General features: G+C 64.8%; 43 protein-coding genes and 1 pseudogene (1 of these 44 running past the window's edge). 20 read left to right on the top strand and 24 right to left on the bottom strand.

The window, feature by feature from the left end:
- The 6 genes from GEV06_14610 to GEV06_14585 form a co-directional block, all read left to right on the top strand.
- Positions 1-824, top strand: the 3' portion of a protein-coding gene (locus GEV06_14610) for a TIM barrel protein (protein ID MPZ19127.1). 88 nt of this gene lie to the left of the window's left edge; 824 of the gene's 912 nt are visible here — the last part of the coding sequence; its start codon lies beyond the left edge, outside the window; the stop codon is at positions 822-824.
- A gap of 4 nt (positions 825-828) precedes the next feature.
- Complete coding sequence (locus tag GEV06_14605; GenBank protein MPZ19126.1) at positions 829-2,646, top strand: hypothetical protein; 1,818 nt, start codon at positions 829-831, stop codon at positions 2,644-2,646.
- On the top strand, positions 2,597-3,412 hold the full coding sequence (locus tag GEV06_14600; protein ID MPZ19125.1) for an SDR family oxidoreductase: 816 nt from the start codon (positions 2,597-2,599) through the stop codon (positions 3,410-3,412). Before GEV06_14605 ends, GEV06_14600 begins: the two co-directional genes overlap by 50 nt.
- Before the next feature lie 3 nt (positions 3,413-3,415).
- A complete protein-coding gene (locus GEV06_14595; protein ID MPZ19124.1) occupies positions 3,416-4,444 on the top strand; it encodes a hypothetical protein in 1,029 nt (342 codons plus the stop codon).
- A gap of 114 nt (positions 4,445-4,558) precedes the next feature.
- The gene (locus GEV06_14590) at positions 4,559-5,833 is read left to right on the top strand and encodes a 2-oxo acid dehydrogenase subunit E2 (protein MPZ19123.1); all 1,275 of its coding nucleotides are present in this window, start codon (positions 4,559-4,561) and stop codon (positions 5,831-5,833) included.
- Between the two features lie 23 nt (positions 5,834-5,856).
- The gene (locus GEV06_14585) at positions 5,857-8,316 is read left to right on the top strand and encodes a dehydrogenase (protein ID MPZ19122.1); all 2,460 of its coding nucleotides are present in this window, start codon (positions 5,857-5,859) and stop codon (positions 8,314-8,316) included.
- On the opposite strand, the gene GEV06_14580 is transcribed toward GEV06_14585, so the two are convergent.
- From GEV06_14580 to GEV06_14560, 5 genes are all read right to left on the bottom strand, one after another.
- On the bottom strand, positions 8,291-8,620 hold the full coding sequence (locus tag GEV06_14580) for a hypothetical protein (GenBank protein MPZ19121.1): 330 nt from the start codon (positions 8,618-8,620) through the stop codon (positions 8,291-8,293). The two genes, GEV06_14585 and GEV06_14580, sit on opposite strands and share 26 nt — an antisense overlap.
- 206 nt (positions 8,621-8,826) lie before the next feature.
- On the bottom strand, positions 8,827-11,664 hold the full coding sequence (locus GEV06_14575) for a vitamin B12-dependent ribonucleotide reductase (GenBank protein ID MPZ19120.1): 2,838 nt from the start codon (positions 11,662-11,664) through the stop codon (positions 8,827-8,829).
- Positions 11,665-12,171: 507 nt separating this feature from the next.
- Positions 12,172-12,792 (bottom strand): hypothetical protein, encoded by a 621-nt coding sequence (locus GEV06_14570; GenBank protein MPZ19119.1) that lies wholly within the window; start codon positions 12,790-12,792, stop codon positions 12,172-12,174.
- Positions 12,793-12,885: 93 nt separating this feature from the next.
- The gene (locus GEV06_14565; GenBank protein MPZ19118.1) at positions 12,886-14,754 is read right to left on the bottom strand and encodes a HAMP domain-containing protein; all 1,869 of its coding nucleotides are present in this window, start codon (positions 14,752-14,754) and stop codon (positions 12,886-12,888) included.
- A 197-nt stretch (positions 14,755-14,951) separates the two neighbouring features.
- Positions 14,952-16,352 (bottom strand): response regulator, encoded by a 1,401-nt coding sequence (locus tag GEV06_14560; GenBank protein MPZ19117.1) that lies wholly within the window; start codon positions 16,350-16,352, stop codon positions 14,952-14,954.
- Between the two features lie 100 nt (positions 16,353-16,452).
- Here GEV06_14560 and GEV06_14555 point away from each other — a divergent pair, with 100 nt between their 5' ends.
- Positions 16,453-17,271: a CPBP family intramembrane metalloprotease gene (locus tag GEV06_14555; protein MPZ19116.1), complete on the top strand. Its 819-nt coding sequence runs from the start codon at positions 16,453-16,455 to the stop codon at positions 17,269-17,271.
- Positions 17,184-18,497: a phospholipid carrier-dependent glycosyltransferase gene (locus tag GEV06_14550; protein ID MPZ19115.1), complete on the top strand. Its 1,314-nt coding sequence runs from the start codon at positions 17,184-17,186 to the stop codon at positions 18,495-18,497. The genes GEV06_14555 and GEV06_14550 overlap by 88 nt, the downstream gene beginning before the upstream one ends.
- On the opposite strand, the gene GEV06_14545 is transcribed toward GEV06_14550, so the two are convergent.
- Genes GEV06_14545 through GEV06_14520 form a run of 6 tightly spaced genes read right to left on the bottom strand, consistent with a single transcriptional unit; the run spans position 18,297 to position 30,384 of the window.
- Positions 18,297-20,489: a hypothetical protein gene (locus tag GEV06_14545; protein MPZ19114.1), complete on the bottom strand. Its 2,193-nt coding sequence runs from the start codon at positions 20,487-20,489 to the stop codon at positions 18,297-18,299. The genes GEV06_14550 and GEV06_14545 overlap by 201 nt on opposite strands.
- A 30-nt stretch (positions 20,490-20,519) precedes the next feature.
- The gene (locus tag GEV06_14540; GenBank protein ID MPZ19113.1) at positions 20,520-21,104 is read right to left on the bottom strand and encodes a hypothetical protein; all 585 of its coding nucleotides are present in this window, start codon (positions 21,102-21,104) and stop codon (positions 20,520-20,522) included.
- 23 nt (positions 21,105-21,127) lie between these two features.
- Positions 21,128-24,181, bottom strand: coding sequence for a BamA/TamA family outer membrane protein (locus GEV06_14535; GenBank protein MPZ19112.1), 3,054 nt, complete (start codon positions 24,179-24,181; stop codon positions 21,128-21,130).
- The gene (locus tag GEV06_14530) at positions 24,171-28,301 is read right to left on the bottom strand and encodes a hypothetical protein (GenBank protein MPZ19111.1); all 4,131 of its coding nucleotides are present in this window, start codon (positions 28,299-28,301) and stop codon (positions 24,171-24,173) included. The genes GEV06_14535 and GEV06_14530 overlap by 11 nt, the downstream gene beginning before the upstream one ends.
- A gap of 10 nt (positions 28,302-28,311) precedes the next feature.
- Positions 28,312-28,821 carry an acetyl-CoA carboxylase biotin carboxyl carrier protein subunit gene (locus GEV06_14525; GenBank protein MPZ19110.1) on the bottom strand — a complete coding sequence of 170 codons (510 nt, stop codon included), beginning with the start codon at positions 28,819-28,821 and terminating at the stop codon, positions 28,312-28,314.
- A 42-nt stretch (positions 28,822-28,863) separates the two neighbouring features.
- Positions 28,864-30,384, bottom strand: a complete 1,521-nt coding sequence (locus GEV06_14520; GenBank protein ID MPZ19109.1) for an acetyl-CoA carboxylase biotin carboxylase subunit — start codon at positions 30,382-30,384, stop codon at positions 28,864-28,866.
- A 33-nt stretch (positions 30,385-30,417) separates the two neighbouring features.
- On the opposite strand from GEV06_14520, the gene GEV06_14515 reads away from it, so the two are divergent.
- From GEV06_14515 to GEV06_14500, 4 genes are all read left to right on the top strand, one after another.
- Positions 30,418-32,970 carry an FtsX-like permease family protein gene (locus GEV06_14515; GenBank protein ID MPZ19108.1) on the top strand — a complete coding sequence of 851 codons (2,553 nt, stop codon included), beginning with the start codon at positions 30,418-30,420 and terminating at the stop codon, positions 32,968-32,970.
- Positions 32,971-33,034: 64 nt separating this feature from the next.
- The gene (locus GEV06_14510) at positions 33,035-33,472 is read left to right on the top strand and encodes a DUF2384 domain-containing protein (GenBank protein MPZ19107.1); all 438 of its coding nucleotides are present in this window, start codon (positions 33,035-33,037) and stop codon (positions 33,470-33,472) included.
- A gap of 65 nt (positions 33,473-33,537) precedes the next feature.
- Entirely contained in the window at positions 33,538-34,197 is a 660-nt protein-coding gene (locus GEV06_14505) for an RES domain-containing protein (GenBank protein ID MPZ19106.1), read from the top strand.
- Between the two features lie 171 nt (positions 34,198-34,368).
- On the top strand, positions 34,369-34,839 hold the full coding sequence (locus GEV06_14500; protein ID MPZ19105.1) for a DUF2384 domain-containing protein: 471 nt from the start codon (positions 34,369-34,371) through the stop codon (positions 34,837-34,839).
- A gap of 7 nt (positions 34,840-34,846) precedes the next feature.
- Here the strand turns inward: GEV06_14500 and GEV06_14495 are convergent, their stop codons facing one another.
- The 7 genes from GEV06_14495 to GEV06_14465 form a co-directional block, all read right to left on the bottom strand.
- On the bottom strand, positions 34,847-36,388 hold the full coding sequence (locus tag GEV06_14495; GenBank protein MPZ19104.1) for a methylmalonyl-CoA carboxyltransferase: 1,542 nt from the start codon (positions 36,386-36,388) through the stop codon (positions 34,847-34,849).
- A gap of 4 nt (positions 36,389-36,392) precedes the next feature.
- A complete protein-coding gene (gene fsa, locus GEV06_14490) occupies positions 36,393-37,046 on the bottom strand; it encodes a fructose-6-phosphate aldolase (protein MPZ19103.1) in 654 nt (217 codons plus the stop codon).
- A 16-nt stretch (positions 37,047-37,062) separates the two neighbouring features.
- Complete coding sequence (locus tag GEV06_14485; GenBank protein ID MPZ19102.1) at positions 37,063-37,818, bottom strand: hypothetical protein; 756 nt, start codon at positions 37,816-37,818, stop codon at positions 37,063-37,065.
- A gap of 59 nt (positions 37,819-37,877) precedes the next feature.
- A complete protein-coding gene (locus GEV06_14480) occupies positions 37,878-39,281 on the bottom strand; it encodes a hypothetical protein (GenBank protein MPZ19101.1) in 1,404 nt (467 codons plus the stop codon).
- Positions 39,278-40,657 carry an ATP-dependent protease ATPase subunit HslU gene (gene hslU, locus GEV06_14475; protein MPZ19100.1) on the bottom strand — a complete coding sequence of 460 codons (1,380 nt, stop codon included), beginning with the start codon at positions 40,655-40,657 and terminating at the stop codon, positions 39,278-39,280. The genes GEV06_14480 and hslU overlap by 4 nt, the downstream gene beginning before the upstream one ends.
- A 132-nt stretch (positions 40,658-40,789) precedes the next feature.
- A complete protein-coding gene (gene hslV, locus GEV06_14470) occupies positions 40,790-41,317 on the bottom strand; it encodes an ATP-dependent protease subunit HslV (protein MPZ19099.1) in 528 nt (175 codons plus the stop codon).
- A gap of 247 nt (positions 41,318-41,564) precedes the next feature.
- Complete coding sequence (locus GEV06_14465; GenBank protein ID MPZ19098.1) at positions 41,565-41,765, bottom strand: hypothetical protein; 201 nt, start codon at positions 41,763-41,765, stop codon at positions 41,565-41,567.
- Between GEV06_14465 and GEV06_14460 the strand changes: the two genes are divergently transcribed.
- A complete protein-coding gene (locus tag GEV06_14460; protein ID MPZ19097.1) occupies positions 41,758-42,309 on the top strand; it encodes a PEGA domain-containing protein in 552 nt (183 codons plus the stop codon). The genes GEV06_14465 and GEV06_14460 overlap by 8 nt on opposite strands.
- Positions 42,310-42,521: 212 nt before the next feature.
- Here GEV06_14460 and GEV06_14455 read toward each other — a convergent pair whose 3' ends face one another.
- From GEV06_14455 to GEV06_14435, 5 genes are all read right to left on the bottom strand, one after another.
- Complete coding sequence (locus GEV06_14455) at positions 42,522-43,976, bottom strand: amino acid permease (GenBank protein ID MPZ19096.1); 1,455 nt, start codon at positions 43,974-43,976, stop codon at positions 42,522-42,524.
- Positions 43,973-44,515, bottom strand: a complete 543-nt coding sequence (locus GEV06_14450; protein MPZ19095.1) for a hypothetical protein — start codon at positions 44,513-44,515, stop codon at positions 43,973-43,975. Before GEV06_14450 ends, GEV06_14455 begins: the two co-directional genes overlap by 4 nt.
- Before the next feature lie 151 nt (positions 44,516-44,666).
- The gene (locus GEV06_14445) at positions 44,667-45,833 is read right to left on the bottom strand and encodes a hypothetical protein (GenBank protein ID MPZ19094.1); all 1,167 of its coding nucleotides are present in this window, start codon (positions 45,831-45,833) and stop codon (positions 44,667-44,669) included.
- 46 nt (positions 45,834-45,879) lie between these two features.
- Entirely contained in the window at positions 45,880-46,677 is a 798-nt protein-coding gene (locus GEV06_14440; GenBank protein MPZ19093.1) for a hypothetical protein, read from the bottom strand.
- Between the two features lie 29 nt (positions 46,678-46,706).
- Positions 46,707-47,330: a sigma-70 family RNA polymerase sigma factor gene (locus tag GEV06_14435; protein ID MPZ19092.1), complete on the bottom strand. Its 624-nt coding sequence runs from the start codon at positions 47,328-47,330 to the stop codon at positions 46,707-46,709.
- A gap of 500 nt (positions 47,331-47,830) precedes the next feature.
- On the opposite strand from GEV06_14435, the gene GEV06_14430 reads away from it, so the two are divergent.
- The 3 genes from GEV06_14430 (at position 47,831) to GEV06_14420 (ending at position 53,080) form a co-directional block, all read left to right on the top strand.
- Entirely contained in the window at positions 47,831-49,846 is a 2,016-nt protein-coding gene (locus tag GEV06_14430) for an ATP-binding cassette domain-containing protein (protein MPZ19091.1), read from the top strand.
- Positions 49,847-50,426: 580 nt separating this feature from the next.
- Positions 50,427-51,653 (top strand): PAS domain-containing protein, encoded by a 1,227-nt coding sequence (locus GEV06_14425; protein ID MPZ19090.1) that lies wholly within the window; start codon positions 50,427-50,429, stop codon positions 51,651-51,653.
- A gap of 23 nt (positions 51,654-51,676) precedes the next feature.
- The gene (locus tag GEV06_14420) at positions 51,677-53,080 is read left to right on the top strand and encodes a response regulator (protein MPZ19089.1); all 1,404 of its coding nucleotides are present in this window, start codon (positions 51,677-51,679) and stop codon (positions 53,078-53,080) included.
- Positions 53,081-53,252: 172 nt separating this feature from the next.
- On the opposite strand, the gene GEV06_14415 is transcribed toward GEV06_14420, so the two are convergent.
- Complete coding sequence (locus GEV06_14415; GenBank protein MPZ19088.1) at positions 53,253-53,672, bottom strand: VOC family protein; 420 nt, start codon at positions 53,670-53,672, stop codon at positions 53,253-53,255.
- A gap of 542 nt (positions 53,673-54,214) precedes the next feature.
- Here GEV06_14415 and GEV06_14410 point away from each other — a divergent pair.
- The 4 genes and pseudogenes from GEV06_14410 (at position 54,215) to GEV06_14395 (ending at position 57,590) form a co-directional block, all read left to right on the top strand.
- A complete protein-coding gene (locus GEV06_14410; protein ID MPZ19087.1) occupies positions 54,215-55,570 on the top strand; it encodes a DUF4038 domain-containing protein in 1,356 nt (451 codons plus the stop codon).
- 102 nt (positions 55,571-55,672) lie between these two features.
- Positions 55,673-55,960 (top strand): annotated as a pseudogene (locus GEV06_14405) (hypothetical protein).
- A 52-nt stretch (positions 55,961-56,012) separates the two neighbouring features.
- Positions 56,013-56,369: a hypothetical protein gene (locus GEV06_14400; protein MPZ19086.1), complete on the top strand. Its 357-nt coding sequence runs from the start codon at positions 56,013-56,015 to the stop codon at positions 56,367-56,369.
- Between the two features lie 255 nt (positions 56,370-56,624).
- A complete protein-coding gene (locus GEV06_14395; GenBank protein MPZ19085.1) occupies positions 56,625-57,590 on the top strand; it encodes a TonB-dependent receptor plug domain-containing protein in 966 nt (321 codons plus the stop codon).
- The last annotated feature ends 81 nt before the right edge of the window (positions 57,591-57,671 follow it).

Genomic DNA, 57,671 nt, shown 5'->3' with positions numbered 1-57,671 from the left:
AAGCGGGTAAGCTCCAGATCGGCTGCACGTCGCTCATCTGGGGTGCCGTCCCGCGCACGCCGGAAAATCTCGCTCCAGCCGTCGCGGACATGGACAGCCTCGGTTTTCACAAGTTCGAGACCTTCGCCGCCATCCTCGAGGACTGGGACAAGAAAGACACACTCCAAGCGCTCCTCGACAAGTACCGCATCCCGCTGGTCTCCGCGTACTCATCGGTCCAAGTGATCGATCCTTCCAAGCGAAAGGAGACGCTGGCGGACCTGGTCCAGCGAGGCAAGGTCCTCAAGAAATACGGCGGCCGTTTTGCCGTGCTCTCCGCCAACGGCGTCGAGCGACAGGGCTACAACTTCAAGGAGCACCGCCCAAACATCGTGTCCGCCCTGAACGAGTATGGACTGGCGATGAACGATATCGGGCTGGGAGCCGGCCTGCACCAGCACACGAACACCGCGATCGAGACGCGAGACGAGACATACGCCGTCATGGAGGCGGTCAACACCGATCACTTCAAGTTCGCGCCAGATGTGGGCCAGCTGCAAAAGGGCGGTGCCGATGCGGCCCAAGTCGTGAAGGACTTCCTCCCCATCACCGTCCACATGCATCTGAAGGACTACGTCGGCGGGGAACACTTTGCCGGCTACTGCCCATTGGGCCAGGGCAAGGTCGACCTGAAGGCGATTCTCGAGATGGTCGACGCCGCGAATCCCACTGCCAACATCATGGTGGAGCTGGACGGCTCGAAGAACGCGCCGTACACGCCGCGAGAGACCGCAGAGATCAGCAAGGCGTATCTGCAGAAGCTGGGATTCACGTTCCGCGCCTGAGGATATGAAGATCTACCTGCACTTGGCGTTGGTGGCCCTGCTGACCGCGGCGGGGCCACAAGGCGATCCGCCGGCAGACGAGCCCACTGTCGTTTCGGCGCGCCCGGGCGGTTCGAGGCAAACGCGCACGGCGGTCGACGACCTCCTGGGCTGGAGGGTCGGCATCGCCTCCACGGCCTTTCGCGATCTCACCTTCTTCGAGGCTGCCAGCAACGCGGACCTCCTGGGACTGGCGTTCATCGAGGGATTCAGCTCGCAACAGGTGAGCCCCGAGATCCCCAAGAAGCTGGACTATCACCTCTCCCCCACGGAGGTGGCGGCCATCAAGGAGAGGCTTGGAGAGCTGAACCTTCGAATGGTGGCCTACCACGTCGACGCCATCGGCGACGAAGAGGCAGGCCGCCAGCTCTTCGAGCTCGCGAAGAGCCTGGAGGTCGAGACGATCGTCGCAAGCTCCGACAGCGCATCGCTTTCCACGCTGGATGAGCTCGCGAACGAGCTCGACATCAACGTCGCGCTGGAGATTGGTGACCAGACATCGGACCATTCGGATCCAGAGCAGTTGGTGGCGGCGCTGGAGCGCCGGAGCGAGCGGATTGGCGTCAGCCTCGACGTCGACCGCTGGAGGCAGCAAGGTATCGAGCCGCTGGAGGCGCTATCTCTGATCGAGACGCGGTTGATGGCGCTGGAGCTGCGCGATCGGAGCGCTCGCGGCACGAATGGCCGCGATATGCCGCAGGACAACGGTGCGGCTATTGGGGAGCTCCTCCTTGCGATCAGTCGACGCCATCCGCCCGAGGCTCCCCGATGGCTGCCGGAGTGCGGCAACTGCGCCAGCCCACGCGCGGCGGTCACGCCGCTGTTCATCGGCCTCAACACCGCCGGGGCTGCGGATACGTTCCTGGAGCTGTCGGGAGCCGTCGAGCGCTTCGAGGCGCTGGTTCGCCCTGCGACGGGATATCGCGTGAACGAAATCTCGCGCAAGATGCCAATCACGCCGACCGATCGCGTGCCGCCGGAGGACCGGCGGAAGATCGCGGCGGCCTTGCCGCGCGAGGCGGCCGTGAAGCCGAAGAAGGCACGGAAGCTCCTGGTCATCGACCTCTGTCCCAGCGGCGGCTTCTATCATGAGAACATTGCCCACACGAACCTGGCGCTGGAGCTCATGGCCAAGAGCACGGGCGCGTATGAGCCGGTATTCGACAATGATCTGGACAATCTGAAGTACCCGACGATCACACAGTTCGATGCCGTATTCTTGAATAGCGTCGTGGGTCAGGTGTTCAGCGATCCTGACGTTCTCGATGGCCTCCTGCGGTTCGTCCGCGAAGGCGGGGGTGTCGCCGGGCTCCACGGCACGACGTACGCCTCGATGAACTTGCCGGAGTTCGGGGAGATGATGGGCGCCCAAGATGGTCCCCACCGCGTGGAGCCGGCAACACTGCGGATCGAGAGCCCGAGCCATCCGCTCAATGCAGGATTCGCCGGCAGGGAGACGTTCGAGTACACGGACGAATACTATCGTTTCCTTGCAGACGGGCCGTACTCTCGGGAGAAGCTGCGAGTGCTCTTGAGCCTTGACGTCGGTAGAACGGACATGCGGGGGGAGCGCCCTCTCTATCTCCGTCCTGACAACGATTACGGGCTCAGCTGGATAAAAGGCTACGGTAAGGGACGTGTGTTCAACTGCGCGCTGGGACACACGACGACGATGTTCATGACGCGGCCGCTGGCGGAGCACGTCTTGGCGGGGATCCAGTTCGTCCTGGGGGATCTCGAAGCCGACACGACGCCGAGCGCGAAGCTGGCCGGCAGACGGTAAGGAGGTCACTCTGAAGCTCGAAAGCAAAATTGCGCTTGTGACAGGGGCGGCTCGCGGCATAGGTCGTGGCATCGCCGAGGTCTTCGCCGCGGAAGGCGCCAATGTCGCGGTGAACGACGTCACCAACATGCCGCTGGCCGAGGAAGTGGCGGCAGGGATCCGTGCCGTGGGCCGCCGTGCTGTCACGTGTAGAGCCGACGTGGCGAACCGTTCGGACGTGGAGCCGATGATCGAGCGAGTCTGGAAGGAGCTCGGGCCGATCGACATCCTCGTGAACAACGCCGGGATCGAAACGATCGTCCCGTTCCTGGAGCTCACCGATGAGCAATGGACGCGGCTGGTGGACGTGAACTTGCGCGGCGCCTGGCTCTGCTCGCAGGTCTTCTGCCGACGCGCAATCGCGGAAGGCCGTACGGGCAGCATCGTTCACATCGGCTCGATTCAAGCCGGCAAGGTGCTGCCGGGACGCACGCACTACGCACCCACCAAGCTCGGTCTCGAAGCGCTGACGCGCAACATGTCGGCCGAGGTGACACCGCAGGGGATCCGGGTCAACTGCGTGCATCCCGGCCTCATCGACACGCCGATGACCGAGTGGGTCATGAAGAACCCGGAGCTGCTGCCGGGCGTGCTCGCGCAGATCTCGATCGGCCGCGCCGGCTCCCCGCGCGAGATCGGCACCGTCGCGGCGTTCCTCGCGTCCGACGAGGCGAGCTACCTCACCGGGCAGTCGGTCTACGTCGACGGCGGTTGGCAAGGCAAATGACGCATGACGTATTTGCGCTGGGTGAGTGAGCACACGGCAACGAAGTGGTGGCACGACTCCGCGGAAGCGGCAGAGCTCGACATCGGTCTGCAGCGCGGCGCGGTCGGTGTCACCACGAATCCAGTACTCTCGAGCGTCGCGTTGAAGAAGGACCGGCAGCTCTGGGGTGCCGCCATCGATCAGGTGCTCGGCCAGAAGCTGCCACCGGAGCAGAAGGCTGAGGCGCTGATGCGGATCACCGTCACTGAGGCCGCCGCGAGGCTGATGCCAGAGTTCGAGCGCCGCCAGGGGGAATCCGGCTTCGTCTGCGCGCAGGTGAACCCGTCGCGCGCGGGCAACCGCGAGTGCATGGGCCCCATGGCGAGACGTTTCCACGCCTGGGCGCCGAACATCGCGGTCAAGCTGCCGGCAACCGCTGCAGGTCTCGACGTGCTCGAGGACTGCATCGCGGAGGGCATCACGACCACGGCGACGGTCAGCTTCACCGTGCCACAGGTGATTGCCATCGCGGAGCGACATCGCGCCGGCATGGCACGCGCGACGCAGAACGGGATCACGCCTGGAAAGTGCTTCGCCGTGCTCATGATCGGCCGCTTGGACGACTACTTGCGCGAAGTTGCGCACGATTGCGGGGCCGCCGCGATCAGTGAGCCCGACATCCGCCAGGCCGGTCTGGCAGTCTCCAAGCGCGCGTACGCCATCTACAAGGACCGCGGCTATGAAGCGGTGCTGTTGGTGGCCGCGCTGCGCGGCGACTACCACCTGACGGAATTGGCCGGCGCCGACCTCGTGATGTCCATCCATCCGACGTATCAGGAGGTCTTCGTGTCGAACGACTTGCCGCGAGAGCCGCGAATCGACAACCCCGTACCGGAGGATGTTATCGAGCGGCTCCTGCAGCTGCCTGACTTCGTGCGCGCGTACGAGCCGAATGGCATGGCACCGGCGGCGTTCGTCACATTTGGCATCACCCAACGGACCCTCAGTCAGTTCACCGAGATCGGTTGGAAGCAGTTGGAGAGCTATCGGTAACCGTTCTTGGTTCTTGGTCCTTAGTGCTTGGTGCTTGGTGCGCCTTGGCCTACCCGAAGTATCGAAGCGTACTAAGCGCACCAAGGACCAAGGACCAGGAACCAAGAACCGACCATGGCCACACCAGTTGAATTACCCAAGCTTGGCAACACGGTCGACGAGTGCTTGGTGAGCAAGTGGATTAGACAGAAAGGCGACGTTGTCGCCACGGGGGACATCGTCGTCGAGATCGAGACGGACAAGGCAAACTTCGAGGTCACCGCTCCGGTCGACGGTACGGTGCTGGAGACCTTCTTCGAAGAGGGCTCGCTCGTCCCGGTCTTCACGAACCTCTTCGTCATTGGCGAGGACGGGGAGAGCGCTGTAGAGTTCCGACCACAGTCGGCCGGCTTGGCGCCTTCCGACGGGCCAGACACGCAGACTGGCGCGCCCTCGTCGGAGCCGCCGGCAGCATCGACGCTCTCTGTGTCGACCGCAGCTGTAACTCCAGCAGATCACATGGCCCCGCTCAGCCCCCGCGCGCGGCGTTTTGCCCAGGAGCACGACTTTCATCCATCGAACGTCGCTGGGTCCGGTCCGGGCGGAAGGGTGCTCGAGGAAGACCTGCGCCGCGCGTACTCCGCAACCGCCGTAACGCAGGCCTCCTCCCCGTCGGCCGTAGCGCAGGCCTCGAGGCGTGCCTCGACCGTATCGTCCCCACCGAAGAACCAGGCGCGGCGCGGCGTGCGCGACGCCATCGCCCGCCGCATGCGGGAGTCTCTCGCGTCCACGGCGCAGTACACGATGCACACGTCGGCGGACGCGGGCGGGCTCCTGACGCTGCGCGCCCGTATCAAGGCGTCAACCACCCTGCCGGATATTACGATCGGCGACCTGGTCACCTTCTGCACGATCAGGGCGCTCGTCGACGTGCCAGCCCTCAATCAGGAGCTCGTCGACGGCGAGCTCGTGGAGCACGCAGAGATACATATCGGCTTCGCGTGCGACACACCCAGGGGGCTGCTGGTTCCGGTGGTCCGGAACGCGCATACGTTGCCGATCAGCCGGTTGGCCCTCCAGATGAAGACGCTCACCGCGCAGGCGCTCGAGGGAACCATCAGGCCCGATGATCTGTCTGGCGGGACGTTCACGATTAGCAACCTGGGCAGCCTCGGAATCGAGTGGTTCACCCCGCTCATCAACCCGCCGCAGGTGGCAATTCTCGGCGTGGACGCCATTCAGCTCAAGCCAGTGCGGCGCGAGGGGAGAGTGGCGCTCATCGACGTCATCGGTCTGTCGCTCACCTGTGACCATCAGGTCATCGACGGTGCACCGGGCGCGAGGTTCTTGCAAGTTCTCAGGGACAAGGTCGAGAGTGTGGAAAAGGTAGGCAGGGACCTAGGGATCTAGGGGTCCAGGGATAAAAGGATCGCATGCCAAAGTCGCTCATCATCGAGCCGGAACGGGTCTTCGCCAGAGAGACCATCCAGCTCTCCGATATTCCAGTCAACGCCTACCAGGAGACAGCAGACGAAGATCTTGCGCGCTATGCTGCGGAAGACCTCGTATCCATCTGGCAGGACATGTGCGGGATTCGGGAGTTCGAGACGGCGCTCAACGAGATCAAGACGAAGGGAACCTACAAGGGCGTCTCCTACACCCATGCTGGACCAGCCCACCTCTCGATCGGTCAGGAGGCGGCTGCCGTCGGCATGGCCTTCTCGTTGACGCCCGACGACCACATCTTTGGCTCGCATCGCAGCCATGGAGAGATTCTGGCCAAAGCGTTCTCTGCAATCCGGCAGCTCGGCGACGATGATCTCTTGAGAATCATGGAGAGCTACCGGGAAGGCGCTCTGCTCCGTCCGGTCGAGAGGGGACACAACGGAACGCTCAAGGAGCTGGCGGTTCGCTTCTTCATCTACGGCGCGTACAGCGAGATCTTCGCGCGTGAGACCGGCTTCAACCGCGGGCTGGGCGGCTCCATGCACGCCTTCTTCGCACCGTTCGGCATCTATCCCAACAACGCCATCGTCGGCGGCTCCGGATCCATCGCGCCGGGCGCGGCTCTCTACAAGAGGGTGAATCGAAAACCTGGCGTCGTCGTGGCAAATATCGGCGACTCTTCCTTCGGCTGTGGCCCGGTCTGGGAAGGCATCACCTTCTCCGCGATGGACCAGTATCGCAATCTATGGGAAGCGTCGCTGGGCGGCGGCCTGCCGATCATCTTCAATTGCATCAACAACTTCTACGGAATGGGCGGTCAGCCGTTCGGTGAGACGATGGGCGTGCAATACATCGCGCGCATCGGCGCCGGCGTCAATCCAGACCAGATGCACGCGGAGCGGATCAATGGATACGATCCGCTCTCGGTGATCGACGCGTTCCGGCGCAAGAAGCAGGTGCTTCTCGAAGGCCGGGGCCCAGTGCTGTTGGACACGGTGACCTACCGGATCAGCGGCCACTCACCTTCTGATGCCTCGAGCTACCGCTCCAAGGAGGAGATCGAGCGCTGGCAGGAGGCGGACTCGCTGCGCGCCTTCCAGCACAAGCTGATCGCACACCAGGTCGTCGCACGGGAAACGCTCGACGCCGCCAGAGCATCCATCGAATCGGCTATCGGCGACACGTTCCGCCTGGCGGTCGACCTCGACACCAGCCCGCGCGTGACGGTGGGATCCGAGCTGGTCGGCTCCGTCATGTTCTCGAATGAGCGCGTCGACAAGCTCGATGACCGCGAGCCGGAGCTCCTGCAGGATCCCGCGGCCAATCCACGAGTGCAACAGATTCGAGGCAAGCTGCGCACGCCCACCGACGAGGGCAAGCCGGTCCCCAAGATGAAGGCGTACAACATCCGCGACGCCATCTTCGAGGCCATGCTCCACCGCTTCTCCATCGATCCGACGATGATTGCCTTCGGTGAGGAGAATCGTGATTGGGGCGGTGCGTTCGCCGTCTACCGCGGTCTGACCGAAGCGCTGCCTTACCATCGGCTCTTCAACACACCAATCTCCGAGGCGGCGATCGTCGGCGCGGCCGTTGGCTACGCGTTGTCCGGCGGCCGGGTGGTGGCAGAGCTCATGTACGCGGACTTCATGGGTCGTGCGGGCGACGAGATCTTCAACCAGCTCGCCAAGTGGCAGGCCATGTCCGCTGGCCAACTGAAGATGCCGGTGGTGCTACGCGTCTCCGTCGGGGCGAAGTACGGTGCGCAGCACTCGCAGGACTTCACCTCGCTCGTGCATCATATTCCCGGCCTGAAGGTCGTCTATCCGGTCACGCCCTACGACGCCAAGGGCATGATGAACGCCGCGCTTGCCGGCACCGATCCGGTTGTCTTCTTCGAAAGCCAGAAGCTCTACGACGTCGGTGAGAGGTTCGTCGACAGTGGAGTTCCGGAGGGTTACTACGAGATCGACCTTTCGGAGCCGTCCGTCAAGCGACCCGGTAAGGATTTGACGATTGTCACACTTGGACCAACACTCTATACGGCCGTCCAGACGGCTGACGAGCTCGAGGCGCGGTTCGGGAAATCTGCAGAAATCGTCGACCTACGAGCCGCCAATCCGCTGAACTACGCGCCGCTCATCGCGTCGGTTCGCAAGACCGGCAAGGTGCTCCTGGCGTGCGATGCCGTAGAGCGCGGCAGCGTGATGCAGACGGTTGCGGCCACGCTGACCCAACTCTGCTTCGATGACCTGGATGCTCCCCCCATCGTCATCGGCTCCAGGAACTGGATCACGCCCGCCGCTGAGCTCGAAGCCTTGTTCTTTCCCCAGGTGTCCTGGCTGCTCGATGCCATTCACGAGCGCGCTCTGCTACTGGAAGGGCACCAGCCCCCCACCAACCAGACGCTCAGCGAATTGGTCAGGCGCGCGAGACTCGGCGTGTAGCAGCGACCCGTTCCGGCGCCCGTTGCGCAGAGAACCCCGCATAGGGCTTCAAAGGAATAATCGACACATCGAGCATGCCGGCTTGAAATAGGGGCAGTGTGTTCAGCTTCTCCCGCACGTTTGCTTCACAGTCCGCTTCGATCAGGATGCACGCCCCCTCGACGTCGCAGCGATGCCAGATTTGGCGAATGAACCCTTGACCATAGAGGGCACGAGCCTGCTCGACCTCCTCGTCCATGCGCGCCGCGAACTCGGCGCCAGCGAAACTGTCGGTTTGACGGCGGGTTAAGGTCAAGAACTGCATGCTCTCTTGTCCTCCTCTGGGTCGGTCTCGAGTCCAATTCGACCGGCTGATATAGCGACTGACCCCATCATGCACAATTTATTGCGCCATACGCAACACCGTTCTGGTCGCGATTCCGCAAAAAAAAGAACCGGGTACCTTTTCGGGCGCGAAAAGGTACCCGGTTCCTTTTTCGTAGGGCGGGCGTTAGCCCCGCCTCAGACCGGTCAGGCGCACCCGCTGGTGGTGCCGCAATTGGCGCACTTGTAGCACGCACCGCCGCGGATCATGATTGAGCCGCACGACGGGCAGGGCGGTGCGTCCTCCTGGGACTGGATAGTGGCGTAGACGGCTCGGCCTACACCGTTCGTGGAGCTGCCGTTGGTGCTCCCGTTGCCTGCGCTGACGACGTGGAAAGCAGGCGCAGCAGCATCAGCCACGCGCTCCGCGGTGGGCGCCGGCGGATCTTGGCGCGTCGGTTCGACGCCGTTGACCCCCACGCGGAACCTCTCTTCGGGTGAGAGGAACTTGGCTGCGATCCACCGGAACACATAGTCCACGATTGACTTCGCGATCCGCACTTGAGGGTTCTTGGTCATGCCGGCCGGCTCGAAGCGGACATGGCTGAACTTGTCGACGAGCACCTGAAGTGGCACCCCGTACTGGAGGGCGTACGAAATGGCCTGCGCAAAGGCGTCGGCAAAGCCGGAAATGGTCGACCCCTCCTTCGCCATGACCAGGAAGATCTCGCCCGGCGTACCGTCCTCGTAGAGGCCAGCCGTGATGTAGCCTTCGTGGCCGGCAATATCGAACTTGTGGGTGATGGAGTGGCGCTCGTCGGGCAGCTTGCGGCGCACCGGCCGCGCCGCGGGAGCGCGCTCCTCGGCCGAGGTGTTCAGCGGCTGCGTCCGCTTGCTGCCGTCACGATAGATCGACACGGCCTTGCACCCCAGGCGCCATGCCTCGATGTACGCACGCTCGATCTCGTCGACCGTGGCTTCCTTCGGCACGTTGATCGTCTTGGAGATCGCACCGGAGATGAACGGCTGCGTCGCGCCAATCATCCGGATATGGCCGAGATACTGAATGGAGCGCTCTCCGTTGCGCGCCTTGAACGCGCAGTCGAACACGGCGATCTTGTCCTCGCTGAGGTGCGGCGCTCCCTCGATGGTCTCGCGCTCGTCGATGTAACCCACGATGTCCTTGATCTGCGACGTGGTGTGGCCGAGCCGCGCGAGCGCCATGGGCACGGTGGTGTTGACGATCTTCATCACCCCACCGCCGACGAGCTTCTTGTACTTGACGAGCGCGATGTCCGGCTCGACGCCGGTCGTGTCGCAATCCATCATGAAGCCAATGGTCCCGGTCGGCGCGAGCACCGTGGCTTGCGCGTTGCGAAATCCGAATTCCTCGCCGATCTGAATCGCCTCGTCCCACGACCGTGTGGCCGTGTCGAAGAGATCGGGCGGCACATGACACTGCTCGACATCGCCGAGCGCCGCGCGGTGCTTGTGCATGACCCTGAGAAAGGGCTCACGGTTCTTCTGATACCCGGTGAACGGCCCGCCGTGGTCACGTGCGATGCGCGCCGACTGCGCATAGGCTTCGCCGGTCATCAGCGCCGTAATTGCGGCCGCGTAGCCGCGGCCGACGTCGCTGTCGTACGGGAGGCCGCGCGCCATCAACAACGCGCCGAGGTTCGCGTAGCCCAAGCCAAGCGGTCGGTAGTCTTGACTGTTCCTCCCGATCGCCTTCGTCGGGTAGCTGGCATTGTCGACCAGGATCTCTTGCGCGGTAATGACGGTCCGCACTGCATGCCGAAAGCCGTCGACGTCCAGCTCTCCATCGCCGCCCACGAACTTCATCAGGTTCAGTGATGCGAGGTTGCACGCCGAATCATCGAGAAACATGTACTCCGAGCAGGGATTGCTCGCGTTGATGCGCGCTTCCGCTGGACAGGTATGCCACTCGTTGACCGTCGTATCGAACTGCATGCCCGGATCGCCGCACACCCACGTCGCGTCGGCAATCAGGTGCATGAGCTCACGCGCGCGATACGTATCCATGATCTCGCCGTCGGTCACGGCACGCGTCTGCCAGGAACCATTGTCCAGCACCGACCGCATGAAGTCGTCGGTCACTCGCACGCTGTTGTTCGAGTTCTGGAAGAAGACTGATGTGTACGCCGGGCCGGTGAACGACCCGTCGTAACCGGCGTCGATGAGCGCCCAGGCCTTCCTCTCTTCGTCGACCTTGCACGTGATGAAGTCCAGCACATCTGGATGATCGGCGTTCAGGATGACCATCTTCGCGGCGCGCCGCGTCTTGCCGCCAGACTTGATCACGCCGGCAAACGCGTCGAACCCTTTCATGAACGAGACGGGACCGGATGCGGTGCCGCCGCCCGCGAGCGGCTCGCGCGACGAGCGCAGGGGCGAGAGGTTGCTCCCCGTGCCGGAGCCATACTTGAACAACATCCCCTCGGTCCGCGCGAGCGTGAGGATGGAATCCATCGTGTCCTGGACCGAGTTGATGAAGCAGGCGGAACACTGCGGCTGTTTCTCGATGCCGACGTTGAACCAGACCGGACTGTTGAAAGCCGCCTTCTGATAGACGAGGAGATGCTTCAGCTCACCGCTGAACGCCTGCAGGTCTTCATCGGTGGCGAAATACTGCTGCTTTCGCCCCCATGCCGTAATCGTGTCGACGACACGGCCAATGAGCTGCTTGACGCTCCGCTCGCGCTCTGGTGTTCCCAGCAAGCCCCGAAAGTACTTCGAGGCAACAATGTTCGTGGCCTGTTGCGACCAGAATGCCGGCACCTCGACGTCGCGCTGTTCGAAGACGTGCTCGCCCTTCTCGTTCCCGATGATCGCGGTGCGCAGCTCCCACTCGATCTCCTTGAACGCGTCGCGCCGACCGCTGGTGAAACGGCGCTCGAAGGCGAGTCCTGGGACGACCGGCGCCTCCGGCGCCGGCGCGGCTTGCGTGCCCGGGACCTCGGCTTGCCGCCGGCGGCGCACGTCTCGATCGACATCGGCCTGCTGGACAGCCCCTTGTTCCATGGCCCCCTCCAACGCCCCGTTTTGTTCAGATTTCTTTCGGTAAGCCAATCGCCACCGAAGCCCGCCGTCGACGCTGGGAGGCACGCCGGAAGGCGACGGTCGAGTGTGCGATTCGGGAGACCACTATGGCGCCAGGTTACCTGGTTGTCAAGCGGGTATCTACCACATCTGGTGCTGAGGTGCGGTGTCGGCCCCAAGATCAGGGGTTTCTTGGAATCAGGAGTCGGGACTCAGGAATCAAGGGGGCAGGGGGACGAGGGGAACGGCCCGAGAGGGCCGTTCCCCTGGGGATTCATTCGGGGACTTATTCTGAGGGAGATACTTACGCTTCGCCGAGGCGAAGCGTGGGGACGCTACTAGCTATTGCAAGGTCGGTACCAAACCGAGCTGTGCGCTGAAATTGAAGAATCGAAGCCAAAATCAGCCAAAATTGCCTCAGCTGGTCTCGATGGACCTGCCTCGCCTCCAGACCGGGTGTGTGCAACGTATGCAGGCGCTACGTAGCTCTTACACACTACCGCTGGATCGCTCCGTCAGGCCGCGCGCCAGCTTCTCCGCCTTGTCGGCCTGGTCGCTCGCCAGGGACAGATTTCGGTTCGCCAGGGCAGTCTCCGCCTGACGGAGAAAGCTTTGCGCGTTCGTGTAGTCCTTCTTCGCGTTGTCGTTCAGCGTCGCGAAATTGAGGTTCTTGAGATGAGTGCCCGCCCGCCGCATGGTCTCCCGAATCTTGCGTTCCATCTCTTTGTCGTTCACGGTTTCGGGCGTACTGAGGATCGACTCGCCTTCAGGCTTGGTCTCGGTGGCAGCTTCCGTGGGGCCCGGCGGCGTCGCGGGCGGCTTGGCGGCCGCAGTGTTGCGCTCGCTTTTTGGCTGCGGCTTCCGTGTCGACGCCGTCTCTGTCGCCGGTGGGGCCTCGGTCGCGGTCACGTCGATCGTGTCGGTGGGGAGGCTCGCTTCCGGTTCTGGCGGGCCGGCGATGACCCGGGGAGGCACGTTGGGAACGCGCAGCGGCTCCGCAACGGGCGCCCGCGTCTCCGCCCGGCTGCGCGTCGCGCAACCGGCGCCGAGCAAGACGCCACCTCCGAGCAGGACACCGAGCGCACACGCGCGGAGGATTCTTGCAGGCATCAATGACCGCCTTGAGGAGGGACGCCCCGGCGAGCCCTCCCTACCTTGGTCCTCTGGTAGGGCGCGTTCGCCGAGCGCGCCGTGGTGCTAATTCTACGCGACGCGGCGTGGGGCCGGGACCTCGGCACGAGGCAGGCGCAACCGAAACGTCGCCCCTGAGCCTGGTACTGATTCTACTTCGATACTGCCATCGTGGAGATGCACGGTCCGATAGACCATCGACAAACCGAGCCCGCTGCCCTTGTCCTTGGTCGAAAAGTACAGATCGAACAGCTTCTCCATGTGCTCCGGGTCGATGCCAACACCCGTATCTGCCACTTCGACGACCACGAAGCGGGAGCCGTCGGCGCCGGCGGCAAAGCGCAGCACACCTCCGTGTGGCATGGCCTGGCACGCGTTCAACGCCAGGTTGAGAAATGCCTGCCGCAGCATGCTGCGGTCGCCGCTCACCTTTGGCACGCTGGGCTGACACTCGTTCACAATCGTCACGCCGGCTGCCTGCGCCTGAGGCGCCATCACCTCCCTCACCTCTTGGAGCAGTCCGTACACCTCGACCGGTTGGAGCAGGAGCTCCTCCGGCCGGCTGAACTTCAAGAAGCCCTGCACCACTTCGTCGAGCCGGCGGATCTCCGCGCCGATGATGGACGCATGCGGCATCACTGGCGGCGCGTCGATGGTGGGCGGCCCGGCGCCGCCGTCGCCGCTGGCGCGCAGCTTTTGTTTGAGGAGCTCGAGATGGATGGTCATCGCGTTCAGGGGATTCTTCACCTCGTGGGCGACCCCTGCGAGCAGCCGGTTGAGCGCCGCCAGCTTCCGTGAATAGCTCAGCGTGCTCTCGACGTGATGCAGATAGCTCAGGTTGCGCGCCACGACCATCACACCCATGGGCCGCCCCGTGGCCTCGCTCAGTGGGTGCGCCGTGACCGATTGTTCGACCGTGCCGTCTGGGGCAGACACATCGATCGCCAAGGGGCCAAGCGACTCGCCGGTCTCGAGCACGCGCGCCACGAGCCGTCGGTACGGGAAATCGTCACCGAGCGCTGCCCCTTCCGCGGTGTCGGCGAGGCCCGGCACGGTGCCGCGAAACGCCGTGTTGGCAAACACCAGCTCGCCGTTGGTGTTCAAGACGGCGACGGCATCCTCGAGCTGATCGACGGCAGACTCGACGCCCGTTGCGTGGCCCGCGAGCTTGGCACGGACCGCCGACAGCTCGGCGCTGAGGGTATTGAAGGAGCTGCCGAGATCAGCGAACTCATCGCCAGGCGGCAGATCGAGCTTGACCCCCTCCTCGCCCTTGCCCAACCGCGCGAGTCCTCCCTTGAGGATGTGGATCGGCCGGAGTATCCAGTTCGAAAGGACCAGCGACACGATCACCGCCACGATCAGAGCGGTGAGCGACGTCCAGAGCACCGGCATCAGCTGCTCCATGAGGTACTGCCAGATGAGCAACATGGAAATGCCGATGCGAATGACGACGAACGTCTCGCGCGTCGACCTGAGAATAATGGTTTGCTGAACCTCGAATGGGCGGTCCGAAAGCAGGGCACGAAGGCGGCTGAACACGCCACTTTGCAGGAGCTCATCGATGCTGGACTGCGGCTCCAGCACCTGACTTTCCAGGTTCCCCTCCCCCTCGGGGCTGTAAATAACGACGACGTTCTTCGCGTCGACAATGGCGGCGTAGCTGACGTTCCTCTCGTAGGCGCTGGTGGCGTCCAGGAGATCCCGCACCACCGGATCCGCGCGGAGCTGCGCGAGGGCCTGCTGGGGACTGCTCACCACCGCGATAACGCGCTGCAAGATGAACGAGGCGAGCATCTCGTTGCGCGCCTTGGCCTCTTCCAGGCTGACGCGCGCAAGTGTGACGAGATTGATCAGGCTCAAGATGCAGACCGCCACGCCCACCACGAACGTGACACCCAGCACCTGCTTCGTCTTGAGGCCGAGCCGCATACGCTTCACGGGTAGTTCGATCAGGAGTGGCAGGGCGCGGGGTGAGGGGATGATGGGGTGACCGGGTGACAAGGTGACCAACGGAGGAACGGGGTGCGGTCGCCCAAGTCACCGCCGCCCTTCACCCTTTCACCGTGTTACCTTGTGACCCCTTCACCCTGTCACTCTGTCACCCCCTCACCCTGTCACCCTTTCACCGCCTCACCCTACTTCTCCGCCTCACGCACCTTCAAGCGATTCAGCTTGTTGTGCAGCGTCTTCAAGCTGATACCGAGCGTCTCTGCCGCTCGAGTCTTGTTGAAGCCGGTGTGCTGCAACGTCAGCTTGATGAGCTCCGTCTCCGCCTCGTCGACCGACATCCCTGGTCGCAACGTCAGCGTCGTCTCATCGCGCGGCACCTCGCGCGTCTCGAGCATGGTCGGCGGAAGATGAGAGACCTCGATGAACTCCCCAGGGGCAAGGATCACGGCGCGCTCGATCACATTGCGCAGCTCCCGGATGTTTCCCGGCCACGGATAGCGCTCGAGCACGCGCATGGCGTCGGGGTGCACCGCAGAAACGGACTTCCCATTGCGCGTATTGAACTCTCCGAGAAACGCCTGCACCAGAAGCGGGATGTCCTCATGGCGCTCGCGGAGCGACGGAAGCTCGATTGAGAACACATTGAGGCGATAGTACAGATCCTCGCGCAGCTTTCCCTTCTGCACGGCGTCGGTCGGGTTCGTATTGGTCGCCGCAATGATCCGCACATCCACCGCTTGCTCTCGCTGCCCGCCGATACGCCGAAAGGTTCGTTCCTGCAACACCCGCAGCAGCTTCACCTGCGTCGAGGGCACCATCTCGGCGATCTCGTCGAGAAGGAGCGTGCCGCGATGCGCGAGCTCGAAGCAGCCTTGGCGCCGGTCCACGGCGCCGGTGAACGCCCCCTTCTCGTGACCGAAGATCTCACTCTCGAGCAATGTCTCCGGAATCGCCGCGCAGTTGATCGCGACAAATGGCTGCTGCGCGCGCTGGCTCAGCTGATGAATGGTCTGGGCGACGAGCTCCTTGCCAGTGCCCGACTCGCCCCAGATGAGCACGGAAGCGGCCGTGGGCGCCGCCTGCTCGATCACGCGATACAGCCTGCGGATCGCCGGCGTGTTGCCCACGATGCGGCCGAAGCTGCCCTGATCCCGAAGCTGACGACGGAGCTGCTTGACCTCGCGCAGCGTCTGGTGCCGCTCGACCACCTTGTTCAGCAGAATCTGCAACCGCTGCGGGTCGACCGGCTTCGTGAGGTAATCGTAGGCGCCGTCCTTGATAGAATCCACGGCGGTCTCTACGGTCCCCTGTGCCGTCAAGATAATGACGCTGATGTCCCGAAGCTGGTCTTGCAAGGCCCGCAACAGGCCGAGGCCATCGAGGCGGGGCATCACCAGGTCGGTGACGATGATGCCGGGCCGAAAAGTCGTCACCTTGTGGAGGGCCTCCTCGCCGTCAATCGCACCCTCGGTGACGTAGCCCCAGGCTGTGATGAGCTCTGTCAGTCCAGTCAGCGCCGCTCGGTCATCTTCTACGACCAGGACGCGCTCACCACCGCCGCCTGTCGTTGCTGCCAGCTCCGACATCGCCAACCCTTCAGTTTCCTGGGAACCCACCGCAGAGACCTCCTGTAGGTAAACCTGAAGTTTAACACTTGTGTTAGAGTCGCAACCATCGTGACCGCTCGTGTCTTCCGATAACTTTCCCGCGATTCCGAACCGCGCGGAACCTCCTCCGGACCAATCCAACACCGCGGAATGGCCCGACGGGGCCGCGGCCCGAGCAGCGACTCCGCGACCGCGCGTGCCAGCGCGCGATCGCTGGCTGTCGTTCTGCGAGGTGCTGCTGTGCTCAGGCTATCCGACACAGTTGTTGTTGGCATTCGCGCTCCTCGCCTTTGGCATTACGGCTGGCGATGGTCGCGGCGCCATTCGCCTCGATTTCGTCGTTCTCCTGTCGCTCGCAGATGCCGCCCTGGTGATCGGTCTCGTCTGGACGTTCCTGCGACTCCGCGGCGAACGACCCGCGAGCGTGCTGTTGGGCAACCGCCGCACGCTCCGCGAAGCGCTGCTCGGCGTCAGCCTCGTGCCCGTCCTGCTGGGAATGGCCGGCATCGTGGGGCTGATCGTTCAGCGGTATCTGCCGCGGTTGCACAACGTCCCCACGAACCCGTTCGAGGCCCTGCTCGAATCCGCTGGCAGCGCCGCGCTGTTCGCCATGGTGGCGATCGTCGCCGGTGGGCTCCGTGAGGAAATCCAGCGAGCCTTCGTGCTCCACCGCTTCGAGCAGCACCTGGGCGGCGCCCGGCTCGGCCTGGCTATCTTCAGCCTCGCCTTTGGCCTCGGGCACCTCCTTCAAGGGTATGACGCCGCGCTGCTGACAGGGTTGTTCGGCCTCCTGTGGGGCGTCGTGTACCTATGGCGCCGGAGCATTGTCGCTCCGGTCGTGTCGCACGCGATCTTCAATACCGTAGAGGTAGTCTTTCACGTCATGGATCTGGCATGATGGGCGCCGTGCCCCAAGAACGTGAATGGCGTGAAGCAAGCGACATGCGCGTGTCGGTGGTCAATCTCGCGCTCGTGTTGTTGTGCGCGCTGCTCCTGCGACTGTGGTCGCTCGGTCATGGCTTACCCGGCACGCTTCTCGACGACGAGCGCGTCGTTCTGTCACGCGTCATCGTCGCGCTCCAGAGCAATCTCTGGCACCCGAGCAGTCTCGATCCGTCGCCGCTGCTCTCGTATCTCCTGGTTCCCGTCGCGGTGGCCAGGTTCCTGGCTGGTGTTGCCGGCGGAACGTTCACGTCGGTCGGTGAGCTGACGCCCGAGGCGCTCGCGTTCTGGGGCCGCCTGACGGTTGCCCTCTGCGGCACGGCAACGGTCTGGATTGTGTTCCAGATCGGGCTTCGATGGGGTGCGCGGCACGCGCTGCTCGGCGCGGGCCTGATGACGGTGATGCCCTCTCACGTGCGCGCGTCCCACTTTCTCACGCCCGATGTGCCGGCGGTCTTCTTGCTGGCCCTCGGCTTCCTGCTCTCGATCCGCGCCGCGGAACGCCCCACGTGGCGGGCATTTGCTTTGGCGGGCGGCGCGACTGGGCTCGCCGCGGCGATGAGTCCCGTCGCAGCGCTGGCGGTCGCCTTACCGCTGACGGCGGCCTGGATGACGCTCACCGCGGTCCCTTCGCGACGCGTCTGCGGCATAGCCGCACTGGGCGGCGCACTCGTGCTCTACGTTGCGAGCTGCCCCTTCGTCCTGCTCGACCTGCCCTGGTTCTTGAACGACGTTGCGCGCCGCGCGACCGAGCGCGCCGCGACGGATCCACCGGCTGCGTGGTGGGTGCCGGTCGGGCACCTCACCGGCGAGCTGGGCTGGCCGGCCATGCTGCTCATGATTGGCGGCATGGCCCTCGGCATCGTGCGCGCGGTGAAGGGCCCCGGTCGCACGCGCTGGACCTTGGCAACGGGGTTCCCCATTGTCGCGGTTCTTGCCGGCTGCAGCGTGTCGCTAGTCGACGCGCGTGTGCTGACGCTGCTACCGGCGACCTGCCTGCTGGCCGCCATTGCCGTCGTGTCTGGCGTCAGCCAGCTCCGCCGGTTCGAGATTGCGCGGGCCCCGCGGACGGCGCTGATTGCCGCTCTCACCGTTGTCGCGGTGCTGCCGCCGCTTCTGAGCGCTCTCCACGTTGCCCGCACACTGGCCCGAACGCCGGTCGTAGTCCGAGGTTCGAGGTGAGAGTCGTGAGCTCTGAACCTCCACGTCCCCCAACATGACACCCAACGGGCGCGCCTGTAGCTCTAGTGGCCAGGTCGGTGTGACCTCAATCCGGAAGTAGTGGGGCCGGCCCAGATCGGAGGGTGGAACAACGTAGTGAAGAGACCGCCATCCATCAGCGGTCACAACGGAGTCATGAAGGAGGCGCCCGTCGAAGCGCGCTCGAATGCGCTGCGCGATCGGCGCGAGCTTACGTATTCTGATGGTGACTCGGCGCGCGTCGGCGCGAACGGGAACCATGGCCGCGCCGCTGGTCCAGCGAAACGGCACGCCGTGAGGATCTCGCTCGAGACCGTACAGGCCAAACGCCACGTCCATGACGTCGATACGTCGACTCGCGAGCGCTGCCCGAGCGGTGGTCATCAGCAGCACGGCGAGCACGACGAGGCGCATGACGCGGCGAAGCGAGCGCCGCCAGCCGTGCGTCGCCCAACCGGTGCCGCTCTGGACGCGGCCGGCCGCGGCGAGCGCACCCATCGCCGCAAACATGACCACGTCCTCGCGCAGCACAGTGCGGTCACCGGTGACCATCGTGAGCCCGTACGCCGCCAACCCCGTCGCCAGGCCCAGCGACGGCCACGTAGCCGAGGTCCGTGCGACGAGCAACGCCGGATCGAACGCGCTCCGGTAGACGGCAAAGAGCAGCACCAACCAAGCCGCAAGGCCGGCAGGTCCAAGCTCCGCAGTAATCGAGAGAAAGGTATTGTGCGCGCTCAGGGTCGTGCCGGGCGAGAACCTGTCGGCTGGGGTCAGATAGCGCGGAAACTGCTCGAACAACTGGCCAGGGCCCACGCCGTACACAGGGTGGTCCGCAATCATGCGGCCAACGATGCCCCAGATGGCCAAACGCCCCTTTGCAATGTTGTCCGCCGGTTGGCGCAGATTGAACGTGTAGAGCCAGGTGCGCACATAGGAGGTCTGTTCGTCGTGCCGTATGTCGAGCGTAGTGCCCACGACAACCGCCGTACCAAGGAGCAGCCCGAGCGCCACGGCCGCGGCCGTCGCCGCTCGCCTGGTATAACGTCGCACGCCGGCGAACGCATCGACGCGGTCGAGATCGCGCCTCAACGCGCCAACCACCAGCAGAGCGAGGCCGGCAATCGCGGCGAGCAGACCCATGCGGCCGGCCGTCATCACGAGCGCCAGCACCACCGTCGTGAATATCACCAGCCAGAGCATGCGGCGCCAGCCGGTCGTGCCACCCGCGAGCCCTGCAATGACCGACGCGAGCAGGGCGAAGTACGCGGCGAGGGCGTTGGGATCCGTGTAGGTGGCGTTGACACGGACGATTCCCGGATCGAAGAAGCGCCAGAGCGGGCTCAAGCCAACCAGCGTCTGTGACTGGACGATACCTACACCTGCGACAACGGCCGCCGTCACGGCCGCCGCGGCGAGCAGCGGCCGCCGCGCCTCGGCCGTGGTGAGCTTCACCACCATCGCCGCGACGAGCAGACCGTCGAGCAGCACCGTGCAGCTCACCACGCCCCCAAACGACAGCGATGGCGTCGGCTCGAAGACGTAGCGTGCTGCCTTTAGCTGGACCTCCAACCACCACGCGTCGAGCGACCCTCCCGCAAGCAGGTAGCCCAGGTGTGGTCCCGCGAGCGTCGACAGCGCGACGATGACCACGAGTGCCCATGACGCCGTGACTGGATCTCGTGGCGATGCCACACGCCCGATCACAACGCGCGCGAGAAACGGCAGCGCCTGACTCATGATCGTGAGGTGCACGAGACCGGCCGGAATCGCAGGCCAGGTCACCGGCAGGATTGGCGAGAGCGGCGTCGCGACAACGAGGATGGCGGGCGACCAAGACGGCCGGAGCACGCCGATCGCCACGAGCCCCAGCCACGCGAGCTTGAACCACCAGGCGACCGCAGGGGTCAGAAGCGCCGCCTGAACAGGGAACGCGACCAGAAAGGCAAGCACGATGGCCGCAATGACCCGAGACATAATCAGGATTCAGGAATCGGGAATCAGGGGTCAGGAGTCAGGAATCCCGATTCCTGAACCCTGTTTCCTGATTTCTACTCGTCGGCGCAGGCTCGCGACCCAGTCGTCAATGGCTTCGGATCGCTCATCGGCGGCGGTCGCCCCAAAACGCTGCTCGAGGTACGACTCGATGCGCACCTCGTCGCGTATCACTGCGCGCAGCTGGTCGACCGTCAAGCCCGTCGAGCGGACAGCCTCTTCGAAGGCGCTGGGGCGCGACAGACGCTGGCGCACGGCCGCCAGTCGCTGGTCGATGATTTCGGCCGGCGTTTCGGCGGTGGCGAAACGCTCCACCTCGATTCGCATCAGCTCACGATCAATCAAGTGCTCGACCACGGCGGCCGTGTCTTCCGTCTCCGGCACCAGGCCCAGCAGCCGTGCCGCGCGCACGTCCGAGAGCGCGATCGGGTGGCCGGCAACAGTCGCGAACAGGCGGTCGAGAATCGTGACCGGCTGGCGCGATGACGTTCGTGCTCCAGCGGCCAGCATGCCAGCCTCTACTACCCCGACCGTGGCACTCGCTGTGGCGAAGCCTAGACAGACGATGGCGCATGCTCGCGTCAGGGCCGGCGTCATGTGTCTTCCACCATCGTTCTTCCTCAAAACGCCTGCCCAATACTGACGTGCCACGCGGAGCGGTCTTCACGCTCGCCGCTGACGAATGTCTGACGATCCAGCTTGAAGCCCCAGTCGACCCTCACGGGACCGATGGGCGACCTGTAGCGCAGGCCGAACCCGATGCTCCCTCGGATCTCGTCCAGCGCGAGCTCTGCAGCTCGCCGGAACACGTTACCCGCATCGGTGAACAGCACGCCGCCGAGCGACCGCCACAGGGGAAACCTGAGCTCCGCATTGAGCACGACGAGCGCGTTCCCGCCCGTCGGAAAACCGTTGCGGTCGAGCGTGTTCGGGGCGCCGAGCCGATCGAGCGTGAAGCCGCGCACCGTGGTATCGCCACCAGCGAAGAAGCGCTCGCTGATCGGGACATCACGCACTTCCTCCTGCACCGGAGTGCCGTCCGAGCCGATGATCGCGTTGCCCTGTTCGTCGGTCACCGGCACGGGACGCGCCAGCCCCTCCGCCAGACCGAGCCGCGCGCCGAGCGCCACGACCGTGCGCTCCATCTGTGGCATCCGACGATAGACGAAGCCCTGCCAGAACCCCTTCACGAAGCCGACCTCCGACCCGATTGCGCGCGCGGAGAGCTCGCCATCCATGCTGATGAGGGTACCCGCGCTCGGATCGAGGGGATCGTTGCGCGTGTCGTTGATCACCGAAAAGGCCAGCGTCGACAACCGCACCTGTGGGAACAACCGATCGACCGTGATTTGGTCCTCCGGCGCGACCCGCACGTCGAACAGCTCCGTGCGACCGAAGCCATACCGGCCGATGACGGTGAGCCGTCGCGTCAGCGCCCGGGACACATCAACCCGTATGCCACCGCGTCGGAAGTTGAAGCTCGATCGAATCGCCTGCTCCCCAAAAGCCAGCACATTGACGTCCGCGCCCAGATCGAGCATCCGCGGCTCCCGGTACGTGCCCACCACGCGGTACTCATTGAACGCCAGCCCGCTGCCGTCACGCTCCGGATCCTCCGGCGCTTCCCGCGGTCTGAGGCTCGCGCGCATGAACAGGTTCACCGCCCGATTCTTGCCCCAGAGGTTGCGCCGGCCGATCTCGAAGAAGCCTCGCCCGGCAAACTCGAGCCGCGTGCCGACACCGCCATCGGTGTCGGCCACTCGCCGCAGCCGCTCACCCGCCTCGATACCGACGCCGTATCCAACCGTTGTGGCTGGCGCCTCCTCGACGGCGACGATCACGTCCCGGCGCATGCGGCCGACATCCCCTGCGTCCGTGATGCGGACGCTACGAAACAGGCCCAGCGCCGACAGCCGCCGCTGACTCTCCGCGACGTCCGCGAAGCCAAGCGGCCCGCCCGGCTCGAGCGTCACCTCTCGCACGATCGTCTCGGCGTCCGTTCGCGTGTTGCCCACGACCAAGATGCGATCGACCAGGGTCTGCGGCCCCTCATCCAGGCGGTAGGTCACATCGATATCCGTCGTCGTCGGAACGCGGGTGAACACCGCCTCGACCCGCGCCTGCCGAAAGCCGCGATCCAGATAGAGCCGTTGGAGCGCGTCGCGGTCGGCACCCGCACGCGCCACCGATAGCGGCGCCCCCGCCTTCGTCGTCAGTACCTTGCGGAGCTCCGCCTCGGAAAGGCCGTGCGCGCCGGTGATCGCCACACGGCCAACCATCGTCTGCGGCCCTTCGCTCACGACGAAGCGAACGGCCACTGCGCCCGGCGCGTTCGCCGCCGCGTTATCCGGCGTTAGATCATCGACCCGCGCTTCGACCTCCGCCGCAGCAAGACCGCGCCGATGATACTGCGCGAGGAGCGCCCGCGTCGCCCGGTCGACCTCCGAGGCGACGAAGGGCTCTCCCTCCGGCAGCGTGACGAGTGGGCGCAGCTCCGCCTCCGGCACCATGGCGCCCCCTTCGAACGTCACGCGTCGCGTGACGTACGCACGTCCGCGTCGTATCGTGAAGACGATGTCGAGAGTGTCACCGCGACGCGTCCGTTGGTAGCTCACCTCGGCGCGCCAGTACCCGCGACTCCGGAGATATTCCTCGATGCGGCGCTTCGAATCCTCGAGCAAGTCCTCGTCGGCTGCGCCCTCACGTTCGAGTGGCACCAGATCGCGCTCCGCGTCACCCGGCAGCGGATCCCCGGCAAAGCGCAACGTGACGAGCGGCCCCGGTGCCACCTGGATTGACACGTCAATCGTCGACTGATCGCTCCCTTGACTTGTCAAGAGAGAGATCGTTGCTTCGTAGTAGCGACGACGCCGCAGCTCGGCGGTGTAGTCGTCAATCCGTTGGTCGACGTCTGGTCGGTCCACGTACTGTCCGCGACCCAAGCGGAGATCTCGCAGCAATTGCGGCACCGGGACGAGCGGGTCGCCCTCGACGATGATCTCACCCACCCGCGCGCGTACGCCTGCATCAATGTTGAAGACGAGCACGAGCTCATCCTCGTCACGCGTGGCCTGGACAGCGGTGTCGATCGATGGCCGGAGGAAGCCGTGATCGGCATAGGCGGCCCGCAGCGCCGCGACTGCTTCTGCCATGCGCCCAGCAGGCGGAGACGAGCCGAGACGATCGACGATGGCACTCTGCAGCGTCCGTTCCGGTAGACCGAGTGTGCCGGCGAAGCGGAGCGTGGTGATCGCCCGAATCGGAACGAGGACATAGGTCAGCCGCACGCCGCGGCCGTCCGGCTCGGCCGCGATGCGGACGTCCTCGAAGCGTCCGAGGTGGACGAGATGGAACAGGGATTGACGAACGGCATCGAGGGCGAGCGGTTGTCCCGGCGCTGTGAGCACGAGCGCCCGCACTTGCGGCTCGTCCACTTCCTCGCCGTCACGCTCGATGCGGACGCTCGTGATCGGCTTCCCGACGAGCTCTGCGATCGCCTCGTCTCGATCGTCCTGGTGCGCATGAGCGACCGAGACGAGGAGCACAAACGTGAAGAGAAGGGTCAGGCACGCGCGGCCCCGTCGCGTGGCACGAGCGCTCGACACCACGCACCCGGCAGGTCGCGCGGGGCCTACAGGCCTCGCGCTCGACAGCGAGCCCCCATCAAAACACATGCCTTACGCGGACATCGAGCGCGTACGTCTCGTCTTCGTTCTGCGAAAGGACCCACGACAGCCGGTCGCTGTGGTTGTACTCGAGCAGGATGAGCTGATCGCGACGCGAGGAGGTCAGCAAGCGTCCGTAGGTCAGGTACACGCGATCCGAGAAGCGCTTGCCAATCGTGAGACGCGCGCCCGGGTCGAGACGTGCAGCGGTCTCGGCTGAGATATCACCGAGCGCCGGCGTGATCTGCACCGTATCGACGCCGAGCGCGATCTCGGCGGCCCGTCCCACCTCTGATGAGACCGGGTTGGCGAGCATCCGGAGCGCCCGCGTCGCGATGAGATCGCGCTCGGCCTGGTTGGGCTCGCGCAGGGCGCGCAGCTCCGCGTCCTGCGGGTCAGCGGTCTCGCCGAACAGCAGCCCCAGGATGTCGACCTCGGCGAGCGGTGGATCCGAGCTCAGATCGAAGACGAACCGATCAGGTGTTCCGGACGCCCGTAACGTGACGCGATAGACCTGGCCGGGGACTTGAGCGCGCGTCTCCGCCTCCACGTCGAAGAACGGCTCGATCCTGGTCGGGTTCGAGAAGTTCACCACGCCACGCGTCACCTCGTACCGCTTGCCCTCGGCGAAGATCTCCCCGCGCACGATTTCGCCGTGACCGAAGAGCTGCGGCTCGTCGTAGGTGCCGCGCAGTGTGAGGTCCGTGTTTGCCGTGAGACGCATGTCGCGGTCGTCGACACGAATGGTGCCCGGCGCTTCGACGCGCACGTCGAGCTGGAGCGGAATGCCCTTCTCGGGACTTGACGTCGTCGTCGTTGTCGGCGGCGGCTGTGGTGGCCCAACGGCGGTGAGGCCGAACAGGCCCGAGCCGGCCGTGTCCAGTCCCTGCACGAACACCGCATCGCGCACCCTGACACGGCCAGACAGGGTGGGCGCGCTCGCGGCCCCTCGCAGCGCGAGCTCTGCATCGACCGTCGAGCGGAAGCTCGAGGGAAACCGGACGCGCATATTGGTCCCCGAGGCTGTCAGGCCGTACTCGGCCAACGCGAAATGCTCGACGCCAATGTGCCCGTCGAAGCGCACGGTTCCGCCGCCAATCCGTCCTGTCAGGCTGTCGACGCGCACCCCGGAGCTATCGAACGCCACACGGCCGTTGAGCTGCTCCACGCTGTGCGGCAGCGCGAAGTGGCGAACCCGCGCGTCGGCCAGAATGGCGCCTCCGACGATCTCGGGACGATGGAGCGAGCCGCGAATGGTGGCCTGCACCTCTGCGGCGCCGGAGCTGCGCACATTGCGCACGAAGCCCGGCAAGATGCTCAGATTCGCATCGCCGAGCAGGCCCAGGCTCAGCCGCCGCCCGTCGAGACCGACCTCGCCGGCAACCTCGATCGCTGTGCCCTCGCCCACCAAGCGCAACCGATCCACCTTCACCTCCTGCTGGCCGAGAGAGAAGCGCAGCAGGCCGTCGTTCCGGATGCGATAGTCGAGCACGTCGAGATTGAAGCGCTCGATGCGCGCTTCGCCACGCAGGTCGGGGAGATGCGCGAGCGCACCGACGAGCCGGATGGTGCCGCTCGCCACCGCGTGAGCATCACGCGACAGGCTCGGGAACAACAGCCGTGCGTATGGTTCGACGGACGTGTCGTTGAAGCGGAACGACAGGTCAGCGTCGGCGCGATCGGTCAGCGCAATGCGGCCCGTGCCAGACAGCGCAAGGCGCGTGGAGGCCACCTCGAGCTGCGTGATCGAAAGGGTCTCATCATCGACCGAGAACTGGCCGCGCACCTGGCCCACCGCCTCATCGCCCACGTACAGATCGTCGACGCTGCCACGCACGAGATAACGCGGCGATGCGAATGTGCCGCTGCCGGATGCTGTGAACCGGAGCTGACCCGTGAGCGACACTCGCGGCATCTGCAGCCGCGTGAGACCTTCGATAGGAAGCTGTCTTCCGTCTGCGCTGAACGAGTACGTGCCGTTCCACCCGACATAAGCGGCGCCGGTCATCCGACCTGTCGACTTCTGCAGCGTCACAGCGTCGAGGCGCACGCCCTTGCCCTCGAACCGCAGGTTTGCAGAGGCGACGTCGAACGGCTCACGCCAGGCAGCGCCGCGCTCGATCTCGATGCGACCGTCGCCGAACGGCGCCCCGTAGCGACCGTAGAGATGCAGATCACCGGAAAGGTGGCCGTCGAGCGAATAGTCGTCGACACCAAACGCGTGGCGGAGATCGGCGATTGGGCGTTGATCGATGCGCAAACGAGCGTTGATCTCATCGCCGCCATTCACCGGCCGGGAGCCGAGCGCGAAACGGCCGTCGACATCGATCGTCGAACGGTTGTTCCGGACACGGCCGCGCTTCACCGTGGCATAGCCTTCGTCTACGATCACGTCCCCGGTCGCCTGTCCCCACAACACATCCCACGCTCGCATGCCGGAAGCTGCGAACCGGCCTTCGATGCGCGGTTGCCCGATGGCGCCGGTGAGCACGCCGTCGAACTGGCCGCGCCCGCCAATCTCGATGGCCTGCGTCGGCCGGCCCGCAGCCGTCATGATGCCCGCGAGCAAGCGATCGCTCTCCTGCCAATCACCGCTCGTCACGTGAAACGGAATCGTCGATTTGGCACCCCACGCCGTACGGCCGGCAAAGGTGACGTAGGTATCTGGCGTGGCAAGCTCGCCCCGCTCGAAGCTCACCCACTCAGGGTCATACCGATACGCGAGCGCACCAGCCAACGCGACCTGCTCCAACGGCGCGTCGGCCCGACTTCGACGTCCGGCGGACGGGCGCGACCGCTCGGACGCCACGCGCGAAGCCAGGGCACGCCCCTGCACCAAGACCCCCTCCGGCGGCACGACCTGAATTCGGCCGCCTCCGCGACGCTCGCTGAACCGCCCCAATGGGTACTCGAGCACGTTCTCCCCGCTTGCACGACCCGCCAGGCGGAGCCCGTGCAGCTCGACGAGATCCGTGTACTCCGCAAGATCGATATCTCGATAGGCGGCCTCGAAACGTGTCGATCGCGGTCCGTCGGCCTGCCTGCGAATCACGTAATCGAACCGCGCTCGTCCGCCCAGAACCGCTGACGATACATTCGTCACCTGAAAGCGGTCAGGCGTCCAGGTGAGCGCCCCGTCGAGATTGCCAAAGTGGTAGGCGTTCAGGCGGGCCTCGCTGCTGGCAAAGCGCCCCTTCAGCTCGTGTCCTCCCTTGAAGACCCGAAACGTCCCTGCGAAGTCGCCGCTGCCGCTCACGCGGAAGCGCTGGTCGGCGAAGAACAGCTCGCGCTGCCGCGCAAAGTCGAGCCGCGATTCGACACGATAGAACTGCTCCGGCCATCGTCCAAGGTTGACGCTCCCGACCAGCTGTGAACGTGCGCCGTCGGTGTCGAGATCGATCTGGTCGAAGTGGACGAGACCGCCCTCGATCGTGAACCTGGTGCGCATCGCTGCCGACATCGGCACGAAGTCCTGTATCCGCACGCGCCCATCATGGAACGTCGCCTCCCCGCGGTACTTGTCCGACTTGCTGACGACAATCTCGAGGTTGGCCGCCTCCGTGCTCCAGGGCAGACCATGATCCAAGTAGGTGAAATGGCCGTCGCTTGCCCGCATGAGACGCAGCGTCGTCACGAACCCGCGCGAGCCGCTCCGACCCGACTCTGAGGGCCTGGACGAGGGGAACTTCGGGACGCTGTGGCGGCCGCCAGGAAATGTCTCGACCAGCATGCGCCAGCCACGCATCTCAATCGTGTCGAGCACGAGCTCTCGGCGAAACAGCGTCCACCAGGGCAGACCGACCTCGATACGCTTCGCGACAAGGAACGGACGCGACTGCGATGTCAATCCGTCGATGACCACGTCGTCGAGCTGGAAGCGGCCGGTCAGGAGCCGAATCGAGAGTCGACCGATGTGTATCGGCCGCTGAATGCCCCGCGATGCCGCGCGCTCGGCGCGGGCCCGGAGAGATGGCCCAAGATCAACCGTGACGAGTGAGACACTTGCGGCGGCCAGGAGCGCGACGGTCAGGAGGAGCAGCGGGCGGATCACACGCCAGATTCGTCCACTGTAGCGCGAAGCGCGAAGGCGGATTTGACGCTGGACCGACGGCGGGACATGCTCGTGCATAGGTTCGCCTCTACTCCATCTCGACGAGCACCCGTCCAGCCTCGACCGATTGCCCTTCAACGACCACCACAGCCTTGACCCGGCCCGCTCTCGGCGCCGACAGCTCGTTCTCCATTTTCATTGCTTCGACCACGACCAGCGGCTGCCGCGCCGCCACCTCCTCACCGACCGTCGCATACACGTGCAGTACCTTGCCGGGCATCGGCGCCGCAATCTGCACGATACCGCTTTCGCCCACTGCGAGGCCACCCCGTCGTAACCGCCGACCGTTCACGACGAGATCCACGCTTTCATCGCGCAGGTGCGCGCGGACGATGCCGCGGGCATCACGTGGTCCAAACCGCACTTCACGGCTCCCGCCGTCCGGCCACAACAGCGACAACGTGGCCCCGTCGAGCCGCACTGCGCCCACGACCGCAGGCAGGCCGTCGACGGTCACGCGATAGTGATCCGGCGGGCTGGCGAGGCGTTCCACCGCCACCGTGCGCACGCGACCGTTCACCTCGATCTCAAAGGTCAACCCGGCTCCTCAGGAGGATCGGTACCGCACCTGGCACCGCCGTTATCGCGACCCCTCCCGCCGGCCGGTGGACTTCCAGTTACTGACGGCCATCGATGAGCGGCCGCCCTCCGGCAGGACGGCCGATGCATCGAGGAAGGACTGCAGTGCTGCAGCCACCACGGCGGTCTCCTCACCCTCTGCCGAGATCTCTTCGAAGGAGTCGCCGCGCCGACCCGCAAGAATCGCATCGAGTGTCGTCGTGTCGAAGATGCCGCGTTGAAACTCGGGTGTGCGCAGCATCCATCGAAAGAACGGAATGGTGGTCTTGATCCCTCGAACGTCATACTCGCCAAGCGCCCCCAGCATGCGTTGGACCGCTTGCGGCCGATCCTCTCCCCACACGACCAGCTTCGACAACAGAGAGTCGTAGAACACCGGGACCTCAGAGCCACTTTGCACGCCGGAGTCGTCACGAATGCCTGGCCCCCCGGGCGGCGAAAGCGCCACGATCTGCCCGGGTGATGGCAAGAAGCCGACATCCGGGTCCTCGGCGTAAATGCGGCATTCGATGGCGTGGCCGTTTGGTCTGAGGGTCTGTGCCGTTTTGAGCGTCACACGATGGCCCTGCGCGATCAGAATCTGCCACGCCACGAGGTCGATGCCGGTGACGGCTTCCGTGATTGGGTGCTCGACTTGGAGGCGTGTGTTCATCTCCAAGAAATAGAACTGGCCGTCTCGATCGAGCAGGAACTCTATCGTGCCGGCGTTCGTATACGCGACAGCGCGAGCCACAGCAACGGCGGCCTCCGCCATTCGGGCACGGAGCGCGCGCGTCACGGCGAGCGACGGTGATTCCTCGATGACTTTCTGGTGGCGCCGTTGTACGGAGCATTCGCGCTCCACGAACGGCACGATGGTGCCCTGCCCGTCGCCGAGGAGCTGAATCTCGACGTGCCGAGCCCGTTCGAGCTGTCGCTCGAAGTACACAGCCGTATCGCCGAACGCCGAGCCTGCCTCGGAGCGCGCGAGTCGTATCGCGCCCGGCAGCTCGTCCGCTGTTCGCACCAAGCGCATCCCCTTGCCACCACCGCCCGCAATTGCCTTGACGAGCAACGGGTAGCCGACCTCGTTCGCAAGGCATGCGACCTCCGCATCGGAGAGCTGAGGACTTACCGGTCCGTCCGTCCCGGGCACGACCGGAACACCGGCTGACTGCGCGATCTCACGGGCGGCGGTCTTGCTGCCCATGCGGGCAATGGCGTCGGTCGATGGTCCGACGAACGTCAGGCCCGCCTGCCGACATGTCTCGGCGAACGCCGGGTTCTCCGCCAGGAAGCCGTAGCCTGGGTGCACCGCGTCTGCCTCCGCACGCCGCGCCAGCTCCACCAGGCGGTCGATGCAAAGGTAGCTCTCGGCGGGCGGGCTCGGACCCAGGTAGTACGCCTCGTCTGCAAACCGCACGTGAAGCGCTGCGCGGTCGCAGTCGGAGAAGACTGCGACGCTCCGAATGCCGAGATCCCGGCACGCACGCATCACGCGAATGGCAATCTCTCCACGATTTGCAACGAGAATCTTGCGCACGTCGAATCGACTCGGGGGAATGGACCGCCCGGGATGGGGCGGAAGCGCCACGTGCCGCCGCCGGTAACGCTCGTAGAGCAGGCCTCGAGGCCTGCCAAGCGTCGAACAGTGTATTCTAGCGTGTCTCGGCACCCTTCTCAGGAAAAGAGCCACATGCTCACCTGGCTGGAAACGCTCGCGCAAGACCTGCGTTACGGCGCCCGTGCGCTCTGGCGACAACGGAGCTTCTCGGTGGTCGCCATCGCCTCGCTCGCCCTTGGCATCGGCGCGACCACCATCATCTTCAGCGCAGTCCACGCCATCGTCCTGGAGCCATTTCCGTACCGGGATCCCGACACGCTCGTAAGCGTCTCTTCCGCCACCCCCGGCGGGGGGAGCACGTCGTATTACCTCATCGACGAGTTCGTGGAGATCGCCGAGCGCAACCGTGTCTTCAGCGACACGATTGCGTCGACCATTAGCGACGTGCTGATGGTCGGCACCGGCGAACCGGAGCGACTGCGCGGGAACTACGTCACGCAGAACACGTTCGACGTCATGGGCGTTCCGCCCCTCCTGGGCCGTGGCAGCACGGCGGAGGATGGCCGGCCCGGAGCAGAACCGATCGCGGTGCTCGGCTACAAGTTCTGGCAGCGCCGCTACGGCGGACGGCAGGACGTGATCGGCCGCCAATTGCGCCTGAACGGCCGGGTTCGGACAGTGGTCGGCGTGATGCCCCCCAGGTTCATGTGGCGTGGAGCGGACGTCTATCTGCCCGAGCTCTTTCGTCGGGGCCAAACGATTGACGGCGTCGGTAGCGTACATCTCATGGGGCGGCTGAAGCCGGGTGTCACGCGGGAGCGTGTCCAAGCGGACGTTCGCCCCATCATCGAGGATCTCCGTCGCCGCGACCCTGACCGCTTCCCTGAAAATCCTCGAATCCAAGTCTCCACGTTCGAGGAAGCGTTTGCCAGCGGGCTGCGTGAATCGCTCTTTGCGCTCTTGGGGGCCGTTGGTCTGCTCCTGCTGATTGCCTGCGCCAACGTGTCGAACCTTCTGTTGGCGCGCGCCAGCGTGCGTGAACGGGAGATGGCCGTCCGCACCTCGCTCGGTGCGGGCGGCCGACGAATCGCGCGGCAACTACTGACGGAGAGCCTCGTGCTGGCGATACTGGGCGGCGTCGCCGGCATCCTGCTCGCCTATGCCGGCCTCAACGCCGTAACCGCCTTGCTACCTGACAATCTCGTGCCGGATGAGTCGGAGCTGGTCATCAATCTCCCGGTCCTCTCGTTCGCCTTGGGTGTGTCGACGCTGAGCGCTGTCGCGTTTGGATTGGTGCCAGCCCTGCAAGCGGCGCGGACGAGCGTGACGAGCGCGCTGAGAGAGACGGGACGCGGCCTCGCGGGCGGCGCGCGGCACGTCTGGCTCCGGAACGCGCTCGTTATCGCGGAGGTCGCGCTGGCGGTCATCCTGCTGGTTGGTGCGAGCCTCATGATGCGGACGATGCTGAGCCTGCAGCAGGTGGAGCTGACCTTCGAGCCGGACCAGATCCTCACGATGCGCGTCCCGCTGCCGGAAGAGCGCTATCCGACGACCGCCGATCGCACGCGCTTCTTCACTGCGCTTCTGGACCAGGTGCGCGCTCTTCCGGGCGTCAGGGAGGTCGCGGTCAACAGCTCTATTCCGCTCTATGCCGGTTGGGGATCGCGCATCGAGATTCCAGGACAGTCCGCTGATCCACGCGGCGTGGCCGTGCAGGAAGCCAGCCCTGCTTATTTCCGCATCGCCGCCGTCGTGCCGCTCAGCGGCCGGCTCTTCGATGAGCGGGATGTCACGGCGGCGCGGCGCGTGGGCGTGGTGAACGAAGCGTTCGTCGCGCGATACTTTACAAACCAGTCACCCCTCGGGCGGATCGTACGACTGCTCTATCTGAGCGAGCCAGCCGTAAGCGCTGCCGACGATGGCGTCGAGATCATCGGCGTCGTGAAGAACGTCCGCAACACCGGTGTCGGTAGCCAAAGCGAAGTCTGGCCGGAAGTGTACGTGCCGTTCACCCTCAGCGCGATGCGCTCGTATTTGATCGTTCAGGCGGATCTCCCGCCAATGCAGCTCCAGCGCAGCGTGCGAAGCCGGGTGTACGCGGTCGACAAGGATCAGCCGGTGACCGAGGCACGAACCGTGGACATGGCGATGTTCGAGTACTCCCTTGCCGGGCCACGGTTCACCTTCGTGCTGTTCGCGATCTTTGCAAGCCTCGGACTGCTGCTCGCGTCCGTAGGCATCTACGGCGTTCTCACCTATGTGGTCACACGCCGGACGCAGGAGATCGGCGTGCGCGTTGCGCTCGGTGCCCGCCAGCGCGACGTCGTGGGCCTGGTGATGGGCATGGGCCTGCGCCTCATCCTGGCGGGCCTCCTGCTCGGGTGCCTCGGCGCGCTCGCCGCCGCTCGCCTGCTGGCCAGCCAACTCTGGGGCGTTTCGCCATTCGATGTGCTGTCGTTTGTCGCCGTGGCCGCTCTCTTGCTGATCGTTGGCTTGCTCGCCTGTTTCTGGCCGGCACAGCGCGCGGCGCGGGTCGATCCCGTGGTGGCGCTTCGCGCAGAGTAGTCATCCCCTCTATTGCAATATCCGATTTAGTAGTCTATTATCTCCTAAATAGGAGTACTGCGAGATGGCCGTTCCTGCCGAATATCCGACCACGCGCTACGAGGTCTCGCCGTTCGTGGACCTCACGGCCAAGACGGAAAGGGAACGGCTCAGCCCGGCGGCGGTACGCGCGTTCTTCAACATCCTCGCCCGGTGGGGAGTCCGCGACGAGGATGCCCGCGTGCTTCTGGGAGGCGTGTCCAACGGCCCCTACTACGAGATGAAGAAGAGTCCCGATCGTGTCCTGGACACGGATCGACTACTTCGCATCTCCTATTTGATCGGTATCTTCAAGGCGCTCAACATCCTCTACTCGACCGAGCTGGCCGATCAGTGGATCCGGCTGCCCAACAGCAACCGCATCTTCCGAGGCCGGACGCCGCTCGCCTACATGCTCGAGGGCGGCCTGCCGACCATGCAGACGGTGCGGCGCCTGCTCGACGCGCGCCGGGGCGGTGTGTGACGCGGCGGCCGGCACATCGCGCGGCTGGGGTCCGCGCGGCGCGGGCGGCGCCCGCGGTTGGGCTCATCCGGCAACAGGACACCCATCGCCTCATCCCGTCGAAATACAGTGACGGCGGCGAGAGCGTGTTGACGCGAATCGCCGATGATGACCAACACCTGGAGAACATCTTCGACCTCGATCACGCAACCAACGAACGGCTGCTGTTCGAGAACGATCTTCTGCCTGGCATCGGCATCCATGAGCTGGTCTTTGGCGTGCCGTACTATCGCATCGTCAATGCCGCCTTCTGTCATCCGCATCCGCTCGGGAGCCGCTTCAACGGTCCCGAGCGGGGCGCGTGGTACGCGGCCTTCGAGGTGGAGACCGCGCAGGCGGAAGTCGCGTTCCACAAATGGGTGGAGCTCGCGGAAGTCGGGTGGCTCCAGGAGGAGGCCACCTATGACGACTATCTCGCCGACTTCAGCGCCGAGCTGCACGATATCCGCCGTGACAGGAAGTTTGCCGACTGCCTCGCGCCCGGCAGCTACGTCGCGTCACAGGGTCTCGCGGAACAACTGCTGGCGCAGGGCTCGCTCGGTATCGTTTATCCCAGCGTGCGCAGGCGGAAGGGCACCTGCCTCGCATGCTTGCGGCCGGCGCTCGTGATGAACGTGCGCAAGGCGACGACATATGTGTTGCGATGGGATGGGGCACCCGACCCCACGATTGACACGGCCACGTAGCGCGGGGCGGCCTTTAGTAGAATCAAGGATATCGAGATAGCGGAGTGAGGTGTCCACATGTCACAACCCAAGAGTTGGCTATATCGAGCAGAGCTCGTGATGTTGGTTGCCGCGGCGCTCGTGTTCGCAGCCTATGCCATTTCGAGATTTGCGGCGGGTTGAAGGCGTGCGATGGTGCCATTTGGCGCTATAATAAGTGACAGAATGGCGAGCGAGCTTCAGGCTGTCGTTGAGCAACTTGGTGGCGAGTCGGCCGTGGGGCGATCTCTCCGGACCGAAATCGACCTCCAGACGGCAATTCGCGAGGGATTCCCTCAGTCGGTTGTCAGAGAGGTAATGGCGGCCACAGGCTTGACCCTACGAGAGCTCGCGGCCAGCCTCGACCTCTCCGCACGCAGCCTCCAACGTCGGAGGCATGAGGGACGGCTAGCGCAGTACGAATCAGATCGTCTCTATCGACTCGCACGCATTGTCGCTCTTGCAAAGCTCTATCTGGGCACCGCTGACGTGGCGATGCGATGGCTGAGGCGTCCAAATCGTGCGCTCGGCGGTCTCGTTCCTCTCGCGATGATCGACATGGAGCTGGGCGCACGCGCCGTTGAAAACGTGCTGGGGCGTATCGCGTACGGCGGCGTGAGTTGACACGCATCTACAGCGGGATGTTTCCGTGCTTCTTCTTTGGTGAGGCGTCGCGCTTGGTCTCGAGGCTCGCGAGGGCGGAGATTAGCCGGCGGCGCGTCGTGCGAGGCGCGATGACCGCATCGATGAAACCGCGGCTCGCTGCGACGTACGGGTTCGCGAACTTCTCGCGAAACTCGGCCACGCGAGCCGCCCGCTGCACTTCAGGATTCTCCGCCGCTTCGATCTCGCGCTTGTAGAGCACGCCGACCGCGGCCTCCGGCCCCATGACGGCAATCTCCGCGCTGGGCCAGGCGAGGTTGACGTCCGTGCGAAGGTGCTTGCTGGCCATCACGCAGTAAGCGCCGCCATACGCCTTCCGGGTAATGACCGTGACCTTGGGGACCGACGCCTCGGCAAACGCGTAGAGCAGCTTGGCACCATGGCGGATAATGCCGCCGTACTCCTGAACCGTTCCCGGCAGGAAGCCCGGTACATCCTCGAACGTCACGAGTGGGATATTGAAGGCGTCACAGAAGCGCACGAACCGCGCACCCTTGACGGACGCGTCGATGTCGAGACACCCCGCGAGATGCGCCGGCTGATTCGCAACCAGCCCAACCGTGCGACCCGCCAACCGCGCCAAGCCGACAATCAGATTGCGCGCGTAGTGTTGATGCACCTCGAGGAACGTCTCGCGATCGACGACCGTCTGCACGAGCTCGTGCATGTCGTAGGGCTGGTTCGGCGAGGCAGGCACCAGCGCATCGAGTGACGCGTCTTCCCTGTCCGCTGGATCACCCGCATCCACCATCGGCGGATCGTCGAGATTGTTGCTCGGCAAGTACGAGAGCAGGTCGCGGATCAGCGCCAGGCAGGTGCGATCGTCCGACACCGCGAAGTGTGCAACACCGCTCTTGGTGTTGTGCGACATCGCGCCGCCGAGCTCTTCCTTGGTGACCTCCTCGTGCGTCACCGCCTTGATCACATCCGGACCGGTCACGAACATATAGCTCGTGCCATCCACCATGATGTTGAAGTCGGTGAGCGCCGGCGAGTAGACCGCCCCGCCCGCGCAGGGCCCCATGATCGCGGAGATCTGCGGCACGACACCGGAGGCCAACACGTTTCTCAGGAAGATGTCCGCGTATCCACCGAGCGAGACGACGCCCTCCTGAATGCGCGCCCCACCCGAGTCGTTGAGACCGACGATTGGCGCGCCCATCTTCACCGCCAGATCCATGACCTTCACGATCTTGGCGGCGTTGGTCTCCGAGAGTGACCCTCCGAAGACTGTGAAATCCTGCGCGAACCCGTACGCGAGGCGGCCGTCGATGCGACCGCTTCCGGCGACCACCCCGTCGCCCGGCACGAGCTGCCGCTCCAGCCCGAAATCTCGGCAGCGGTGCACCACGAACTTGTCGACCTCTTCGAACGTGCCTGGGTCGAACAGGAGATCGATGCGCTCCCGTGCCGTCAGCTTGCCGGCCGCGTGTTGGCGCTCGATCCGCGCCGGGCCCCCGCCGAGCTCCGCCAACCGCTCGAGCTCGGCCAGCTTCGCCTTCGGGTCCATGCCCTCAGGCCTTCACGGCCTGTGCCTGCTCCCAATCCTTCAAGAAGCGCGCGAGGCCGATGTCCGTGAGCGGATGCTTGAAGAGCGCCTCGATCACGCTCGACGGACAGGTGCAGATGTCCGCGCCCATCCGTGCCGCCTGGACCACGTGCATCGGGCTGCGCGCGCTCGCCACCAGAACCTCGGTGGGAAAGTCGAAGTTCTCGAAGATCTCCACGATCTCCTCGATCAAGCGCATCCCATCCGAAGCAATATCGTCTACGCGCCCGACGAACGGGCTCACGTAGCTGGCCCCCACCTTTGCCGCGAGCAGCGCCTGGGCAGGTGAAAAGACCAAGGTCACATTGACGCGGTGTCCCTCGGCGCGCAAGCGGCCGCAGGCTTTCAACCCCTCCGGCCCGAACGGCACCTTCACGACGATGTGATCGTCGATCGCGGCGAGCTCACGCCCCTCGCGCACCATGCCATCGGCCTCGGTCGCCACCACCTCTGCGCTGACCGGACCGCGGACGAGCGTGCAGATCTGCTTCAAGATCTGCCGGTAATCCCCTTCTTCCTTGGCGAGCAGCGATGGGTTGGTCGTGATTCCATCGATGATCCCAATTGGAACGAGCTTCTCGATTTCCTTCACACTGCCAGTGTCGATGAAGAGCTTCATAACAGTCTCCTTCAATCTATCCAGCGACGACGGGATTCGTGAGCTCCCCCACGCCTCCTACCTTTATCGTCACACGATCGCCCGGCTGCAGGGAACCGATGCCGGCCGGCGTACCTGTTGAGATGATATCGCCTGGCAGCAGCGTCATGATGGCGGATACGTACTCAATGAGCCGGGGCACCGAAAAGATCAGCTGTTGTGTGCTCGAGGCTTGTCGCCGGGCACCGTTCACCCATCCCTCGACCTCCAGGTCGTCCAGCGACAGGCCAGTCGCCACGCAGGGCCCGATCGGCGCGAACGTGTCGAAGCCCTTCGCACGCGTGTAACGCCCGTCCTTCCGTTGGATGTCGCGGGCGGTCACATCGTTCACGCAGACCGCGCCGAGCACGTACTGGAGCGCCTCCGCCTCGGCCACACGTGTGGCGCGCCTGCCAATGACGATGCCGAGCTCCGCCTCATGGTCCACGCGCCCCACCCCGCGAGGAATCACCACGCGCTCGCCCGGCCCGATGACGGCCGTCGACGGTTTGAGAAACAGCACCGGCTCGGCGGGCACCGGCTTGCCTTGCTCCGCCGCATGGTCTTTGTAGTTCAGGCCAATGGCCACGACCTTCGACGGCAGGATCGGCGCGAGCAGCCGCTCCGGCATCGCGATTGCCGCGCCCTCGCGCCAGTCACCGAAGATGTCGCCGTCGACGAGACGACACGCGCCGTCCCGCTCGACGGCATACCGCGCCGTTCCATTGTCACTGAACCGATAGAAGCGTGTCATCGTCAACCGTTGATCCCTCGACAACGAATAGTCATCAAACGCCCGACCTAAGGTCGGGCCTACTGCGCCATGTCTTCGACGCGATTCGACTCGGCGCTCCGGTTTCCGTCGCCGTCTACGGCAACCACCGCATACACGTACGTTACATTGGCCTGCATCGTCGTATCGCGGTAGGTCGTCTCCTTGATCGGAGCGGTGGTAATCGGCTCGAGCGGCTGTCCCGGCTCGCCCCGGAGCACGAGGTATCCTGCGAGGTCCGATTCCGTATTGGGCTCCCAGATCAAGCTGACGCCGCCTTCACTGCCGACCGACGAGAGATTGGCCGGCGCCGCCGGTGCAAACGTGTCCTTGGCCGTCACACAGGTCGCCGGCGAGAGCGGGCTCTCGAGCGTCCCGCTTGGGAATGCTTGAATCGTGCGGAGCACGTAGCAACGCTGCTGGCCGAACTGAAGTCTGCGGTCCGCGAATACGGGGTCGGTCGGCGAGACCGGCACCGGCGTCACCAAGCGCGCCTCGGACGGGTCGGCGTCCGGGTCTGGCAGCTCATAGATCGCAAAGGCGTGCGGCGGCACACCCGGAAGCGCCGGCCGCGCGCGCAGCCAGCCTTCCTCCTGCATGGCGTCGGTAACCGGTCGTTGAACGGGCATCCGAATGCCGGCGGGCGGCTGCCATTTCAGCATGAACCCGTCGGCCGTGTAGGTGACCGTCGGCGCTGGGGGCGCCGGCGGTGTCGCTGCGAGCGGTATCGATGCGGCGTTGGAGACGGCGGCGACCCGGTCCCCGCGCGCGAACGGGATGGCGACGTAGACTCGCTCGAGGAGCTTCTGTCGCGGCCAGATGTCACCAGCCGGCAATGCCGTCGGTGCCGGAAACGTGGACGTCTCGTCAGGGCTGACGTCCGGCGGCGGGCCACCTTCACCTGACAGCGGCGCGTCGGCGTCTTGGACGCTGCTTGCGGCAACGTCCGGATGCACGAAGCGGGTCTCGACGCGCGAGCCCAGCGTTTCGGCCACCGTCACCGATGCGCCCTGTTTGGGGCGCGGATCCACGCGTGTCAGCGCCGCCTCTTCAGCCGCGCGCTGCGCGTTCGCCGACGCCTCGTCGTCATCGTCGGTGGGAGGCGGCGGCGGCGCGACGTCGATGCGGCCAACCAGCGTGCCGAATCGTTCCCATTCCTCGACATCGAGCGGCCGGTTGGCGGGGCCCACGGGCTCACCGGTGATGCCGTACACGAGGACGTACGCGAGGTCGGCTGGCGTCGTGGCGTCGGCGTTCTTGTTGGGAATCGTGAGGGTGATCCGCACGTTGTCTCCCTGCCGCGTGGCGCGCACGTCCTCGATCCGCGCAGGGAGCAGTCGCAGCGGCTCCAGTGGAGGTCCCTTCTTGCCGCAGCCGGCCAACATTCCGCCGAGCACGAGGGCACCAGCGTGCGTCGCGATGATGGCAGTCCGAAAACGGTTCACAGGATGTAACGTGACAGGTCTTCGTTCTTGACGATGCCGCCCAGCATCCGCTCCACGTAGGCCGCGTCCACGCGGAGCGTCTTGTCCGATTCGTCTGGCGCGTTGAACGACACCTCGTCGAGCAGCCGCTCCATCACCGTGTGCAGCCGCCGCGCGCCGATGTTCTCGGTACGCTCGTTGACGAGCGCAGAAATCCCGGCGATGCGCTGCACGGCGTCCTCGGTGAAGGTCAGCTCCAGTCCCTCGGTTCCGAGAAGTGCGGCGTATTGCTTGAGCAGCGCGTTGCGTGGCTCCATGAGAATGCGCACGAAGTCCTCCTCGGTCAAGGCTTCGAGCTCCACGCGAATGGGAAAGCGTCCCTGCAGCTCCGGAATGAGATCGGACGGCTTCGCAATGTGGAAGGCGCCGGCGGCAACGAACAAGATGTGGTCGGTCTTCACCATCCCGTGCTTCGTGTTGACGGTGGTCCCCTCGATAATCGGCAAGATGTCGCGCTGCACGCCCTCGCGGCTGACATCCGGTCCCTGACCGCCTTCGCGGCCAGCGATCTTATCGATTTCGTCGATGAAGACAATGCCAGACTGCTCGACGCGGTGGATTGCCGAACGTGACACGCTTTCCATGTCGATGAGCTTCTGCTCTTCCTCCTCGGCGAGCACTTCGAGCGCTTCCGGCACTTTGAGCCGACGCGTCCGGGTCTTTCCTTGAAAGAATCCAGGCAACATCTCTTTCAGGTTGATGCCAATCTCTTCGACAGACGACCCGGTGATCACCTCGAAGGCCGGCATCGTCCGTTCAGGCGCTTCGATCTCAATCTCGCGCTGATCGAGGCGGCTCGCCTTGAGCTGCTCGCGGAGGCGCTCGCGGGTGCGCTGCGCGGGCTCGAGTGGCTCGTCTGCCTCCGCCGGCCCGCGTGTTGGCACGACGGGCGGCAAGAGGCGATCGAGGAGGCGCTCTTCCGCGTGCTGGCGAGCCTTCTCGCGCACACCTGCGCGCTGCTCTTCGCGAACCATGCCGATGGCCACTTCGACGAGATCACGGACCATCGACTCGACATCGCGGCCGACGTAGCCAACCTCCGTGAACTTCGACGCCTCGACCTTGATGAACGGCGACTGGACCAATCGCGCGAGCCGGCGGGCGATCTCCGTCTTGCCAACACCCGTCGGACCAATCATCAAGATGTTCTTTGGCGCAATCTCTTCAGCCATTTCGGCAGGCAGCTTCTGACGCCGCAACCGGTTGCGCAACGCAATGGCAACGGCGCGCTTGGCGGCATGCTGCCCGACAACATACTTGTCCAGCTCGCCGACAATCTGCCGCGGGGTCAGCTCCTCGGTGCGAGAGGCGGTGGTCTCCGGAAGGTAGATAGGCATGCAGTCAGTGGGTCCGTGATCAGTGGCCAGTGATCAGCCGATGCACGACCTCCGGAGGTTGCATCGTTTGCCAGTGGTGGTTCGTCGCTAGCCGCCGACCGCTCGTAAAACCGACTGACCACTGGCCACTCCCTAAAGCTCTTCGACAGTGATCGCGCGGTTCGTATAAATGCAGATGTCGCCGGCGATCGTCATGGCCTGTTCTGCGATCGCGCGCGCATCGAGCGACGAGTGCCCCACGAGCGCGCGTGCTGCTGCGAGAGCATACGGGCCACCCGAGCCAATCCCCATCACGCCATCATCGGGCTCGATGAGATCGCCGGTACCGGACAGGAGGAACAGATGCTGCTGATTCATCACCAGCATCACCGCCTCGAGGCGACGGAGCAACCGATCAGTGCGCCAATCGCGCGCCAGCTCGACGGCAGCACGATCGAGATTGCCGCGATACTCTTCGAGCTTCGCTTCGAAGCGGGAAAACAGGGCGAATGAGTCGGCGGCGGAGCCGGCAAACCCTGCGAGGACGCGGTCGTGGTAGAGTCGACGAATCTTGCGAGCCGACTGCTTCAGAACCGTCTGGCCGAACGTCACCTGCCCGTCGCTCGCCATCGCCGCACGGTCCTCATGTCGAACGGCGAGAACGGTCGTCCCGTGAGTCATCGCTGTCGTCAGCCTAACATATGTCCGCGTGGCAGGACGCTCACCTGCCTCACGACATAGACGGTCACGGCGGGCAACGACGAGAGGGCCCTTTTGCGGGTCGTCTGTGGTGGCAGCATTGTTGCAAGTGATACCATGGACGAAGGGCACACTCGAAGGAGATATCAATGAAGGCAAGGTGGCTACTCTCGATCGGCGCCGTGACGGTCACGCTCGCCTTGGCCGGAACAGGCGTTGTTCATGCGGATCAGGCCAGACCACGAAACTCCGAAGCAGCGGGCAGGTCGTCTGGGGGCGGCGGCTCTTCGGGCGGGAGTGGTGGGAGTGCCACGCCGCGCGGTGGCAGCAGCACCAGCAGCCGCGGCGGCAGCAGCGCGCGTTCGGAGCCGAGCCGACCACGCGCGGCGGTGCCACGCCAACGCTCGGGTGCGGAGACCAGCGTGGGCACGGCGCAGCGCAGGGCTCCGGACTACGCTCGGCCCAGCACAGGCCGAGCGGTGGTTGGTCACGCTGTGCCGCGCGGCCGCGTGCCCGGCGGCGGCGGCGGCGGCTCGACCATCATCGTGCGGCCGCGAACGTTCTACCCCTGGGGTCTTGGCTGGGGCGGCGGCTATTTCTATGACCCGTTCTGGTTCGGCGCTGGCTATTGGGATCCGCTTTGGGGACCTTCCTGGGGCGGTTACTCGGGCTACGGCGGGGGACCCGGCTATTGGGGCGGCGGTCCAGGCTACTATGGCGGACACAGAGCCTACGAACGAGAAGACCGTGGCGCGCTCCGCCTAAAGATGAAGCCCCGCCAGGCCGAGGTCTTCATCGAAGGTGACTTCGTCGGCCAGGTCGATGACTACGACGGTGCGTTTCAGCGATTGCGCTTGCCGCCAGGACGACATCGCGTTCAAGTGCGGGCGGATGGTTACGAGCCGCTCGAGTTCAGCGTGCTCATCGTGCGGGACCAGACGGTCACGTATCGCGGTGAGCTCGAAGAAAGGTAAGAGGTTCGAGGTTCGAGGTGGTGGCGGGGCGAAGCTTCGGTGGCTTCGTCGAACGTGTCGGGTGGAAGGGTCGGTTGCGCCCGCCACCACGTTCAAACTTGAACCTCAAACCTTCAGCCTTGAACCTCCTGGCCTCGCCCTGCCACTACCTCGAATCGTGAACCCCGAACGCCTCGTCCTGCCCCCACCTCGAACCTCGAACCTCCAACCTCTTACCCCCTACTTTCCGAGATCAACCTACGCATTACGAAGTAGAGCGGGATCCCCAGGCTGATGATCCCGACGCCTGCCAGCGACTCCCAGGGCGCGCGCCACATGGCATTGACCACCGCAGCGGCACTGGCGAGCACGAAGAGCGCCGGCGCGACCGGATATCCCCACGCGCTGAAGGCCCGCTGCGCGCTTGGTGTGCGCCGCCGGAGCACGAACAGGCCGGACACTGCAATGCCGGCAAACAACATGATTGCAAAACCGGTGTAGGTGAGGAGCTGCTGGAACGTGCCCGACAGCACGAGCAGCCCGCTCCAAACACCCTGTGCCGCAATTGAAAAGGCCGGCGTCCGTCGGGTGGGATGGACCCGCGCCGCGGCCGGCAAGAACAGGCCGTCTCGGGCCATCGCGAAATACACGCGCGGTCCTGCAAAGACCATGGCGCTGATCGTTCCGGTCATGATGAAGAGCGACACGATCGTGAGGATATCGCCCACCCTCGGTCCAAAGAGCGCGTCGGCGGCAACATCAATCACGCGGCCACTCTGCATGGTGAGCTCCGCCAACGCTGAGACCGGCAGCGCATAGAGATAGCCGACGTTCATCAACGCATAGAGCACGACGACCGCCAGAGTGCCGATCGCGAGCGCTTTCGGTACGTTGCGCTCCGGGTCTCTGATCTCTTCAGCGATGTACGACGCGGCGTTCCATCCGGAGTAGGCGAACATCACCGGAATCAGGGCGAGCAGCATCCCCGATGGGGCAGGCGTGGTGTCTGCCGCGAAATGTTCGACGGAGCCAGCGCCGAAGGTCAGCCCGCAGGCGACGAACGCCACGAGCGCCAGGACCTTGGCCAGCGCCAGTAAGTTCTGCACGACGCGGCCGGGACCGATGCCCAAGATGTGAACCACCGTCAACGCGACAATCGCGGTGAGCGCCACCAGGGCTTGCGGCGACACCGTCAGCGTCACGATCCCCAACGGCAAAGAGAACAAGGGGGTCGCATCGCCGGCGACCGGGATGAACCGCCCGAGGTACGCCGCGAGGCCAACAGCCGCGACGGCGATCGCGCCGGAAAAGCCCGCCACGAACGACGTCCACCCGGTGAGAAAGGCGGCGAGCGGGCCGAACGCCTCTCGGAGGTACACGTACTCGCCCCCTGCACGTGGCTTCAGCGCCGCAAGCTCCGCGTACGCCATCGCACCGGCAAGCGCAAGCATCCCGCCAACGACCCACACCGCGAGAATCCCCATCGGGTGCGGCACCATGAGCGCGACCACCGCCGGCACGAACAAGATTCCGCTGCCAATCACGTTCGAGACAACGACCGCCGCGGCATCGTATGGTCCGAGGCGGCGCTCGAGCACACTCGGTTCCTCATGCGATGGCGTGAAGGAAGATGATTGACGATGCACAGCGTGGGGCGTGGAATGAAGCTCGGTGGAGGAAGTCGTCATGACGCCGCGGGCATGAGCAGTTGCCGTTGGATGGTGAACTCGGCGACTCTCTGCCACTGCTGTGCACGGAACTTCGCGAACACCTCGACCCTCATGTCGCGAAACTGGCTGTGCTGGAACATCTCGCCTGCCTGCTGCTCACCCGTATAGCCCTTTTGTGCCTGTAGTGTAAACGCCTCCGTCGAGCGGCCAGGCTCGAGCGGGTCGGGCTGCACGCTTCGGATGAACCCGGAGCCGCGCTCGTCGGTCGGGTCGTCCGCGATCCGAAATACGGCGTTGAGCTGCAGGGTGCCCAACGCCTCCGGGCCGACATTCTTCAGGCGGAACGAAATCGCTGGGACGATCTTGTGCTGGCCCCCCTGCGGCGGGACGCTCATGAAGCCCGTCGTCACGTCGGTCACCTCGATCGATTGCGCGAGATCCCGCTCTGCACCGCAGGCTCCCGCGCTAATGGCGACGACCGTGACGAGCACCGCGATGAGCCATCGCACGGGCAGCTGTCGTCGGTCCGGCAACTGATCACGGCCTCGCTTTCGCATGGGGAAGCATTATGCACTAACAAGGGGTCAGGGGGCAGGCCTCAGGGATCAGCAGGAACCAGGGTCGGGGCAGCAGGAATTTAGGGAAGCCTGATGCCTGAAGCCTGCTGACCCCTGAGGCCTACCCTGAGGCCTGCCCCCTGACGCCTGTTCAGAACTCTTGAATCTTAACGCGGCGGCGTACTTCCTCGTGTGAGAGGCGGCCGGCACGGTAGGCCTCGAGGTCCGCACCGCTAAGCTGGAGGATGATGGTCACGGCCTGGCCGCCCCCGGGCGCAATCGTATAGTCGGCATCGCGGGCAGCCACGGTAAACCATTCGTTCGGCGCCACTGGAATAGGCCCAGCGTAGTCGAGCATGGTATCGACTAGCGTGCGCTTGACCTCTCGCTCGTACGCTTCGCTGGGGTTCCGCAGGAGCTCGTCCGGCACGTCCACGTTCACCCCATCGGCGCTCGGACTGGTGGAGGTCGCCTCGACGCTCGCCCTGGACAGCTCACCCGCGGCATCAGGTGCAGGAACAGGGGAGGCCGACGCCGCTGTCGTCCGCTGCGGCGACTCTTCGTCTTGCCAGAGGGTCTGTGAGACGGGGCGCGGCCGCTGGGGGCGCACCTGAATCTCGATGGCTTGCAGCGCAAGCTCAGCGTCGGCACGTGCCTTGGGATCCTCGAGGGCGGTCATGCTGCGCCTGAGCCGGGTCAGCGCACTCTCGACACCGAGATACTTCTGCGCGAGGACACGCAGGCTCCAATTGATGCTCGGGCTCATCGCCGGTACGTCCACACTGAAAAACGCGCCGTACCCCTCCAGCATCACGCCACGCGCACGCGGCGCGCCGGTCAGCATGACGATGTCGGGCGACACGGCTCGGATCTGCCGCGTGAGGCGATCTGCGGCGTGCTGAACCGCGTTCACGAGCATCGATTCCATGTTTTGTACTTGGTAGCGAACGCGGCTGGCGGCTTCGCTTTGCGCGCTCGCTTCCTGGGCTGGACGTGCGCTCGGCTCGTACGGCGAGGCCGGACGGGCAGCGAGCCCCATCGTGGTCAGCGGCTGCAGCGTCGAAGCGCTGGCGCGAGGTGCTGCCGAGGGAGTGACCAACGGTGGTGGTGCTGGCCGCTCTTCACCGCGTGACGCGGCTGCCGGCCGCTGTTGGCGCACGTCATGGCGCGGCGCGCCCAACCTCATCTCGAGACCGGTCGTCACGTGCACCATCGCCGGTCCGGCCATGTGGACCTTCGCCGTCGTGGTTTGCGCACCACCAAGGGTGAGAAGCGCTGCGCCTCCCACGAGGCATGGAACGGGAAACCTACTCTTCATACGTCTCCTCGCAACACTGAGGGTCACGCGCGGTCAGCCTTGCCTGCTACGGCACCGACTGCTGCGCGGACACGAAGCGGACGAACTGATTCAACACGCGTTGGTCCACGCCCCGCTGCAGCTCCAGCCGGCCGATGTCCTGCGTGATGCGCACGAGGTCCTCACGCCGCTGAAGCTGGAACTGCGTCGCGAGATCCGCAATCTGCTGCGCCAGCTGTTCCTGTTGTCGCGCTTCGCTCCGGTCGATGAGCACCTGCAGCCGTCGAAACAGCTCCGCCGAGGCCTCATCGCTGGACGCCGTCGACGTCGCCGATACGGGCATGGCGGCAAATTCGCGGCGTAGCTCTTGTCGGAAGCGGGCAAGATCCGTGCGCCACGGAGCAGTCGTCGCGCTCGCATCGTCGGCGCGCGCCGTACGGGAGGTCTCCTGGTCAGACTCACTCCAACCGGTCCTCACCGTCAGACCCTCGGGTCCGACACGCACGTCCAGGTTGGCGAGTGCGGCTGCCGCTGCCAGCACCAGCACCGCTGCAGCCGCGAGCGGAACAGCCACCCACCAGCGACGCAGAGCCGGTGCCGGGGCCGGTGCCGCTGCCGCTGCCGGGGCCGCTGCCTGCGCCTGCGCAACCTCGCGCACCACACGGAAGCCAAGCGGTACCTCCGGCGCGGTCCACTGCGCGAGCGCTCCGCGCACGCTACGGAGCCCGCCAAGCTCGCCAGCACACGCTTCGCATCCCAGGACATGACCCTCGAGCCGTTGTCGTTCTTCTGCTTCGCTCCCCTCCCCATAGAGGAGTGTCACCAACGAGGCTTTATCCGGACATTCAATGGTGTTCGTACTCATCGTCTCACGTGGACAGCTACGACAAAACGCTACTGCAGTACCGGGCGATGCGTGGACTCGCGGCGGCCGAGCTCTCGCGCGATGACGTCCGCGTCGATTCCCTGCCGCTCCAGCTCACGTCGCAGCACGGTCAGCCCCTGGTACAACCGCGTCTTCACCGTGCTCAGCGGGCAGCCGAGCAGGTCTGAAATTTCCTGGAACGTCAGGCCTTGATACTCCTTCAACACGATGGCGGTACGTTGATCTTCGGTCAGCGCCGACATCGCCCGCGTTACGATGAGCCCGAGATCACGCCGGGCCACGAGCTCGTCGACCGACTCAACTGGCCCCTGCTCTCCGGCCAACTCGATGATATCCACACCTTCCGGCGCCTGAACCACCGGGGTGCGCTTTTGTCGACGAATCCAATCGCGGCAGAGGTTGAGCGCAATGCGATAGAGCCAGGACGAAAACTTCGCGTGACCGCGAAATGCGCCGAGCGATCGGAACGCGCGCAGGAAGGTTTCCTGGCAAACGTCACGAGCATCTTCTTCGCGGCCGATCACGCGATACGCGAGGGCGTAAATCGGCCGCTCCCAGCGCAAGACGAGCTGGTTGAAGCTCTCCAGATCGCCCCCAGCCGAGCGGGCGACCAGTTCTTCATCAGATGCCATGTCGGGTTGTGCGCGCCACGCCCGATCGGTGACCCTACGCGGAACGGCCCGCGCGGGCCAGTCCTAGCCTTCCCGGGCTAGCCTTCCTGGACCGGCCTTCCTGGGCGGTAGGCACCGCGTCTGACCCTTACCGCTGTTGCGTCTCCCTTCAGGCCCGTTACTACTGCTTAGACGCTGGTTCGCGGCGGGCGGTCGGCGGCGGTGACGAGTCGTCCGACGAGCGGGTAGCCGAGCTCGCCACCCTAGTATAACGCTCATCAGCACAAAGGGTTAGCCAGAATCTCGGGGTCGACATGTTACTGTAGGGGCAAGGCGGGCAGGGGTGACACGGTGACAAAGTGACAAGGTGAGAACGTGAGGGGGTGGTTCTATGCTCAGGTGGGCGGCGCGAGGCTCTCGTTTCGTTCGATGGGTTTGCCTGCAGCCCGAAAACCTCCTTCACCTTGTCACCCGGTCACCGTGTCACCCTGTCAGCCTTGCCCCTCGCCCTTAGCTTTGTGATGATTCAGCTCCAGTCTCTCACCAAGGCATTCGGCGATAGAGTTCTCCTCGACAATGTGACCTGGCAGCTCGGCGCGCGCGATCGCGTGGCGCTGTGCGGTCCAAACGGCGCCGGCAAGACAACGCTCTTCCGCATGCTGGCCGGCCTCGAAGAGGCGGACCAGGGCACGATCGTCAAGCCCGCCGCGCTCACCATTGGCTACCTTCCGCAAGACGGCGTGGTTCACGCGGGGCGGACGCTCGCCGAAGAAGTGCGGCTCGCCTTCGCGCCGCTCGTGGCCATGCAGTTGGAGATGGCGGCACTCGAAGAACGACTCGGCGACGCCACGATTCCGGAGGCCGAGCACGATGCGATGCTCCTGCGTTACAGCGACCTCCAGGACGGCTTTCGCGCGCAAGACGGCTACACCATCGACCTCCGCATTGCCACGGTCGCGCAGGGCCTCGGGTTCACACCAGACGACATGCAGCGCCCAGTCGAGACGTTCTCGGGCGGCTGGCAGATGCGCATCGCGCTCGCGAAGCTGCTGCTCGGCCGGCCGAATCTCCTGCTGCTCGACGAGCCCACGAATCATCTCGATCTCGAGGCTCGGAACTGGCTCGAAGAGTATCTGGTCGACTACCCGCACGCCGTCTTGCTCGTCTCGCACGACCGCTACTTCCTCGACGCGGTGGCCACGCGCATTGCAGACCTCACCCTGCGCACACTCACGGACTACCGTGGCAACTACAGCGAGTATCTAGAAGAGCACCAAGCGCGGATGGCGCGACTTCGCACGCTCAAGCGCGAGCAAGACGAAGAGGTCGCGCGCATCAAGCTGTTCATCGATCGCTTTCGCTACAAGGCCACCAAGGCGGCGCAGGTTCAGAGCCGCGTCAAGCTGCTCGACAAGATCGTGCCCATCGAGGTGCCGCCCGAGCGCAAGCGTGTGCACTTCACCTTTCCGCAGTGCGCCAAGAGTGGACGCGCGGTGATCGAGCTCGGCGGCGCTTCGAAGACCTACGGCGACATCTGCGTCTTTCGCCACCTCGACCTGTTGGTGGAGCGTGGTGATCGCATTGCGCTGGTCGGTCCCAACGGCGCCGGAAAATCGACGCTCATGCGGCTCCTCGCCGGAGTCGAGGCACCCGACACTGGATCTCGCGCAGAGGGCCACCAAGTCGTCATGCAGTATTTCGCGCAAGATGAAGCCGCACGCCTGGATCCCCCTCTCACCGTCTACGAGACGCTGGCCGCCGGCTCGCCCATGCACATGGTGCCCATGATTCGCAACATCCTCGGCGGCTTTCTCTTCAGCGGCGACGATGTGAACAAGAAGGCGAGCGTGCTGTCCGGCGGCGAGCGCACCCGGCTTGCCGTGGCCCGGTTGCTCCTTCGCCCCGCCAACGCGCTCCTGCTCGACGAGCCAACGAACCATCTCGACCTCGACTCGAAAGATGTCTTGCTCGACGCGCTCGAGGACTTCGGTGGCACGCTCGTCCTCGTCTCACACGATCGCTACTTCATCGATCGGCTCGCCACCAAGATCGTCGAGATCGGCCACGGTCAAGCGGTCGTGTATCCCGGTACCTACGAAGAATTCCGCTGGAGCAAGACTCATCAAGAATTGGCAACCAGGATTCAGGCATCAGGAAACGGAAAACCGGGATCGAGAGACAGGCAACAGCCGTCGCCTGGAGTCCCGACCTTGAGGTCGGGCACGTCCGCATCAAAAAGCAGGAGCCGCCAGCCGGAGCAGAGCGATCAGGTCCTCTCGCGCGACGAGCGGAAGCGGGCTGAAGCCGAAGCACGGCGTCAGCGCCGGGCACGCGACGCGCAGCGCGCCCGCGTTGCGACGCTCGAAACACGGATCACCGAGCGCGAACAGGCGATCCGCGATCTCGAAGCGCAAATGGCCGAGCCCGGCTTCTACCAGACCCCCGACGCCTCGCGCCCCGTCATCGAGCAGCATCAAGCGCTCATGTGGGAGGTGGGCAAACTGCTTCAAGAGTGGGAAGAGCTCAGCAATGAGTGACTTCGAGTTTTGAGTTTTGAGTTTTGAGTTTGAGGCCCGAAGTCTGGGCCTGCTCCACCTCCTGATTCCCGATTCCTGACTCCCATTCGACTCGTGGCAGGCCGACAGACGAGGCGACTGCCCTGAGCCCCTCGACGTTGCTCGGGGCTCCCTGACCCTTCGACAAGCTCAGGGTCACCCCGAGCGGAGTCGAGGGGTGAGCGAAGTCGAAGGGCGACCCGCGATTCCCGATTCCCGAGAGACCCTCAATTTGGTAATCTAAGCTGTGGATGAGCTTCCTCCCTGTTTTTGCATGATTGGCCGCCCAGTTGAAGAAGAGAACGATTCCCAGTCACAATTTGGTAATCTGCATACAGTACTGTGAGCAACGGCTTCCCGTTCCGGATGCGTTGCACGGATTTTTCGGCCCAATCTTGCCCTGTGGCACCTCCCCAGATTGCGGCATGGGGCTTGCGCTGACGGCTTACGCCGGCCATCGAGGCGCGGTTGGTACCAAGATCTGGTACCGGCCCACCGCTCCGACTGGCGCTCTGGCGTGCGCACACCCGCCCTTCAGAGCCGTCGGAGAGGAGCTGGCGCCTTGAAGCCACGAACATCTGGCAAGGGGCCGGGGCAACGAGCCGGCCGGTACGCGGCGGAGTCGCGGCGTACCCGCGACCGACGTGGGGCGGAACCCACGGGGCTAGCTCACGTCCCGGAGCTGTTCTTCCGCGCGCTCATCGCCAACCTCCAGAACGGCATCATTGCCATCACGCGCGACGGCCGGCTCGCGCTGATGAACGAGGCCGCCTACCGAGCCCTGGGTATTCGAGCGCGCTCCACTGACGTCGGCCGACCGTTTGGTGAGGTGCTCCGCAGCGTGCCCGAGGTCGTGCGTGTGCTGCGCGGTGTGTTCGGCGTGAATCATCTCCCCAACCGTGCGGAGATGAGGTTGAGCAGGTCAGGGAAGGCCATCGGCTACACGCTCTCGCTGGTGCGTGATGGTGAAGATACGGCCTTGGGCGCGGCGTTGCTCTTCCGCGACCTCACACGCGTCGAGCAGCTCGAAGAACGCGAGCGGCTGCGCGATCGGCTCGCGGCGCTCGGTGAGATGGCCGCAGCCATCGCGCACGAAGTGAAGAACCCGCTCGGCGGGATCGAGGTCATGGCTGGCCTCCTGAGGCGGCGCCTGACGGACCACGGTGACGCCCAGGCGATGCTGAGCGACATCATCAAGGAGGCGAAGCTCGCAAACGCCATTGTGCTGGAGGTGCTCGAGTTCGTCCGGCCCATCCGGCTCCAAGTCGAGCCGGTGCAGCTCTCGCGGGTGGTCGCGGACGCACGCTCGCTGGCCGAGCGCCACGTCGCGCGTGGCGCCATCGACGTCGTGCTCCACATCTCCCCGCAGCTTCCGCCGGTCGTCGGCGACGCGAACCAGTTGCGACAGCTCTTCAGCAACCTGTTGACGAACGCCTTCGAAGCGCTGGGTGGCACCGGGCGTGTCGAGGTTTTGCTGCGGCTCGAAAAGCCCGGTGAAGCCACCGGGCCGGGCGATCCGCCGCAGCCAATGGTCCTGGCCGAAGTGGCAGACGATGGTCCCGGCGTCGGGCCGGACGTGAGGGAGCGGATCTTCAGTCCCTTCTTCACGACCAAGTCGCGCGGCTCCGGCTTGGGCCTCGCCATCGTCCGGAAGATCGTCGACGCCCACGACGGACGGATCGACGTCACCGCCGGGCTGGACGGCCTGGGCGCCTGCTTCAGGGTGCGGCTACCACAGTACTCGGCGGCTGCCGTCGAGCCGGTCGATGAGAACCACGCTGGTAAGTAGCGTGCTCGGCTCCGGAGCAAACGATGGGACGCATACTCGTCGCGGACGATCATGACTCGCTCAGACACGGGCTGGGTGAGGCACTGGCCGACGCGGGGCACGAAGTGGTCGAGGCGCGCAACGGCAACGATGCGCTGGCGCGGCTGCACGAGCGGCACTTCGATGTCGTCGTGAGCGACCTGAAGATGGGCGGCTCCGATGGCTTGGAAGTGCTCCGAACGGCTCGGATGCTGCATCCCTCGTGCGGCGTGATCGTCATGACGGCGTTTGGATCGGTGAACACCGCCGTCGAGGCCATGCGGCACGGCGCGTTCGACTATGTCCCCAAACCGTTCGAGATCGAGGAAATGGAGGTCAAGGTCGAGAAAGCGCTGGAGCACCGGCGTCTTCAGTACGAAGTGGACTACCTTCGTCACGCTCAAGGCGACATCTACGACTTCAATCACATCATTGGCGCGAGCGGCGCGCTACAGCGCGTGCTCGATGTGGTCCGCAAGGTCTCGAAGAGTAATGCGACCGTCCTGATTCGGGGCGAGACCGGCACCGGCAAGGAGCTCATCGCCGGCGCCCTCCATCACAGCTCGACGCGCGCGGGGCGCAACTTCGTGAAGGTCAACTGCGCGGCGCTCCAAGAGAACCTGCTCGAGTCTGAGCTGTTTGGCCACGAACGCGGGGCGTTCACCAGCGCAGACAAGCAGCGCATCGGCCGCTTCGAGCAGGCCGACAGCGGCAGCTTGTTTCTCGACGAGGTCGGCGACATGAGCCCCAGCACGCAAGCCAAGGTCTTGCGCGTGCTGCAGGAACAGGAGTTCGAGCGCCTGGGCGGCACGCGCACGATTCGCGTCGACGTTCGTCTCATCTGCGCGACCAACCGCAGCCTCCAGCAGATGGTCGCCAGCGGCGCCTTTCGCGAAGACCTCTTTTACCGTCTCAATGTCGTCACTGTCGACGTGCCCGCGCTGCGCGATCGGAAAGAAGACATCCCGGCGTTGACGCAGCACTTCATCACGCGCTTCTCGGGCGAGCTCAAGAAGCGGGTCGCCGGCCTCGAGCCGGAAGCGCTCAAGCTACTCATGCGCTATAACTGGCCGGGGAACATCCGCGAGCTGGAGAACGCGATCGAGCGTGCCACGCTCTTGTGCGAAGGCCCGCACATCGCCGCGAGCGATCTGACACTCGGCGACGGAGGCCTCGCGAGTGGCGCGAACGCCGGCCAACCCGTCATTCACATTCCACCCAGCGGCATTGCGCTCCAGGAGATCGAGCGCCGAGCGCTCATCGAAGCACTGAAGATGGCCAACTGGATCCAGAAGGATGCCGCCGATCTCCTCCGAATCAGCCCGCGGGTGATCAACTACAAAATCAAGACACTTGGCATCGACTTTCCGCGGGGTCGTCGTCAGATGCTCACCGAGCTCGTGAAGTGAGCCCGATGGCCGTTATTTGACCTCGGTGAAGCGGTACTCGTGCTGGTGAAAGGACATTCTATGCCGATCAAGAACGTCCTGTTCACCAAGTCGGAGGTCGCGCAACCCTGGCGCCCGTTCCGGCCAGCGCGAGTCGATGCTCCCAAGACACCGCACGTTCGGGGCGGTCGCGTCAGCGAGGCTCCTTCGCGCAGTTGAACATCCAGTGGATCCCCATCTCGTCACGCACGACGCCGAACAGGGCTCCCCACGGCGCGTCGAAGATTGGCTCAATCACGCTGCCCGAGGCGGCCAGTTGGTCGAAGGCTCGTCGTGCTTCCTCGGGATTGTCGAGGTCCAAGGCGACGTTCACCTTTCCGCCGTCAGGCAGTGAGCCGTCGCCAGGACCGTCGCTCATCATCAGCAGGGCACTGCCCACGCGCAACGCGGCGTGCATGACGCGGTGCTTCTGCGCATCGGGGCAGCTCTGGTCTACATCGCCGAAGCGCTGCAGGGTTTCGACGCGCGCACCGAGGGCACGCTCATACAGTGAGATGGCCTGTTCGACCCTGCCGTTGAGGATGAAGTAGGGGGTTGCTGACTGAATCGACACGAGAAGACTCCTTTTGAAGCTGCGGCGCTGCCACACGCAGTCCCGCGGGATCTGCAGATATAGACTCCAGGGAGCGACAAGACTCATCGTTCGGGGCAACGGGCCGATGGCGCGCCAGGGCGCCGGTCCCGCACATCGATCCGGTGTGCCTCGTCGCGAGCCTCGGGAAGTTCAGCCCGGGCCTGGTCGCATTGCCATTCACGTCGTGAATGATCATCATTCACGGCGTGAATAGATCTCATATACTGCCTCGACTCCTCGAACAGTTCGTCGCAGCGGGGCTCTTTCTAGGAGAATGGGCCTATCACGGCGTCTCGGCACGCCAGCTTCACGTAGCCCAACAACCCACACCTGATAGATCCCAGACGTTGTGGCCGTCGTTCTGCCGTACGAGAGTCTACCAAGCGCAGGTACAAATGCAGAGACTTTCACACGCCGTTGTCACCGTGTTGCTGGTCCACAGCATGTCATCACATGCGGGAGTTGCGCGCACGCACGAGGGCCGAGACGTTCAAGACCGGAATCGGTCAGACGATCCCTACGTGTCGCAGCTCACCGTGTCCGGCAACAGACGCTTCCTCCAAACGAGAGATGGCCAGCCGTTCTTCTGGCTGGGCGACACGGCATGGCTGCTCTTCGAGCGGCTCGACCGAGAGGAAGTGGAGCGATACCTGGAGAATCGCCGGCGCAAGGGGTTCAATGTCGTGCAGGTGATGGTCATCCGCAGCGCCGAGAGCAAGAACGCCTATGGGAGCCTGGCGTTGACCGAGGGCGACCCCGCACGACCACGCGTGACGCCCGGGAGCGACCCAGACAATGAGCACGAATACGACTACTGGGACCACGTTGACTGGATCGTCAGCCAGGCGGCCGCGCGCGGAATCTACGTCGGCATGGTCGCTGCCTGGGGCTCCGTCGTCGACGAGGGGATCTTGAACGCAGGGAACGTCCGTGCCTATGCGCGCTTTCTGGCCGAGCGCTACCGCGATCAGCCGAACATCGTGTGGCTGACTGGGGGAGACACGCATGGCAACGAGAACACCGAGGTGTGGCGCGCCCTGGGTGAGACGCTGAACGCGCTCGACCCCAATCATCTCATCACGTTCCACCCTTTCGGCCGCACGCAGTCCTCGACATGGTTCCACGACGAGCCGTGGCTCGACTTCAACATGTTCCAGTCTGGACATCGCCGCTACGGACAGGATAGCGAGCTGCCTGACCCGAAGGGGGAGGACAATTGGCGCTACGTCGAAGACGACCTTGCGAAGCACCCACCCAAGCCGACCCTTGATGGCGAGCCATCCTACGAAGAGATCCCGCAAGGCTTGCACGATCCCGCAGAGCCCTACTGGACGGCAGACGATGTGCGGCGTTACGCCTACTGGTCGGTCTTCGCCGGATCCTTCGGTCACACGTACGGTCACAACGCCGTGATGCAGATGCATGCGCCGGACTCGGGCGAGGGCGCCTACGGCGTGCGAAGTTATTGGTACGATGCCATCGACGCCCCCGGCGCCGGGCAACTGCAGCACTTGAACGCGCTCATGCTGTCGCGGCCGTTCTTCGAGCGCGTGCCGGATCAAGGCCTCATCGATGGAGAGAACGGAGAACGCTACGAGCGCGTGATCGCGACGCGCGGCTCGAGCTATGCGCTCATCTACACATACACGGGTCGGCCCTTCACGGTTCGCATGGGACGCATCGGCGGCGAGCGCGTGCGGGCCTGGTGGTTCGATCCCCGCACCGGCAACTCGAAGGAGGCGGGCGCGTTGCACAACGAGGGCGTCCACCGGTTCGATCCCCCCGGTGCGCCACGACAGGGCAACGATTGGGTCCTGGTGTTGGACGACACGACCCAATCGTTTGCGATGCCTGGCACGGGCTCAGATTCGAGGTAGCGTGGTCAATCGACGGAAGGCGATGGACGCGGGCGGGCGTGTTGGGGCGGGTTTCGTTTCGAAGTAGCGTTGTCAAGCGACAGGACGCGACGTGGAGGCAAGGTGCGTATCGTGAGAGAGCCCATTCGGCGGTCGGAACTGGCATCGATCGCGGAAGACCAATTCGGCGATATGGTGAAAGCAGTGGTCGACGTGGCACGGCGCGTCATGGTGGTCGGTGGTGAGCTACACTCGGACGAGGAGGCCTTGCTGCTCGATGACGGGTCGCGCCAAGAGGACCTCTGGGGTATCAACCTCTATACGGGGGAAGCAGCGCAGGAAGAGATCGAGTACGATTCCATGATCAACATCCGGCCTCGGCAAGCGAACCGCTCGCGGGGTGTTGATGATCCGGCACTGCGTGAGCGATCCAGGATATTGTTCATTCACTGGTGGTGGGCTGATGCAGACTGTCCCCAATGTTCATCGGAGCCTGGCAGCTGGCCGCTGGCGAACCCTCACGCTCGTCGAGCAATTTGCGAACATCGGCTCGGAAGTTGATCGCGCCATCCGTGCCCATCAGAACAATCGCGTTGCACGACGCGACGAGGCGATTACGCGTGCGCTCGAGCTGTTCGATTTGACCGCCGCGGACGAACGCTGGCGTGGTCCACGGCGCCGGGAGGTGCTCCGCGCACGCGAGGAATTCTGCCGACTGTTCTTTGCAAACGATGCTCCACCAGGCTCAGCCGAGTCGCTGAGCAAGTACTTTCTGTATTTCGGGATCGCGGCTCGCCTCGCCCCTACCAGCCGCGTCTAAACACGCGCAGCGACAGACAAGTCCCCGACCGTGAATCCCGACCTCGAACACCGACCGTAAAATTCCGGCTGCGTGGGATATCCGACACAAGACGGGACACCCGAGGACAGCCGAGGATATCTCACTGTGGATATCCGACTGTGGATATCCGACTTGACAGGTCGCCTTTCGGTGCATAGGCTATCACCACTTTATTGAGACTGAGTCTCAATATTGAACGACGCTTCACGTCTATAGCCCCTGGAGGTGTCCTCCATGTCGATGGTCTGTCTTCTTCTTACGCTCGTGATCCCCGACCTTGCGCCCCCGCAGGTCGACACGCCGGACAGAGTGGTGATCAACGGTCACGTGACCGACGAAGCCGGCACCGCGCTGCCTGGCGTGGTCGTGACGATCGACGGTACGGCCCGCGAGACGACAACCGACGGCGACGGCCGCTTTCAGATCGACGGCTTGCGCCCCGGCCGGTACGTAATCCGCGCGGCGCTCTCCGGCTTCGCGCCGGCCGAAGAGTCCCTCGAGCTCACCGCCGGACAGCCCCGCACCCTGGCGCTCACGCTCAACGAAGGCGCCTACGTCTTCGAGCGGGTCGCGGGCGTCGAAGATGGCTACGCGGTCCGCCGAAGCCTGACCTCCACACGTACGTCGTCGGAGCTGCGGCATTTGCCGCAGTCGATCCAGGTCATCAACAAAGATCTGACGCAGGATCAGGGCGCCGTCTATCTCAACGACGCGTTGCGCAACGCCAGCGGCGTCACCATGTTCAGCGAGTATCTCGACTTCAACTTCCGCGGCTTTCGGGCGCAAGACGAGTCGGTGAAGGTCGACGGCCTGAATCAGGTGCACGACTTCTTCGTGAAACCGCGCTTGCTGAATGTGGAGCGAGTGGAGGTCGTGAAGGGGCCGCAAAGCACGACATGCTGCTCCGGAGTCCGACGCCAGAGCTGCCGGACCGCTACGTGCCGGTCGGTGCGTTCGAGAGCCGCGGCGTCGAGCTCGACGTCGCCGGGCACGTCACGCGAGCGCTCAGCATGTACGCCAACTACACGCACAGTTTTCGCGCCGAGGTCACCCGCGACGTCGATCCTGCCAACGTTGGCAAGGCCGCGGAGAACAATCCACGAAATGCCGCGAATCTGTGGGCGCGCTATGACGTGCTCACCCGCGCACAATGGCGTGTCGGCGTCGCGGGCGGCATCACGTATGTCGGCCGGCGCCTGACGTTCGAGCTAGGAGACGTGCTGCCTTCGTACACCAAGGGCGATGGCGCGTTGTTTGTCGATGTCGGTCGCCTGGGCGTCA

This window comes from Luteitalea sp. (assembly GCA_009377605.1).
In the GTDB taxonomy this organism is placed as follows: domain Bacteria; phylum Acidobacteriota; class Vicinamibacteria; order Vicinamibacterales; family Vicinamibacteraceae; genus WHTT01.
The sequence above is the reverse complement of the archived record's forward strand: the minus strand, read 5'-3'. Positions and strand labels throughout refer to the sequence as shown.

Bases quoted from the DNA above. Each gene is read 5' to 3' on its own strand.
- GEV06_14605 (MPZ19126.1), top strand. From the start codon at position 829: ATGAAGATCTACCTGCACTTGGCGTTGGTGGCCCTGCTGACCGCGGCG.
- GEV06_14595 (MPZ19124.1), top strand. From the start codon at position 3,416: ATGACGTATTTGCGCTGGGTGAGTGAGCACACGGCAACGAAGTGGTGG.
- GEV06_14590 (MPZ19123.1), top strand. From the start codon at position 4,559: ATGGCCACACCAGTTGAATTACCCAAGCTTGGCAACACGGTCGACGAG.
- GEV06_14585 (MPZ19122.1), top strand. From the start codon at position 5,857: ATGCCAAAGTCGCTCATCATCGAGCCGGAACGGGTCTTCGCCAGAGAG.
- GEV06_14580 (MPZ19121.1), bottom strand. From the start codon at position 8,620: ATGCAGTTCTTGACCTTAACCCGCCGTCAAACCGACAGTTTCGCTGGC.
- GEV06_14575 (MPZ19120.1), bottom strand. From the start codon at position 11,664: ATGGAACAAGGGGCTGTCCAGCAGGCCGATGTCGATCGAGACGTGCGC.
- GEV06_14570 (MPZ19119.1), bottom strand. From the start codon at position 12,792: ATGCCTGCAAGAATCCTCCGCGCGTGTGCGCTCGGTGTCCTGCTCGGA.
- GEV06_14560 (MPZ19117.1), bottom strand. From the start codon at position 16,352: ATGTCGGAGCTGGCAGCAACGACAGGCGGCGGTGGTGAGCGCGTCCTG.
- GEV06_14550 (MPZ19115.1), top strand. From the start codon at position 17,184: ATGGCGCCGGAGCATTGTCGCTCCGGTCGTGTCGCACGCGATCTTCAA.
- GEV06_14545 (MPZ19114.1), bottom strand. From the start codon at position 20,489: ATGTCTCGGGTCATTGCGGCCATCGTGCTTGCCTTTCTGGTCGCGTTC.
- GEV06_14540 (MPZ19113.1), bottom strand. From the start codon at position 21,104: ATGACGCCGGCCCTGACGCGAGCATGCGCCATCGTCTGTCTAGGCTTC.
- GEV06_14535 (MPZ19112.1), bottom strand. From the start codon at position 24,181: ATGTGTTTTGATGGGGGCTCGCTGTCGAGCGCGAGGCCTGTAGGCCCC.
- GEV06_14530 (MPZ19111.1), bottom strand. From the start codon at position 28,301: ATGCACGAGCATGTCCCGCCGTCGGTCCAGCGTCAAATCCGCCTTCGC.
- GEV06_14515 (MPZ19108.1), top strand. From the start codon at position 30,418: ATGGGGCGGAAGCGCCACGTGCCGCCGCCGGTAACGCTCGTAGAGCAG.
- GEV06_14510 (MPZ19107.1), top strand. From the start codon at position 33,035: ATGGCCGTTCCTGCCGAATATCCGACCACGCGCTACGAGGTCTCGCCG.
- GEV06_14500 (MPZ19105.1), top strand. From the start codon at position 34,369: ATGGTGCCATTTGGCGCTATAATAAGTGACAGAATGGCGAGCGAGCTT.
- GEV06_14495 (MPZ19104.1), bottom strand. From the start codon at position 36,388: ATGGACCCGAAGGCGAAGCTGGCCGAGCTCGAGCGGTTGGCGGAGCTC.
- fsa (MPZ19103.1), bottom strand. From the start codon at position 37,046: ATGAAGCTCTTCATCGACACTGGCAGTGTGAAGGAAATCGAGAAGCTC.
- GEV06_14485 (MPZ19102.1), bottom strand. From the start codon at position 37,818: ATGACACGCTTCTATCGGTTCAGTGACAATGGAACGGCGCGGTATGCC.
- hslU (MPZ19100.1), bottom strand. From the start codon at position 40,657: ATGCCTATCTACCTTCCGGAGACCACCGCCTCTCGCACCGAGGAGCTG.
- hslV (MPZ19099.1), bottom strand. From the start codon at position 41,317: ATGACTCACGGGACGACCGTTCTCGCCGTTCGACATGAGGACCGTGCG.
- GEV06_14455 (MPZ19096.1), bottom strand. From the start codon at position 43,976: ATGACGACTTCCTCCACCGAGCTTCATTCCACGCCCCACGCTGTGCAT.
- GEV06_14450 (MPZ19095.1), bottom strand. From the start codon at position 44,515: ATGCGAAAGCGAGGCCGTGATCAGTTGCCGGACCGACGACAGCTGCCC.
- GEV06_14445 (MPZ19094.1), bottom strand. From the start codon at position 45,833: ATGAAGAGTAGGTTTCCCGTTCCATGCCTCGTGGGAGGCGCAGCGCTT.
- GEV06_14440 (MPZ19093.1), bottom strand. From the start codon at position 46,677: ATGAGTACGAACACCATTGAATGTCCGGATAAAGCCTCGTTGGTGACA.
- GEV06_14435 (MPZ19092.1), bottom strand. From the start codon at position 47,330: ATGGCATCTGATGAAGAACTGGTCGCCCGCTCGGCTGGGGGCGATCTG.
- GEV06_14430 (MPZ19091.1), top strand. From the start codon at position 47,831: ATGATTCAGCTCCAGTCTCTCACCAAGGCATTCGGCGATAGAGTTCTC.
- GEV06_14420 (MPZ19089.1), top strand. From the start codon at position 51,677: ATGGGACGCATACTCGTCGCGGACGATCATGACTCGCTCAGACACGGG.
- GEV06_14400 (MPZ19086.1), top strand. From the start codon at position 56,013: ATGCAGACTGTCCCCAATGTTCATCGGAGCCTGGCAGCTGGCCGCTGG.
- GEV06_14395 (MPZ19085.1), top strand. From the start codon at position 56,625: ATGTCGATGGTCTGTCTTCTTCTTACGCTCGTGATCCCCGACCTTGCG.